This is a genomic window from Streptomyces sp. S07_1.15, assembly GCF_020739505.1.
In the GTDB taxonomy this organism is placed as follows: domain Bacteria; phylum Actinomycetota; class Actinomycetes; order Streptomycetales; family Streptomycetaceae; genus Streptomyces; species Streptomyces xinghaiensis.
Genome location: NZ_JAJBZK010000001.1, coordinates 6,659,015 through 6,716,685 on the forward strand (window position 1 = coordinate 6,659,015; position 57,671 = coordinate 6,716,685).

A 57,671-nucleotide genomic window follows, 5' to 3' on the forward strand; every position below is an offset into this window, starting at 1 on the left:
GCACCCTGGAGGGCATCCAGCTGTGGGTGGCCCTGCCGGAGGCCACCCGGCACGGGCGCGCCGCTTTCGAGCACCACGCCGGGCTGCCGCGGGCCGACCTCGACGGAGGCGCGGGCGCGGCCACCGTGCTGATCGGGGACTTCGGCGGCGCCGTCAGCCCCGCCCGGCGCGACACCCCCCTGGTCGGCGTCGACCTCGACCTGCGCGCCTCCGCCACCGTGCCGCTGCGCACCGGTTTCGAGTACGCCCTGGTGGTCCTCGAAGGAGCCGTCGCCGTGCACGGGAAGCCGCTGAACCCCGGCCGGCTGGGCTACCTCGGCGAGGGCCGCGACGAACTCCGGCTGGAGGTGCGCGAGCCGGCCCGGGCGATGCTCCTGGGGGGCACGCCGTTCGAGGAGCCGATTCTGATGTGGTGGAACTTCGTGGGCCGCACCCGGGCGGAGATCGATTCCGCCCACGCGTCCTGGGAGCGGCAGGACGACCGGTTCGGCCGCGTGGAGTCCGCGCTGCCGCGGATCCCTGTCGCCGCCCCGCACTGGCAGCGGGCCGGAGGGGAGCGGTGAGCGCCTCCCGGGTGCGGACCGACCGGCGGCATCGGAGGAACACCTCGTGAGCACCGCTGTCCGCGACAACCCCGCCGAGAACCGCTACGAGATCCACGAGGCTGAACGGCTGGCCGGTTTCTCCGCCTACCGGCTCACCGGCCGGAGGATCGCGTTCACCCACACGGAGACGCTGCCGGAGTTCCGGGGACGCGGCCTGGCCGGACGGCTGGTCGCCGGAGGGCTCGACGACGCCCGCCGCCGCGGGCTCGCCGTCCTGCCGTTCTGTCCCTACGTCCGGGAGTACATCGCCGAGCACGCCGACGCCCACCTCGATCTCGTCCCCGCACGGGACCGCGCCCGGTTCGGACTGCCCCACCCGGAGACGGCATGACGCCGAAGGCCGCGCCGGCACGCTCCCGGCGGGGACGGTGCGGAGGACCAGCGTCAGCCGGCCGGCCCGGTGTGGTTCACCTCCGCCGCGATGTGCTCGCCCCAGGCCCGTATCTGCTCGCGGTCGCGGAAGTCGCCGCCTCTGCCCTCCGCGACGAGCCGGCGGGTGAGGAAGCCGTCGGAGTCCTCCGCGAGCCGGCCGCCGAAGGTCATGTGGCCGCGGGCGTGGACCCGTTCGGCGATACGGGCCACCGCTTTCGGCGGCGGGATCTCGCCCTCGGAGGCGGAGGGGTCGAGCGGGCCGCTGCTGAAGAGCCAGACGGGGCGCCGGTCGAGTTCCCGCCGGTTCCGGCGGGCGAAACGGGCCGCGTCCTTCTGCCAGCGGCCGGAGTAGAGGCCGCCGCCGATCACCACGGCGTCGTACGGTTCGAGGTCCTGGATGCCGGAGGCCGGGAGGACGACGACGTCGATCTCCCGGGCGCGCAGCACGTCCCCGATCCACTGGGCGATGTCGGCGGTGGAACCGTGCCTGCTTCCGTAGGTGACGAGTACGCGCTGTGCTGTGAGCATGTCTGTCCACCGTCCTTCTGTTCCCGTTGCTGTCCGGTCCTGCTGGAGGGGCGGGCTGCCGGGCGGGGCCGGCCGTCAGAACCTGCGGAGCCAGCCGTCGGCGAGGCCGTGCAGGACCGGTTCCACCGGGCGGATCTTCGAGTCGTCGTAGCGGTGGGTGAGATGGCTGACGACGCTCACCACACCGTCCACCTGCCCGGCCATGTGCTCGGCGATCGGCACCTCGCTGCGCCGTTCCAGACAGCCCTCCAGGACGACCACGCCGCCCACGACCGTGACGCCGATGGCGTGCGGGGGCAGCCACAGCGCGTCGACCAGCACCTCGTCGATGATCTCCCGGCGGATGTCGGCGTCCGGCCGCAGGAAGATCTGGAGCAGGTCCCGCCGGGTGACGATGCCGACCAGCCGGTCCTCCTCGTCCACCACCGGCAGCCGCTCCACCTGGTGCCGGGCCATGGTGCGGGCCGCGTGCGCGATGGAGTCCAGGGCGCGGACGGTGACGGCCGGCGAGGTCATCAGTTCCCCCGCCGTGGGCGCGCTGCCGTTCTCCCCGGCGGCCCGCCGGGCCGTGTGGCCGAGCCGGGGCAGGCGCAGTCCGCCGGTTCCGGCCCCGGGCTCCGCCCCGGTCCCGGCCCCGGGCCCCGTCTCCCGGCCGCCGGCCCCGTCCCGTCCGTCCCGGCTGCTCATCAGGTCGGAGACGGAGATCACCCCGATGACCTTCTCGTCGTCGTCCACCACCGGCATTCCGCTGATCCCGTGCTCGTCCAGCCGCGTCACGATGTCCTTGAAGGGGGTGGCGGCGACTGCGCGGATCACGTCGATCGTCATCACGGTGCCGACCTTGCGGTGCTTCATGGTTCTCTCCTCCTCGGGGGCGGCGGGGCTCAGCGCAGCCGGCGCAGATAGGGGTCGCGCGCCTGCCGGGGCAGCAGGCGGATACGGACGTCGAGTGCGGTGACGCCGTCGGGCCGGGCGACGACCGGGTTGAGGTCGGCCTCGGCGAGCTGGGGCAGGTCGCAGGCCATCCGCGAGACCCGCAGCAGGAGTTGTTCGAGCCCTTCGAGGTCGACCGGGCCGCCGCCGCGGTAGCCGAAGAGCAGCGGCGCGGAGCGCGGCGCGGTGATCAGGTCGTGCACGTCGCGGTCGGTCAGCGGCGCCAGCCGTGCCGCGTGGTCGGCCAGCAGTTCGGTGGCGGTGCCGCCGAGGCCGAAGAGCACCAGCGGCCCGAAGACCTGGTCCTGGACGACTCCGGCGACCAGCTCGGTACCGCGCTCCGCCATCGGCTGGACCAGCACCCCGGTCATCACCTCACCGAAGCGCCCGGCCAGCGAGCGGTACGCCTGCCGCACCTTCTCCTCGCCGGCCAGGTCGAGCAGCACCGCGCCCTCGTCGGTCTTGTGCACCAGGCCGGGCCAGTACGCCTTGAGCACCACGCGGCCCTCCGGCCCGGGGGCGAGGCGGGCGGCGGCGTCGACCGCGCTCTGCTCGTCCTCGGCCCAGGCCCAGGGGAGCTGCGGGATGCGGTAGTGGTCCAGCAGTTCGGCGCTGCGGCGCGGGTCGAGCCAGCCGCCGTCCGGGTGCTCGGCGAGGAAGGCGTCCACCAGCGCGCGGGCGCCGCCGGCGTCGGTGCCGTGCAGCTCGGGGAAGGTGCCCGTCGGCCGGGCCAGGAAGCGGGCCCGCTCCGCGGCGTGGGCCAGGGCGCGGGCGGCTGCCTGCGGGTCCGCGTACGCGGGGACGGCGGTGCCGCCCCGGGTGTGCAGCAGCCGCACGGACTCGGCCTGGTCGAGCAGGACCGCCGCGACCGTGCGGGGCCGGCGGCGCTCGGGGGCCGCGTGGGTGAGGGCCCGCAGCGGGTCGTCGCCGGTGGCCGCGGCCAGCGCGGTGGGGACGAGGGCGAGCAGCACCGCGTCCACGGCGTCGTGCGCGGACAGCCGGTCCAGGACGGCGCTCAGCGACTGGTCGCCGACGGCCGCGGTGGCGTCCACGGGGTTCGTCGCGCTCGCGCCCGGCGGCAGCCACTCCAGCAGTTCCCCGACCAGGTCGGCGGGAAGCTCCGGCACGCTCAGGCCCGCCTCGACGCAGGCGTCGGCGGCGAGGACGCCCGCGCCGCCCGCGTTCGACACCACGGCCACCCGCGACCCGGCGGGCAGCGGCTGGGCGTGCAGCAGGGCGGCGGTGTCGAGGAGTTCGCCGACGGTGCGGGTGGCGATGATCCCGGCCTGGGTGAAGAGGGCCTGCCGGGTCATGGTCGGCGTCGCGGCCGCGGCGGTGTGCGAGGCGGCGGCGCGGCGGCCGGCGTCGGAGCGGCCCGCGTCGACGGTCAGCAGCGGCATCTTCCGGGTGACCCGGCGGGCGGTGCGGGAGAAGGCGCGCGGGTTGCCGAAGGACTCCAGGTGCAGCAGGGCCATGTCGGTGCGGCCGTCCTCCTCCCACCACTGCAGCAGGTCGTTGCCGCTGACGTCGTACTTGTCGCCGAGCGAGACGAAGCTGGAGACGCCGACGCCGAGCCGGGACAGCCCGCCCAGCAGCGCGATGCCGACCCCGCCGGACTGCACGGCGACCCCGGCGGTGCCCGGCAGCGGCCGGTGCGCGGCGAAGGTGGCGTCCAGCCGCACGGGCTCCTCGGTGTTGGCGATGCCCAGGCAGTTCGGGCCGACGAGCCGCATCCCGTACCGGCGGACGGTCACCAGCAGCGCCTCCGCCTCGGCGTCGTCCAGCCCGGAGGTCAGCACCACCAGGGCGCGGACCCCCGACTTGCCACATTCCTCCGCCACCTGGGGCACGGCGCGCGCCGGGACGGCGAGCACCGCCAGCTCGGGCGGCTCGGGAATCGTCGTCACGGACGAATAGCAGGGGGTGTGTTCGACGGTGTGGATGTGCGGGTTGACGGCGTGCAGCGCGCCGGTGAAGCCGGCCCGGCGGATGTTGCGCAGCACGGCGCGGCCCACGGAGCCGGGCTTGGTGCCCGCCCCGACGACGGCGATGGAACGGGGCCGCAGCAGCGGCCGCAGGCTGGCGGCGTCGGCGGTCCGGCCGCGCTCGTCGCAGGCGGCCAGGTAGCGCTCGTCCGGTTCCAGGCCGACGGTGCAGTGTACCTCGGAGTTCTCGAACCGGCGGGCGGTGCTCAGGCCGAGGTCGGCGAAGACCTTGAGCATCGCGTGGTTGTCGGCGAGGGCGTCGGCGGTGAAGGTGGTGACACCGTTCGCGCGGGCCGCGTGCACCAGGTGCTCCAGCATCAGGGTGCCGACGCCGCGGTGGTGGAAGTCGTCGGCGACGGCCAGGGCGACCTCCGCCGTGGCCGGGTCGGCGGGGCCGGCCTCGTACTCGGCGACGCCCACGAGCTGGTCCTCGCAGAAGGCGATCAGCGGCAGGAAGCCGGGGCGTGGTGGACCGCAGAACCGTTCGGCGGCCATCCGCCCGGACAGCCGGCTCGCGCCGAAGAAGCGCAACCGCAGGTTCTCCGGCGACATCTCCTCGTACAGCCACAGCACCTGGTGGATGTCCTCCGGGCGTGCCTGACGGATCTCCACCGTCCTGCCGTCGGCCAGCAGTGCGTGCGTCATCTCGGCGCGGTGCGCGATGTCCGTCGTCATGGTGTCCACTCCCCTGGGGCCGGCTCGGCTTCCCTCCAGCATCGGGCGGTGCCGGGACGCCCGCAGGGGCTGGTGGGGGCACGGCGGCAGGGCCGTTCGGCCCCGGTGCGCCGCCGCCGGCCGGGCCCCCCGGAACCCGCCCCGGGGCCCGCCCCGGGAGCAGGGCCGAACGGCCTCACCGGGCCCGGGCCGCTCGGTCCCCGAACCGCCCCCGGGCAGGGGCCGTACGGCGTGCCCGGGGACTCCCGTCGGCCCTGTCCGGGGGGAGGGCGCGGGCCGGAGGATGGACACCGATGAGAGGCGCCCGCAGGGACACCCCCCGAGCGGCGCCGCGAAGACATGCGGAGGCAGTGATGACGGTGGTGACACCGACCGGCACAGAGGCGCCCGGAGCGGCGTGGCGCGGGTTCACGGGCGAGCACTGGCGCCGCCGGGTGGACGTCCGGGGCTTCATCCAGGCCAACTACACCCCCTACGAGGGGGACGGAGCCTTCCTGACCGGCCCGACCGAGCGCACCCGCACCGTCTGGGGAAAGGTCAGCGGCCTCTTCCCGGAGGAGCGCCGCAAGGGGATCCTCGACGTCGACACGGCGGTCCCGTCCACGATCACCTCGCACGCGCCCGGCTACATCGACCGCGACCGCGAGCTGGTCGTCGGCCTGCAGACCGACGCCCCGCTCAAGCGGGCGATCATGCCCAACGGCGGGCTGCGGATGGTCGAGAACGGGCTGCGCGCCTACGGCTACGAACCCGACCCGTTCGTCACCAAGGTCTTCGGCACCTACCGCAAGACCCACAACGCGGGCGTGTTCGACGCCTACACCCCCGAGATGCGCCGGGCCCGCAAGGCCGGCATCATCACCGGCCTGCCCGACTCCTACGGCCGCGGCCGGATCATCGGCGACTACCGGCGCGTTCCGCTCTACGGCACCGCGATCCTGATCAAGGAGAAGAAGGCCGAGCGCTCCCTGCTCGACCACCGGCCCTCCACCCCGGACGTCATCCGGGACCGCGAGGAACTCGCCGAGCAGATCCGGGCCCTGGGCGAACTGGAGGAGATGGCCGTCGGCTACGGCTGCGACGTCACCCGCCCCGCCGCCACCGCCCACGAGGCCGTGCAGTGGCTCTACCTGGGCTACCTGGCCGCGGTGAAGGAGCAGAACGGCGCGGCGATGTCCCTCGGCCGCACCTCCACCTTCCTCGACGTCTACCTCGAACGCGACCTCGCCGAAGGCCGCATCGACGAGGCCCGCGCCCAGGAACTCATCGACGACTTCGTCATCAAGCTGCGGATCGTGCGCTTCCTGCGCACCCCCGAGTACGACGCGCTGTTCTCCGGCGATCCCACCTGGGTCACCGAGGCCATCGGCGGCATCGGCCGGGACGGGCGCCCGCTCGTCACCCGCACCTCCTTCCGCTACCTGCAGACCCTCTACAACCTCGGCCCGGCCCCCGAGCCCAACCTCACCGTGCTCTGGTCGCCGCGCCTGCCCGAGGGCTTCAAGACGTTCTGCGCCCAGGTCTCCATCGACACCAGCTCCCTGCAGTACGAGTCGGACGAGCTGCTGCGCCCCTGCACCGGCGACGACACCGCCATCGCCTGCTGCGTCTCCGCGATGACGGTCGGCGAGCAGATGCAGTTCTTCGGCGCCCGCGTCAACCTCGCCAAGGCCATGCTCTACGCGATCAACGGCGGCCGCGACGAGATGACGGGCGAGCAGATCGCCCCCGAGTCCGAGCCGCTGACCGGCGACTACCTGGACTACGACGAGCTGTACAAGGCGTACGACCGGACGCTGGACTGGCTGGCCGCCACCTATGTGGACGCGCTCAACGTCATCCACTTCATGCACGACAAGTACGCCTACGAGCGCCTGGAGATGGCGCTCCACGACCACCCCGTGCACCGCACCATGGCCTGCGGCATCGCCGGCCTGTCCGTCGCCACCGACAGCCTGTCCGCGGTACGGAACGCCCGGGTGAAGGTCGTCCGGGACGCCGACGGGCTGGCCGTCGACTACGAGGTCGAGGGCGAGTACCCGGCCTACGGCAACAACGACGACCGCGCCGACGCCATCGCCGCGGACCTCGTCCGCTCCTTCATGGAGAAGGTGCGCCTCCACCCCACCTACCGGGACGCCGAGCACACCCAGTCGGTGCTCACCATCACCTCCAACGTGGTGTACGGCAAGCACACCGGCAACACCCCGGACGGCCGCCGCGCCGGACAGCCCTTCGCCCCCGGCGCCAACCCGATGAACGGCCGCGACAAGCACGGCATGGCCGCCTCGGCCCTCTCCGTCGCCAAGATCCCCTACGAGGCGGCGCGGGACGGCATCTCCCTGACCTCCACGGTCACCCCGGAGGGCCTGGGCCACGACCCGGCCGAACGGGCGGGGAACCTGGCGGGAATCCTCGACGCCTACACCGCGTCCGGCGGCTTCCACATGAACGTCAACGTCCTCGACCGGGCCACCCTCGAAGACGCGATGGAACACCCGGAGAACTACCCCGAGCTGACCATCCGCGTCTCCGGATACGCCGTCAACTTCGTGCGGCTCACCCGCGAGCAGCAGCTCGACGTCATCAGCCGCACCTTCCACGGGGCGATGTGAGCACCGTGAGCAGCATGGGCCGGATTCACTCCTGGGACCTGTCCACCGGCGTGGACGGGCCCGGGACCCGGTTCGTCCTCTTTGTGAACGGCTGCCCGCTGCGCTGCCTCTACTGCGCCAACCCGGACACCTGGCGCATGCGCGACGGGCGGCTGGTCACCGCCGACGAGGTCGTGGAGCAGATCGACAAGCACCGGACGTTCATCACCGCCGCCCGCGGCGGGGTGACCGTCACCGGGGGCGAGCCGCTGCTCCAGCCGGCCTTCACCGGCGAGATCCTGCGCCGCAGCAAGGAACGCGGACTCCACACCGCCCTGGACACCTCGGGGCTGCTCGGATCCCGCGCCTCCGACGAGATGCTCGCGGACACGGATCTGGTGCTGCTCGACATCAAGGCCTTCGACGTCGGCACCTACCGCAGCCTGACCGGCGGCCGGCTGGCCCCCACCCTCAGCTTCGCCACCCGGCTGGACCGGCTCGGCGTCCCGGTGTGGGTCCGCTACGTCCTCGTCCCCGGCTGGACCGACGACAAGAACTCCGTCGACGGGCTCGGGGAGTTCCTCTCCGGGCTCGGCAACGTCGACCGGGTCGACGTCCTGCCGTTCCACAAGATGGGCGCCGGCAAGTACGAGGCCCTCGGCATCCCGTTCCCGCTCCGGGACAACCCGGTACCGGACCCGGAGCTCACCGACCGGGTGCGGGAGCAGTTCCGCGAGCACGGGCTGCGGGCGCTCTGACGCAGAGGGGAGGGAACGGACCGGGGAGGCGGGCAGCGGCGGACCGAGCGCCGAGCAGTCAGCAGTGAGCAGTGAGCAGTACCAGCGGAACACAGCAAGTCCACAGCAGGACAAGGAAGTCAGGGAAGGACTCGTCATGACAACCCGTCGCGTGGTCGTCGGTGTGGACGGCTCGCTCCTCGCCGTACGGGCGCTGGACCGGGCCGCGGAAGAGGCGGCGCTGCGCGGCGCCGCCCTGGAGATCGGCTACGCGGTGCCCGATCCCGACGAGGCCGGGCCGGTCCTGCAGACCGCCGTCTCGCGGGCCCGGGTCCGCCACCCCGGGCTCGAGGTCACCGCCGTACCGCTCACCGGTGAGCCGGCCCGCGCCCTCGCCGACCTGGGCCGGGACGCGGCCCTCACCGTCGTCGGCAGCCGCGGCTTCGGCGGCTTCGCCGGGCTGCTGCTCGGCTCCGTCAGCCTGCGGCTCGCCGCGTACACCGAGAGCCCGCTGCTCGTCGTCCGGCGGGACGCCCACCCGGCCGAATACGGCGAGGTGCTGCTCGGCATCGAGAGCGACGAGGACGCCGACGCCTCGGCGTACGCCTTCGAAGAGGCCGAGCGCCGCCACGCCCGGCTGCGCATCGTGCACGCCTGGACCTACCGCTACTCGGCGCCCGACGCCCTGGTCCCCGTGCCCGCCACCTCCGTGCAGGAGGACATCAACCGGCAGGCCGCCGCGGAAGAGGCCGTGCCCGGCTTCGCCGTGGCGGGGCTGCGGGAGAAGCACCCGCGGGTCGGCATCGAGACCCGCACGGTCCGCTCCGGCCCGGTGCACGCCCTGCTGAACGCGACCCGCACGGCCGATGTCGTCGTCATAGCCTCCCACCGCCGCCCCGGCGAGAGCCGGTACGGCTTCCAACTCGGCCATGTGACACGGGCGTTGCTGCACCACGCGCACTGCTCGGTGGTCGTGGTCCCGAGCCCCGCCGAGGAGAGCTGACCGGACGCGAACGAGGGGGCCGGGTACTCCCGGCCCCGGGAACCCGGGAGGGGGCGGGCCGTTCCGCGACTCCTCCGCACCACCCACATCACCCGGCCGGCGGAACCGGGCGGCGGCCGGGGACTGCGCCCTCACGGGGCGGGTACCCGCCGCGGCCCGGGAAGCGGCCGGAGTACCAGGAGGAACGCGACATGCCCCCGAACACCAGGGAGAACGGCGCCGCCGTCCTCGTGGCGTACGCCAGCGAGCACGGTTCCACCCGCGAGATCGCGGAGCGGATCGCCGGCCGCCTGACCCGGGCCGGACACCGCGCCGAGGCCCGCCCGGTGGACGGGGCGGTGGACCCGGACCCCGGCCGCTACGACGCGGTGGTCGTCGGCAGCGCGGTGCACAACCAGCAGTGGATGCCCGAGGCGTCCGGCTACGTCCGGCGCCACCGCGCGGAGCTGGGGAACCGCCCGGTGTGGCTGTTCAGCGTGGGGATGAGCGCGGCCCTCGGCCGGCCGCTGCGGAGTATGGCGTCGCATCACGAGCCCAAGAACATGCCCGCACTGCGCGACGAGATCCACCCGGTGGGGACCTGCCTGTTCTCGGGTGCCGTGCGGCGCGGGGACCTCCCGCCCGCGGGCCACGCCGCCTTCAAGGCGATGGGCGGCCACTACGGCGACTACCGCGACTGGGACCGGATCGAGGCCTGGGCCGACGAGATCGCCCACCGCCTCCCGGAGGCGCAGGCCGCGTAGGGCCCGGGGCCCGTTGAGCCCTGGGCGGGGCGGGCGCCCGCCCGCGGGGTGTGCCTCGACCGCACATGCGTCCTTCATGGGCGTATGACACGCTTTGATCCCGGCTGGTCCGCGTCCGGAGAGGAGAGGTGGTCAGCCCATGGTGCTCCCCGTCGTGGCCGGTGTGGACGGCTCGGCCTCCAGCCTGCGGGCCGTGGACTGGGCCGCCGACGCGGCCGTGCGCCACGAGGCCCCGCTGCGGGTGCTGTGCGCGACCGGGCCCGCCCTCGGCACGCCCGTACCGGAGCTGAGGGAGAACGCCGAGCGCATCCGGGACCTGGCCCTCGAACACGCGCGGAAACGCGTCCCGTCGGTGGAGGTGACCGGCGAGATCGTGCCGGAGAACGCCGCCGACGCCCTGCTCTCCGCGGGCCGCAACGCCTTCGCCCTGGTCGTCGGCAGCCGCGGGCGCGGCGGGGTGACGGGCATGCTGCTGGGCTCCGTCGGCCTGGCCGTCGCGGGGCGCGCCGACTGCCCCGTCGTCGTCGTCCGCGGCGAGCCGGACAGCGGCACGGAACCCGTCGTCCTCGGCGTCCAGGACGAGGACGCCGAGGAGGCCACCGGCCGGGCGCCGGGCATCGAGGACACCGCGGAGGGGCGGAGCGCGGCCGAGTTCGCCTTCCGCGAAGCCCAGCGCCGGGGCTGCGAACTGATCGCCCTGCACGCCTGGCGGACTTCCGGCGGGGGCGAGCCGGACTCCGGGGGCCCGGAGGAGGCGGACGCGGCCGAGCAGGGCCGGGCGCGGGCCGAGAAGGTGATCGACGAGGCGGTCGGACCGGCCCGGGAGCGGTACCCGGACGTCGTCGTCCGGCGGCGGGCCACCGGGGGACCGGCCCGGCAGGCCCTGCTCAACGCGGCCCGCGAGGCGAGCCTGCTGGTGGTCGGCGCCCACGCCCGCCACGGCCACTTCGGCCTGCAGCTCGGCCTGGTGAACCATGCCGTGCTGCATCACTCTCCCTGCCCGGTGGCCGTGGTCCCGCAGGCCTGAGCGGGTGCCCCGGCGGGTCGGGCCACGCGGACGGGCCGGCGGCGGCCCGGTGGGCGCCGCGGACCCCGGTGGCCGACGGCACGACGGCCCGGCCGGGGCGACGGGCGGACGGAACCGGCGGAACGGCGGAACCGGCCCGGCGGAACCGGCCCGGCGGAACCGGGGCCCGGCGGAACCGGGGGACGGTCGGCCCGGGAGCGAGCCCGGCAGGCCCTGTCCGTGGCCCGGGCCCGGTGATGTGCTGGAGGGAGCACCGGGGCACCCGGCACACCCCGCCGGTCCGGCCGGGCACGGCCCCACCGGGCCGCGACCGGACCGCACCGGGGACCGGCGGTCCGGCGCCCCGCACCGGCCCGGGAACCGGAGCCGGGAAGGGAAAGCGGCCCAGGAGGAGGGCGTGATGCCGAGTCACATGGTCGTCGTGGGAATCGACGGCTCCCCGCAGAGCATGGCCGCGGCGGACTGGGCCGCCCTGGAGGCCCGGCGGACCGGCCGCCCGCTGCGCCTCGTCCACGCCTGGCACCCCCCGGCCGCCGACGCCGACCACCCCCTCCACGCCGAATCCCGCCACCGCTGGGTGGAGAACCGGCTGAGCGCGGTCCACCAGACGCTCGCCGAGCGCTTCCCCGGTCTGCGGATCGAGGTCGAGCGGGCCGCCGAGGCGCCCGTGAAGGTGCTCCTCGCGGAGGAGGCGGAGCTGCTGGTCCTCGGCTCCCGCGGGCTGTCCGGGATGTCGGGGCATCTGCTGGGCTCGGTGAGCCTGTCCGTCATCGCCCGCACGGCGCGCCCGGTGGTGCTGGTGCGGGACGGCTTCGACGGGCGGGCGGAGGAGGCCGGCACCGCCGTCGTCCTCGGGCTCGACCTGCGGCACTACGGCAACGCACCCATCGGCTTCGCCTTCCGCGCGGCGGCGGCCCGGGGCGCGCCGCTCCTCGTCGTCCACGCCTGGAACCCGAAGCTTGTCTACGGCTACGCCTCGGCCCCGCTGGACGAGGAGCTGACCGCGGAGCTCCAGGAGCGGGAGGAACGCTCCCTGGCCGGGGCTCTCGCGCCGTGGCGGGCCAGGTACCCGGAAGTCGCGGTCACCGGGCGGGTGGCGGCCGGGTCCGCGGGCCGGGTGCTGATCGAGGCCGCCGGCGGCGCGGGTCTGCTGGTCACCGGACATCAGCTCGATCACTCCGGGCACAGTTCGCGCGTCGGCCATGTCACCCACGGAGTCCTGCACCACGCCGCCTGCCCGGTGGCCGTCGTCCCCCACGACGGCGAGCCGGACGGCGACCGGGACGGCGGCCCGGCGGCCTGACGGGCGGCCCGGGAGACGACGGAACGGTCAGCGGCCCGGAACCGCCGCCGTCCCGCCCTCCCTTCCGCACGGCCGCCCGCCGGCCGCCCGCCCACCGGCGCGCGGTGCCCCGTGCCCGGCCCTCAGGCGAGGTCGAGAACCTCCTCCACCGGTCGGCGCGGTGTCCGCGGACCCGCCGGTCCGTAGCCGAGGCGGATCACCATCTGCACCACGCCCATGGACGTCTGCGGGTCCCGCACGAGCCAGCGCAGATCGGGCCACTCCAGGGCCTGCGAGGTCAGGGACGAGGCCAGCCCCTCCCGGGTGGCCAGCAGCAGGACGCGCTCCATGGCCTGGCCCGCCCGCAGCCAGTCGGCGGGACGGTCCTCCGCCGTGCCCAGCAGGGCCAGCTGCGGAGAGGTCTCGAACACGGCCTTCTCCCGGTCGGGCGGGGCGTCACGGCCCGCGAAATCGCGGACAGCGGCCCGCCCGCCGTACGGGCGCGGCCCGAAGGCGTAGTCCGGAACGCCGTCGCCGGCCCGCGCGGAGACGTCCGCACCGGTGCGGATCCAGCGTTCGAGTTCGGCGCGGAGGCCGGGGTCCGTCCCGGAGCGGCCCTCGGCGTCCTGGACGAGGGAGAGCACCGACCGCAGATGCCAGATGCCGGGAAAGGCGAGGTCGGCCCCTTCGGCACGGGCGGCCTCCGCCAGCCGGTTCCTGAGGTCCTCCGGGATGCGCCGGTCGGTGAACGGGGAACGGCTGGTGTGCCGGAGCGGAATGGCGGGCCGCAGCTCCGCCAGCCCGCCGGGGCCCGCGCCGGGCCCCTCCGCGCCCGGCGGCTCCGCGGAGGGCTCCTCCCCGCCGTCCACCGGCGGGCTGTCGCGTTCGTCCGGGCCGGTGCCGTCCGTCCCGGTCAGGTGCACGGAAGCCAGCAGGCCGGGGTCGGACGGGTCCGGCAGCAGCCGGACCCCGGGCCGCAGCCCCTCACCGGCCGCCGCCACCCGGAGGTTGAACAGCGCCGCGCCGCAGCCGATGTGCAGCGCCCGGTGCTCCGGGTCGGCGAGCGGCATGGCCCGTTCCGGGTCCCGGCGCAGCTCGACGGTGCGGCTTCCGGGGCGGTGGCGGAACCGCCAGGGCTGCGCGTTGTGCATGGACGGCGCGGCCGTGGCCTCGCGGACCAGGTCCGTGACGAGTGTGGTGTCGAGCGGTCGCACTGGCATACCGCACCTCCTCGGGTGGCGTGCGGGCCCGGCCCTCTCCGGCGGTCCCCCGGCCGGCGGAGGGGACGGTCCCTCCCTTCCACGGTAGATCGCCCCGCCTCCCCCCGGACGGGGCCGGACGCCGAGCGGGTGCGGCGCGGCGAGCGGCCCGGCCGGTACCGGGCGTTCCGTGTGCTCCGTTCGTTCCCGGTGCACCGGGCCCGGACACCGGCCGGCCGCCCTCGGCGGGACGGCGGAGACGGCGGGACCGGCGGGGACGCCGGGACCGCGGCACGGCCCTCCGGGGGCGGGCGCGCCGGAGTCCGGACCGGCGTCAGTCCGTCTCGATGCGGCGGCCGGACAGCCGCTCGGGATCGATGAGCACCCAGAAGTCGCGCACGCCGCCCGCCCAGGGTTCCGCATGGGTGAGTTCCGCCAGACGGCCGACCATGTCCGGCTCCGTGACGTGCCGGGCCCGCCCGACGACGAGCACGCTCCAGCCGCGGCTCATGGCGTCGTCGACCGCGTCGACCTCGAAGGCGACGCGGTGGCCCGCCGCCCGGGCGGTCGCGGTCCCGGGCGCCGTCCGGTACGCGAGCCGACCGGCCTCGACCACGTAGTTCACCGGGATGATCACGGGGTCGTCGGCGAGCGACAGGCCGATGCGCCCCACGCCGTGCGAGGAGAGCAGGGACCAGCACTCGTCGGCGTCGAGAGGCACCAGCCGGGGGTGGGCCGCGGCCCTGCTCCGGCCGGCCGGCCTGGCCGTACCGGCGCCGCGCAGCGCGTCGACGGAGGTCCCCAGCGCGCCGGCCAGCCGGGCGATGCCCGGCGCGCTGGGATCGGCGGAGTGCTCCTCCAGATACGCCAGATAGCCCGGCGCCATACCGGCCCGGGCCGCAGCCTCCTCGCGGGTGAGCCCGAGCCGCTCGCGCTGGAGGGTGATCCGGCGCCCGATGTCACCGGGGTCCGGAGTCCTGTGGGCCTTTCCGTTCTCCGTTTCCGACACGGCCACGTTCCTTCCGTCACAGCTCGGGGCTCCGTCACCAGGTTCGCCCGGTACGCCGCCGTCCGCCCGTCCGGAACGTCCGCCCGGCCGGGGCCCGGGCCGGGCGACGGCCCGGGAAGCCGGCGGCGGTCCGGACCGCCGCGGGGCCCCGTCCGCCGGCCGTGCCACGGGCCGACGGGTGCGGCCGGGGGAGCCGGGCCCGCCCGGTGCCCGGGGCGTGGGCGGCGGTGGTGCCGCCGGGCACCGGGCGGACCGGCCGGTTCAGGCGGGCAGGTCCCCGGCGGGTTCCGCCGCCGCGCGCGGACCGTCCTCCGCCGTCCCGCCGCGCCACGGCGGCGGAGCGGCCGAACGGCGGGCCGTCTGCCGGCTGTCGAGGGCCCGCTCCACCTGGCGGCGCAGCCGGTCCTGCAGGCGGTCGGTGGCCTCCTGGCTGGTGGCCTCCCGGGCGTGGGCGACCACCAGGTCCGGGCCCACCCGGAGTTCGGCCGCGGCGGTCCAGGGGTGCTCGGCGTGGTGGGCGTTGGCCTTGGCGATCCGCACGCCGCCGGTCACCGGGGGCAGCCCCTGCCGGTCCAGCACCGCGCCGATCTTCGCCCGGAGGTACTCCAGCACCCCCTCCTCGACGTTGCCCTCGGCGCGCACGCGCACGGCCTCGGTGCCGCGGACTCCGGTTTCCCTGGCAGTCATTCCGACCACTCCCTCGTTGCTCTTCCCGACAGCCCCAGTCTTCTGCCGGGGGCTCCGCCGGACCCAGGGCCCATCGGTCCCGGTACGGAGGGCCGGGAGACCTGCCGTTGATCACTTTCGTCCCGGTGCCCGCGGGGCCGTGCGGGCCGTTCACCGGCCCGCCGCCCGGTACGGCGGCTCCCACCGTCGGGGGCGGCACCGGCGTCCGGCCGGTGCCGCCCCCGGGGCCCTCAGGCGTGGGGGACGACCACGACGGGGCAGTGGGCGTGCTGGGTGGCGGCCTGGCTCACCGAGCCGATCAGCAGCCCGGCGAAGCCGCCGCGGCCCCGCTTGCCGACGACCAGCAGCCGGGCCTCCTCACTCGCCTCGACCAGGGCCTCCCGGGCACGCCCCCGGACCAGCCGGTGCTCGACCGGCACATCCGGGTAGCGGTCGCGCCAGCCGGCCAGCGACTCGGCCAGCAGCCGCTCCTCATCGGCCTTGAGCATCCCCGGCTCGTAGGCGTAGGGGGCCGACTCGTCCTCGGGCGGCGGCACCGGCACACTCCACTCGGACCAGGCGTGCAGGGCGACCACACCCGTCTCCCGGGCCGCGGCCGCCTCGAACGCGAAGCCGAGCGCCGTCTCGCCCGCCGGGGAGCCGTCGACACCGACCAGCACCGGCCCGGTGCCGTCCGTCCTGCCGCGGACCACCAGCACCGGGCAGTGGCTGTGCGCCGCGAGCTGCCCCGCCACCGAACCGATCAGCAGCCGGGCGAAACCGCCCAGACCCCGGCTGCCGACCACCATCAGGGCGGCCGAGCGGGACTCCTCCTCCAGCACGGTCAGCGCCTCGCCGGTGACGACCTCCCCGGCGGCCTCCACCTCCGGCGCGGTCGCCCGCGCCCGCTCCTCGGCCTCCGCCACGATGCGCTTCGCCTCGTACCGCAGGTCGCCCTCGACCGCCCCCAGCGGCATGTGCGTCGAAGGCCACACGAAGGCGTGCACCACCCGCAACGGGCGGTTGCCGTACGCCGCTTCGCGGGCCGCGACCTCGACGGCCTCCAGACCGGACGGTGATCCGTCCACCCCCACCACCACAGGACCGTTCCTCGCCATCACCGGTCACCTCTCCACTCGCTCTGTGTGTCCCCGGGCCGGATGCGCAACCGCGAGGGCGTCCGCAGGACCGGCCGGGCCGCTCCGGCGGACCGGGGCGGCGCGGCCGGGCGCCGCGGCCTGTACCGGGTGGTGTCCCGGTCTGCTCCCAGCACACCACCGCGGGACCCCGGACGGCAGGGTCCGGCGGGCCACTTGGCGGGGCCCACCGGCCCCGAGGGGTGGCGCGGCGGCCTTCGCCGCGCCCGGAGGGGACGGCGTCCGCGCGCCGAGGCCCGGCAGGCGGCCCGGGCCACCCCGCCGCTCCTGCCCGCGGCCGGTCCGCACGGGCCCCCGCGGACCGGCCGCTCACTGGTCCGCGGGGGGATCGGTGCGGGTCCTGTGCGGACCCGGGCCGGGGCGGGGCCCGCCCGCCGGCCCTGCCGGCCCCGGCCTCCCTCCCTGCCTCCCACGATGTGGCCCCGCACCCCGGGCGGCAACCGCGCGGACGATCCGGACAGCGGCCCGCCGGCCCGTGCCGCACAAGGGCCCACGGGCCCCGCCCGTACCCCGTAGGCCCTGTTGCAGCGCCTGTCCGTTGCGGGAAGGCTGCGAGCATGGTGAGGGACGAGCAGGCCCCGGTGGCGGCACCGCCCGCTGCCGGTCTGTCCGCGGCGGAGGCCGCCGCGCGGCTGGAACGGTACGGTCCGAACATCGTCAGCACGGCCCGCCCCACGCCGTTGTGGCAACGGATCGGCACACAGCTGCGCGATCCGCTGATCCTCGTGCTGCTGGTGGCCATCGCGCTGACCATCGCGACCGGCGACTACCTCGACACCGCGATCATCTCCTTCGTCGTCGTCGTCAACACGGCGGTGGGCGTGACCCAGGAGGTCCGCGCGGAGCGGGCCGTCATGGCGCTGCGCGAGCTCAGCGCGCCCGGCGCCCGGGTGGTGCGGGACGGCGAGGAGCGCCATGTGCCGTCCTCGGAGGTGGTGCCGGGGGACCTGGTGCTGCTCGGCGAGGGCGACATCGTGCCTGCGGACGGGGAGCTGCTGGAGGAGGCCGCGCTGCTCGTCGACGAGTCCTCGCTGACGGGCGAGGCGGAACCGGTGGGCAAGCCGCTGCCCGCGGACGGGGAGCAGCGGCCCGTCGTGTCGGCCGGCACCGTGGTCGTACGGGGCCGGGCCCGCTTCGTCGTCACCGCCACCGGCGCGGACAGCGCCACCGGCCGGATCGCGGCGCTGATGACGACGAAGCCCGCCGCCACACCGCTCCAGCGCCGCCTCGCCGCGTTCGGCCGGGTGCTGGCGGCCGTCGCCGTGGTGCTCTGCCTCGTGGTCCTGGTCATCGGGCTGCTGCGCGGGCAGGACCCGGAGCTGATGGCGGTGACGGCCATCAGCCTGGTGGTCGCCGCCGTCCCCGAGTCGCTGCCGGCCGTGGTCACGCTCGGGCTGGCGCTGGGCGCCCGGCGGATGGCGGAGCGCAACGCGATCGTGCGGCGCCTGCCGGCCGTGGAGACCCTCGGTTCCGTCACGGTCATCGCCACCGACAAGACCGGCACCCTCACCGAGGGCCGGATGTCCGCCCAGCGGCTGTGGACCCGGCACGGCACGGCGGCCGTCTCGGGCACCGGCTACGCCCCCGAGGGACGGGTCGAGCGCGAGGACACCGAACTGCGGCCGGACACGGCACCGGACGTCACGGAACTCCTCACCGCCGCCGTCCTCTGCAACGACGCCGCCCTGCAGGCCCCCGACGCCACGGACGGCGAGGACGGCCGGAGCGGCGAGGCCCGTTCGAGCGCCCAGGGCGACGAGGCCGACTGGCACGCCCTGGGCGACCCGACGGAGGCCGCCCTGCTCACCGCCGGGGCCCGCCTCGGCCTCGACCGGGAGGCGCTGGCCCGGGAGTGGCCGCGGACGGAGGAGATCCCGTTCACCAGCGACCGGGCCCGGATGACCACCGTCCACCGCCGGCCCGGCGGCGGGCTGCGCGTCGTCTGCAAGGGCGCGCCGGAGGTGGTGCTCGTACCGGAGGTGCTCGCCGACGGTGCCGGGACGCTCGCGGAGGCCGCGGAGGCCGCCGGCCGGCTGGCCGGAGAAGGCTACCGGGTGCTGGCCGTGGCCGTCGCCGACCGCGCGGAACCGCCGGAGGGCGGCGGGGACTGGGAGTCGGGGCTGAACCTGCTGGGGCTGATCGGCATCCTCGACCCGCCGCGGGAGGCGGCCGCCGAGACGGTGGCGGCCTGCCGCCGGGCCGGGATCATCCCCGTCCTCATCACCGGCGACCACCCGCTGACCGCCGGGGTGGTGGCGCGGCGCCTCGGCGTGGTGGAGGCGGCGGACCAGGCGGAGGAGGCGGAGGAGGTCACCACCGGCGACCGCATCCGCGACGGCTCCGCCGGAGATCTGACCAGGCCGCGGGTCTTCGCCCGCACCAGCCCCGAGCAGAAGCTCGACATCGTCCAGGCCTGGCGGGGCGCGGGGCACGTCGTGGCCATGACGGGCGACGGTGTCAACGACGGCCCGGCGCTGCACCGGGCGGACATCGGCGTGGCCATGGGCCGCCGTGGCACCGAGGTGGCCCGGCAGGCCGCCGACCTGGTGCTGGCCGATGACGACCTGGGCACGGTGGTCGCCGCCGTCGAGGAGGGCCGCCGCGTCTACGCCAACGTGCGGCGGTTCCTGCTGTACGGGCTGGCGGGCGGCGCGGCGGAGATCCTGGTGATGCTGTTCGGCCCGTTCCTCGGCATGCCGCTGCCGCTGCTGCCCGCCCAGATCCTCTGGATCAACCTGCTGACCCACGGCCTGCCCGGGGTGGCGCTCGGCGCGGAGCCGGTGGCGCCCGACACGATGCGGCACCCGCCGAGGCCGCCGGAGGAGAGCGTGCTCGGCGCGGGACTGTGGCCGCGCATCCTCGCCATGGGCCTGGTGATCGCCGGGGCCTCGCTGGGGGTGGGGATCTGGGCCCACGAGACCGGGCGGCCGTGGCAGACCATGGTCTTCCTGGTGCTGGGCGCCACCCAGCTCGGGGTGGGCCTGGCCTCCCGGGCGCGGCCGGGCACCTTCACCAACCCGTTCCTGCTGGTCGGGATCGCGGCCGCGCTGGCGCTGCAGATCGCGGGCGTCTACCTGCCGCCGCTGCAGAAGCTGCTCGGCACGGAGGCCCTGAGCGCGGGCGACCTGCTCATCGGCTGCGCCCTCTCGGCGGTCGGCTACGCCGCGATGCGGCTTCAGGTGCGGCTGTCCGCGCGTGCGGGGCGGTCCGCCGGAGCGGAGGAACCGGAGGCCACCGGAGATCCGGGGGTGCCGGGGGTGCCGGAGGACCGGGAGCGGGCGGCCGGCCGCTGAGACGGCCCGGCGGGTGCCCGGGGCGCCCGGGGGGCCAGCCCGGACGGCGGGGCGCGGCCGGGCGGGCGGCCGGGGCGCGGCCCGGGGCCGCACCGGCGGCCGTCCCCCCGCAGGACGGTGTGTACGGGCGAGCGCCCGTGCCGGCCTCGGCCCGTCAGACGAGAGGGCCCTCCCGGACCGGCCCCGTGCCGTTGTGGTCGACGTGCTCGCGCACGCCCACCACACCGTCCACCCCCCGGCACAGCCGGACGAGCACCGGCACCAGCCGCCGCGACGGCACCGTGCCGCCCAGCAGGACCTGGCCGTCCGTCACCTCGGCCGTCACCCCCCGGGCGGCGTCCCCGACGGTCTCCGCCAGGACGTCGTGGAGGATCTCCGCGCGGATCGCCTCGTCCGTGCGGAGGAAGACCCGCAGCAGGTCGCGGCGGCTGATGATGCCCAGGAGCCGGTCGGAGGCGTCCACGACGGGGAGCCGTTTGATGCCGTGGATCTCCATCAGCCGGGCCGCCTCCACGACCGTCCAGTCCGGGCGGACGCACACGGCGGGCGCCGACATGATCTCCTCGGCCCGGGCGCCCTCCGCCTTGGCGCGCTCCCACGCCTCCAGATGGGGCATGGGGGAGACGCGGTCCCCGGTCTCCAGCCGGTCGGTGGCCTTCCGCAGCAGGTCGTTCTCGGAGACGACACCGACCGGGCGGCCCGCGGCGTCGACGACCGGCACGGCGGTGACCCGGTGCTCGGCGAGGAGCCCGGCGAGTTCCTTGAACGGGGTGTCCGGCCGGACGGACACGACGTCCCGGGTCATCAGTTCTCCGACCGTGCGGTGGCGCATCGTCCCGCTCCTCTCTCCGTCCGCCCGTCCGCTCAGCCGTCCGCCGTGTGGCCGGGGCCCCCGGCGGCGTCCGGCCGGCTGCCCGCCGGGACCCGGTACCAGAACAGCACCGCCCCGCACCGTCCGCCAGCGGGACTCCGCCGACGGGACGGAGGCCGGAACTCCGGGCGGACCTCGCCGGCCCCCCGGGCTGTCACTGGACGGCCGAGCGGATCTCCTGCTCGGTGGCGGCGTGGGAGACGAGGAAGAGGATGTCCCCCGGCCGCAGCGGCAGATCGCGGGTGGGGAACACCGGTTCGCCGTCGCGGATGACGGCGGCGACGAGCGTGCCGGCGGGGAGCCGCAGGTCGTCGATCCGGCGGCCGTCCGCGCGGGAACCGGCGGAGACCAGCGTCTCGACGACGCCGACCCCGGTCTGCCCCAGCCGGAGCAGGGACACGGTGTCCACCGCCCCGGCGACCTCCTCGACCAGGGCGACCAGCGGCATGTCGGCGGGCACCACGATGTCCACGCCCCAGTGCTCGTCGAACAGCCAGGCGTTCTCGGGGTCGTTGACCCGGGCGGCGACCCGGGGGACGGCGAACCGTGTCTTGGCGAGATGGCTGATGACGAGATTGTCCTCGTCCCGGTCGGTCGCGGCGACGAGGACGTCGGCGGTGATGACCCCGGCGTGTTCGAGCACGGCGGGCTCGCAGGCGTCCCCCGGGACGAAGTCCGGGCCCGCCCCGCCCACCGGGCCGGCGGGCCGCCGCTCGTCCAGGTCGACGAGGGTGACGTCGTGCTGCTCCGCGGTGAGGACCCGCGCGATCCGGCTGCCCAGCCGCCCGGCGCCCGCGATGATCGCTCTCATGTTCCCAGCTCCTTGCCGAGGAAGCCGCGCAGCGTGCCGAGGGCGGAGGCGGCGACGGCGAAGGTGACGACATCGGACGGTTCGGCCGCGGTGTTGTGGGCGGGGACGAGGGAGTGGCCGCCCCGGGTCACCTCCACCACCCGGATCTCCCCGTCCACGTCGAACTCCGCCAGCCGCCGCCCGGTGAGGTAGCCGGGCAGCTCGGAGCGGACGAGCAGGGTCTCGCCGTTGCCGAAGGCCAGTTCGGGGTCGAGGTGGCGGTGGAGCAGCGTGCGGTGGATCTGCTGGACGGTCCAGCGGATGGCGGCCACGGTGGGGATGCCGAAGCCGCGGTACAGCTCCTTGCGGTGCGGGTCGTGGAGGCGGGCGACGACGACGGGGACCCGGTAGGTCTCCTTGGCCGTGCGCGCGCTGACCAGGTTCCGGTTGTCGCCGGAGGTCAGGGCGACGAACGCGTCGGCGTGCTCGATCCCGGCCGCCTCCAGCGCCGTGCGGCTGAAGCCGCTGCCGGAGTGGAACGCGCCGGAGAAGCCGGCGGGCAGCAGCCGCCGGGCCCCCGGGAGCGGGTCGATGATCCGTACGTCGTGGCCCTCGGCGGCGAGCTGCGCGGCGAGCGCGGAGCCCGTCCGGCCGCAGCCCGCGATGATCACTCTCATCGGTCCTCATCTCCTCCCGGGACCCGGGCGGGGCCCGGCCCGTCGTCCGCCGGCTCGTGTCCGGCCGGCCCGCCGCCGTCCGCCCGCCCGCCGCCCGGGGCGGCCCGTTCGCCGGTCTCCGGACGGCGGCGGCGCAGCCACGCCTTGCGGAGCTCGTCGGCGGCCAGCGGAAGCGCCCCGAGACCGGTCAGCACCGCCCAGTCGGCCGCGGCGAGCGGGGCGGTGTTGAACAGCTCCTGGAGCACCGGCACATAGCTGATACAGGCCATCAGGGCGATGCCGATGCCACCGGCGCCCAGCAGCCACGGGTTGGAGAACAGGCCCGCCCGCAGCAGGCTCTGCCGGTCGGTGCGGACGGCCAGGCCCACGAAGAACTGGCTGAGCACGATGCCCGCCTGGACCAGCGTCACCGCCTCCCGGTACACCGGGTGGTCCTCGGTGAAGTCGGCGAACGGGATGCCGGAGGCGTGGATGTGCCAGAAGAAGACGGCCGTCACGCCGAGCGCCTGGATGCCGCCGAGGAAGAGGATCCGGCGCATCACCGCCATCGAGAACAGGCGTTCCCTGCGGGCCCGCGGCGGCCGGTCCATGACGTCGGCCTCCGGCGGCTCCGCGCCGAGCGCCAGGGCGGGCAGCACGTCCGAGCCGAGGTCGATGGCGAGGATCTGCACCGCGCTGATCGGGACGAGCGGGAAGCCGGTGAACGTCGCCGCGACGATGGGGCCCAGCTCGCCGATGTTGCTGCTGAAGACGTAGACCAGGAACCTGCGGATGTTCTGGTAGACGGAGCGGCCCAGCCGCACGGCGGTGGCGATGGAGGCGAAGGAGTCGTCCAGCAGCACCATGACCGCGGCCTCCCGGGCCACGTCGGTTCCGGAGGCGCCCATCGCCACCCCGATGTCGGCGTGCTTGAGCGCCGGGGCGTCGTTGGCGCCGTCTCCGGTGACGGCCACCACCTCGCCGCGCCGCCGCAGGGCGGTCACGGCCCGCGTCTTGTGCTCGGGGCTCACCCGGCACAGCAGCAGCTCCGGGCCGCCGGCCATCACCTCGTCCAGCGCCGCGTCGTCGAGCGTGTCCAGACGCTTGCCGGTGACGACGAGCGGCTCGCGCCCGCGGACGATCCCCACCCTGCGCGCCACGGCCTCGGCGGTGAGCGGATGGTCGCCGGTCGCCATGACGATGCGGATGCCCGCCCGCCGGCAGGCGTCCACGGCCTCGCTGACCTCGGCCCGCGGCGGGTCGAGCATGCCGGTGAGGCCGAGCAGGGTCAGCCCCGACTCGGCGGCGTCGCGGTCCCCGCCGGGCCCCTCCGCCCGCCGGGCGGCGACCGCGAGGACCCGCAGCCCCTGGGCCGCCAGTTCGTCGTTGACGGCGACGACGGCGGCCCGGGACTCCTCGGTGAGCGGCCGGGCCCCGTCCGCTCGGTCGATGTGCGTGCAGCGGGCCAGCAGTTCCTGCGGGGCGCCCTTGGCGTGGACGAGGAAGCCGCCGCCCGGCGCGCGGTGCACGGTGCTCATGAGCTTGCGGCCCGGGTCGAAGGGGTGCTCCGCCACCCGGGGGGAAGCGGCCTCCTCCGCGTGCGGGTCGATCCCGGCCTTGGCCGCCGCGACGAGCAGGGCCCCCTCGGTGGTGTCACCGAGCACCCGCCAGTTCCCGTGGTGCCCGCCCGGCCCGCCGCCGTTTCCCGGGGCGTCCCGTCCGCCGTCCCCGCCGGGCGGCACCAGCTTGGCGTCGCAGCAGAGCGCGGCGACCCGCAGCAGCTCCCGCACCCGCGGCGCCGGGTCCGCCACCTCGCCCTCCGGGGCGTAGCCCACGCCGGACACCGGGTGGAGGGCCCCGTCGGCCCACACCCGGGTGACGGTCATCTCCGCCTGCGTCAGCGTCCCGGTCTTGTCGGTGAGGATCACGGTGGTCGAGCCCAGCGCCTCCACCGCCAGCAGCCGCTTCACCAGGGCGTTGCGGCGGGCCATCCGCCGCACGCCGATGGCCAGCGACACGGAGAGCGTCGCGGGCAGCCCTTCGGGGACGAGGGCCACCATCACCCCGAGGGCGAAGACGAACGCCTCGACCGTGTCGTCCCCGCCGGGAAGCCGGACGGCGAACAGCAGGGCACCGATGGCCAGCGCGGTCCCCGCCACCCGCCGCGCCATGGCCGCCACCTGGAGCTGCAACGGCGTCCTCTGCCGGGAGGCCGAGGCCGTCAGCCGGTAGATGCGGCCGAACTCGGTGGCCGCCCCGATGGCGAACACCACCGCCTTCCCCGCACCGGCCACCACGTCGGTGCCCATGAAGAGGCAGTTGCGCGCGTCCGTCAGCGGCCCGGGGACGGCCGTCGCCGCGCTGTCGCGGCGCACCGGATCGCTCTCCCCGGTCAGTGCCGCGTTGTTCACCGACAGCTCGTGCGCCTCCACGAGGCGGCAGTCCGCCGGCACCGCGTCACCGGCCTCCAGCGTCACCACGTCGCCCGGGACCAGGTCCCGCGCCGGCACCTCCTGCCGCCGTCCGTCCCGGAGGACGCGGCAGGTGTGCGGGACCATGGCCTGCAGCGACTCCGCCGTGCGCTCCGCCGAGTACTCCTGGGTGAAGCCGATGACGGCGTTGAGCGCCACCACGCACAGGATCGCCACGGCCAGCTGGAGCCGGCCGGCGTCCCGGGGCTCGCTCAGCCAGTAGGCGAGGAAGGTGATCGCCGAGGCGAGGAGCAGGACTACGGCGAAGAGGTCGGTGAGTTGCGCCAGGGCCTGCCGCCCCGGGCCGGCCCGCGCGGCGCGGGGCAGCTCGTTGGCGCCGTACCGCTCCCGGCGCTCCCCGGCGGCGTCCGGGGAGAGGCCGCGCGGGGAGGAGCCCAGGGCGCCGTGGACCTCGCCGGGCGGCAGCGCCTCCAGACCGGGGCCGGCGGCCTCCGGGGCGCCCGGGGCTCCGTCACCGCCCCTGGCGGAGACGCGGGCCGGGGTCACGGGCACCGGCCGGCACCGGGGGACGCGGGCCGCGGCTGCCCGGGCCGGGTGTCCCGCCGCTCCGCCCGCACGGGGCGGGGGCCACGCCGGGTGCCGGGATGGGGAGCCATGGCCATCCTCCAGGGAGAGTGACGGGAGGCGCTGCTGTGCTGCTCTCCCTTCGTACCCCTTTTGCCCGGCGGCGGGGAGCGGCCGGACCGGTTCTGCCTCGGTTGGCGGAGCGGCGTCACCGCCGGCTGCCGGCGCTCGCGCCCACCCCGGGCGTCCGGGCACCCGGACCGGCAGTTCGCTTGGGCCAGGGTTCCGGACCGCTGGTCCGCCCGCTCGGGCGGGGGAGCGGCATGGCCCCAGCCCGGCCCCGGTTCGGCCGGATGCGCGGGCACGGAGGCGGGAGCAGGCGGCGGGTGGAAGCGGCGGGAGGAAGCGGCGGGAGAATCTGCTGGGAGGGCAGGACCGGTGAGAGAAGTGTGCTGATCGGCGCGGTTCCCGGCCGGTGCCCGGGGCGGCGGGTAGCGTGCCTCTTCCGTCGCACGCGGCCGGGCCCGGTTCCGCGTTCAACTGCCCTTCCCGGGAACGGGGATGAGCCGTCCGGCGTCGGGTAGGCCCCTCCAGAAGCGGAACCGGAAGGTGACAACCATGACTCCTGCTCCACGGGGGCCGGTCGCGCTCCTGGCCGCCGCGGCCCTCCTGTTCACGGCCGCGTGCGGCTCCGGCGACGACGGGGGTGACGAGAAGACCACGAAGCCGTCGGCCACCACCGGTTCGGCGGACACCGGCACGCCGGACCGGTCGCCCACGTCCTCCTCGCCGCGCCCCACGGCGACCGCCCCGGACGACCCGGACCGCGCCGAGGACGAGATCCGGAAGGCGTGGCGGGGCTTCTTCGACCCGGACGTGCCGGTGGAGAAGAAGACCGCTCTCGTCGAGGACGGCGTCCAGTACGAGCTGATGATCCAGGGTTTCGCCGAGGACAAGCGGGCCCGTGAGCTGCGGGTGCGCGTGGACTCCGTCGACTTCACCTCCTCACGGGACGCCGACGTCGGCTACACCCTCCTGCGCGGCGACGAGACGATCCGGCCGGAGAAGCCGGGGGAGTCCGTGCGGCAGGACGACGACTGGAAAATCTCGTTCCGCACGCTCTGCTCCCTCGCGGACCGGGGCGAGGACGTCCCCAAGCCCGTGGCCTGCTGACCGCCTGGGGCCGGACCCGGCCCGGGCCCGATCGGAGGCTCCCGGGCCCTCACCCGACTGCCCTCGCCCCACCCGGTATGCGAGGTTTCATCCCTCTTGCCCGGGAACCCGGCAGGCGGGGCAACGGCCGCCTCCCGGCCGGCCGCCGGCCCCGGTGCGCCGCGCCGCAGCGGCAGCCCGGCGCACGGACCCCAGCAGCGGCAAGGAGAGAGCCATGGCGCACACGAGCGTCCCCCAGGTTCTGCACGCGATCAAGGACGTCGACTTCCCGGCCGGCAAGGACGAGCTCATCCGGGCCGCGAAGGTGGGCGGCGCCTCCGAGGCGGCCGTGGCCGCGCTGCGCGGTATCCCGGCCGAGCGGTACGAGAACCGCGACCAGGTGGCCCACTCCGTGCGGGTCGATCCGGACTCCGACCTCGGCCACAGCCGCGGCCAGCAGGGCGAGCAGGCGCGCAAGGGCGCCAAGCGGCATCTGTCCCAGCACCTGCGCGACGCCGACAAGCCCCCCGTCGAGGAGGAGCTCGAACACCCGCGCAGGATGCCCGGCACCGGCCCCCGCCAGGGCCCCCGGCACCACTGAGGGCGGAGCGGCCCGCCGGACCCCGGTGCCCCGGGCGCCCGGCGGGCCGCCGCCGCGGTTCAGCGCGGCAGCGCCTGGCCCAGGCGGGCGCCGGCCTCCGGGGCCCCGAAGGCCGAGGGGCCGAACGAGACGATGCCGGTCGTGGTCAGCGAGGTGGCCGCGCCGCGCAGGACCCACACCGCGCCCGAGTCCCGGAACGAGCCGTCCTCCAGGGGGGCGCCGGCGGCCAGGTCGTCCAGTCCGTCGCCGTCGGTGTCCTGCAGGGCGAGGGCCGCGCCGAAGCGGTCACCGGCCTCGGCGATCCCCGGGACGCCCGCCGTGTCCTGGTGGAAGGCGCGGGCACCGGTGCCGGACAGCCCGCCCGCGGCGCCCTTGAGCAGGACGACGGCACCGGCGTCCGCGCCCGCGGGAAGATCCTCGTGCGGCACCCCGACGGCGATGTCGGCGCGGCCGTCGCCGGTGACATCCCCGGCGGCGAGGGCGGCGCCGAACTGGTCACCCGCCTCGCTCGCACCCGGAACACCCGCCGTGCCCTGGTCGATGACCGCGGTGCGGGTGCCGGGGCCGTCCGCCGTGCCGTAGACGACCTTGACCGACCCCGGGTCGGTCGGCAGGTCCTCGTTGACGCCGCCGGGCACCGTCCGCATCACCAGGTCGCCGTGACCGTCGCCGTCCACGTCACCGATCACCGCGGAGGCGCCGCGCCCGGGGGAGGCGCTGCCGCGGGCGAGGCCGGTGGCGGTGCCCCGCCAGAAGATGGCCGGTTCGGTCATCTCCTCGAAGTCGTGCAGACTGACGAGGTCGTCCCGGCCGTCACCGGTGATGTCGCCCGCGACCAGGTCCCGGGGCTCGAACACCCGGCCGGTGGGCACGTCCGCCGTGCCGGCCGGGGCGGCGCCGCGCGTGAACGGGCCGTAGAGGATCCGCAGGTCGCCCCACTCCTCGGAGACCGAGCTGACGCCCACCAGGTCGGCGTGCCCGTCGCCGTTGAAGTCCCCGCCCGTCAGGCTGTCGCCGCTCGTCCCGGCGGAGACGGGCAGCACGGTGCCGCCGTCCAGGCCGAACCGGGAACCCCAGAGGACGGTGACGGAGGAGGTCCCCGGAGTCTCCACGGCGAGGTCGGTGTAGCCGTCGCCGTCGAGGTCGCGGGCGACCGTGCGGTGGCCGAACCGCCCGCCGGCGGCCGGCGAGCCGGGGACCCCGGCCGTGGCCTGGCTGATGACGTGCCGCCGCTCGGTCTCCACGCCGCCGGACGAGCTGTACACCACGACGACGTACCCGGCTTCCGCCAGGCCGCCGATGGTGGCGCCGGGGGCCGAGGAGGCGACGTCGGCGTGCCCGTCCCCGTCGAAGTCGGGCTGCGGCGCGAGCCCGGCCGGACGGGCGGCCGGCGCGCTCTCCCCGGCGCTCGCGGGGAGCGCCAGGAGGGACGGCACGGTCGCGAGGGCGGCCACGACCGCGCAGCGCGCGACGAGGGACGGGCGGATACGGCGACGCACAGAGGGCCTCCAGGGAAGTCGTCACACGAGTGGGGAGCGCCGCGTGTTCACCGGGCCGCAAGCGCGTGTTGGCCCGGTGAACACCTTCGGCACATCTGTGACGACGGCTCGGCGCGCTGAACGGTTGCGCTGCCGTGTCACCGTTCAGCACGTCCCTGTAACACCCCAACCGCCCTTCCCCGGCGGCGGGTTGACGGACTCAGCCCTGGGCGCCGGCCGTGGCGCCCGGGCCCGTGGCGCCCGGGGCGGCGGCCGGGTCGTGGCGCAGGGCGCTGGGCCACCACACCGCCGGCCCGATGTCCCGGGTGAGCGCGGGCACCAGCAGCGACCGCACCACCAGGGTGTCCAGCAGGACGCCGAAGGCCACGATGAAGGCGATCTGGACGAGGAACGCCAGCGGGATGACGACCAGCGCGGCGAACGTCGCGGCCAGCACGACCCCGGCCGAGGTGATCACCCCGCCGGTCGCCGTCAGCCCCTTGAGGACGCCCAGGCGGGTGCCCCGGAGCTGCGCCTCCTCCCGGACCCGCGTCATCAGGAAGATGTTGTAGTCCACGCCGAGGGCCACCAGGAAGACGAACCCGTACAGCGGTACGGACGGATCGACGCCGCCGAAGCCGAAGAGGTGCTCGAAGACGAGGGTGGCGACCCCGATCGTCGCCCCGTAGTTGAGGGCGACGGTGAGGACCAGCAGCACCGGCAGCAGCAGCGAGCGGAGCAGTGCCACCAGGATCACCAGGATGATGGCCAGCACGACCGGGACGATCACCTTCAGATCCCGCTGGGCGGTGGTCTGGGTGTCGTACTGCTGTGCGGTGTAGCCGCCGACGAGGGCGTCCGCGCCGGACACCTCGTGCACCGCGTCACGGAGCCGCTGCACGGTCGCGCGGGCGGCGTTGCTGTCGGCGTCGTCCTCCAGCACGGCGTCGATCCGCACCCGCCCGTCCACGACCAGGGGCTCGCCCCCGCCGGGCCGCCCGGACTCGGTGACGGGCGCCGCGGAGGAGACGCCGTCGGTGCCGTTCGCGGCCCGCGTCACCTCGCGGACCCGGTCGGCGTCGGCGATGATCACCGCGGGATTGCCCGTGCCGCCGGGGAAGTGCTCGCTCAGCGTGCGCTGCGCGGCGACCGACGGCGCGTCGTTGACGAAGATCTCGCTCAGCGGCACCCCCTCCGACTTCAGCTGGGGCGCGAAGACGGCGAACAGGGCGAGCACCGCGAGCGTCACGGCCCAGATCCGCCGGGGCGCCCGGTCCACCCACGCGGCGACCCGGGCCCAGATGCTGCTCTGCCCGGCCTCCGGGTGCTCGGGATCCACCACGGGCCTGGGACGGGCCGGCCAGTACGCGGCCCGGCCGAGCAGCAGCAGGGCGGGCGGCAGGAAGGTCAGCGCGGCGAGGACGGAACAGACGATGCCGATGGCGCCGACCGGGCCGAGCGCCTTGTTGTTCGCCAGATCGCTGAGCAGCAGGGCGAGCAGGCCCAGCGCCACGGTGGCGGCGCTGGCCGTGATCGCCCCGGCGGACCGGCGCACCGCGGCCCGCATGGCGTCGAACCGCTGTTCGTGCTGGGGCAGTTCCTCGCGGAAGCGGGCGGAGAGCAGCAGGGCGTAGTCGGTGGCCGCGCCGATGACGAGGATGAAGAGAATGCCCTGCACCTGCCCGTCGACCCGGACGACGTCGCGCTCGGCCAGCGCGTAGACGATGCCGGTGGCCAGCGAGAGCGCGAACACCGCGCTGAGGATGATGACGAGCGGCAGCAGCACACTCCGGTAGACCAGCAGCAGGATCAGCAGCACGACGCTGAGCGCCACCCCGAGCAGCAGCCCGTCGACGCCCGCGAAGGCCTCGGAGAGGTCGTTCTGGGTGGCGGCGGGGCCGGCGATCCGCACTGATGTTCCGTCAACCCGTTCGGCCGCCTCGGTGATGCGGTCCAGGACGTCGCCGGTCTCGTCGCCCAGATCGTCGCGGAGCTGGACCACGCCCTGCAGCGCGAGACCGTCCTCGGAGGGCAGGGCGGGGGAGACCCGGCCGGTGACGCCGGGGCTGTCGGAGAGCGAGGCCAGCGCGCCGGTGGCCGCCTCCCGCTGACTGCCGGTGATCTTCCCTTCGTCGGCCGTCCAGACGACGATGGCGGGCAGCGTCTCGCTCTGCCGGAACGCCTTCTGAGCGTCGATCACCTTCGTCGACTCGGCGCTCTCGGGGAGGAAGGCCGACTGGTCGTTGGTGGCGATCTCGCTGAGCTTCCCGGCGTACGGACCGAGGGCCCCGCCGATCCCCAGCCAGACGACGAGCAGCAGGGCGGGTACGAGCCAGCGGGCGGCTCGCGGTGTGGACGGCATCGGTCTCCCTCGGAGAGATCAGCGGAACGGAACGCAATTCTCGTGCCCCGGATCCACCCCGGAGTGCACGACGCCCCCGATTCGTCACCTGCGGGCCGTACGGATGCGGGGCCGGGGGCCGGGCCGCGGCGGGCCCGGGCGCAGGTGCCCCGGGGACGGCGGTGCCGCCGCCCCGTACCGGCCGCGACGCCGGGCCACGAAGAAGGTAACGGGCGAGCCGCCGCCCCCTCGCGCCGGGCCCGGCCTGCTGCTCCACGGCGTCTCGGGCACGCGCCGGCCGCGGTCGGCCGTGGTAGGCCGCCGGACACCGGAGGCACCGGTGACGCACCCGGCGCCCGGCCGGGGTGCGGGAGCCGTGCGCCAGGCGCCCCCGCCGGCTCAGCCCAGATGCATGCGGCGTCCGGAGACGTGTTCGGGGGCGATGAGCACCCACCGGTCCTGCTCGTCGCCCGCCCAGGGCTCGGTGGGCGCATGCTCGTCCAGCAGGGCCGCCTCGTGGCCGGTGGCGGCCCGGGCGCGGCCCGTGACCAGGACGCTCCAGCCCTGGCTCAGCATCTCGTCCACATCGTCGACCTCGAAGGCGACCTCCTGCCCCGGAGCCGTTGCGGGCGGGGTGCCGGGCCGGGCCCGGAACGCGATCATGTCGTCCCGGACCAGGTAGTTCACCGGGACGATGACCGGGCCCTCCTCGGCGGAGACGGCGATCCGGCCCACCCCGTGCGAGACGAGCCGGTCCCGGCACTCCTCGGGACCGAGGTCGTGCAGCTGCGGATAGTCACCGGGCCGGCCCCGCTCCGGCGGGGGGCAGGGGAAGCCGCCGCGCAGCGCCGCGACCGTCGTCTCCAGCGCCCCGGCCAGCTTGAGCAGCCCCGGGCCGCTGGGGTCGGCCGGGTGCTCCTCCAGATACTCCAGGTAACCGGGGGCCATCCCGGCGCGGGTCGCCAGCTGTTCGCGGCTCAGGCCGAGGCGCTCGCGCTGGCGGGCGACGCGGCGTCCGATGTCGCCGCCGTCGTGTGCCGGTCGGTGGGCTGCCTTGTGGGACACCGCGATCGCATCCTCTCGCCGGTTCGGGGCCCGGCCCGGGTACCCACCGGCGCGGAGGACTATCCCGCCCGGGGCGGACCGGAGGGCCGGAAGGACCCGGAAGGACCCGGAACGGCCCGGAAGGACCCGGGACGGCCCGCCGTCTCAGGCCCCGGTTTCCGGGCCGCTGCCCGCGCCCGCCCCGGCCGCCGCCGCGGTGCCCGTACCCGTCCCGGAGGCGCCCCCGGCCGCCCCGGCCCCGGCTTCCGTGCCCGGCCTGAGCACCGTGCGGATGTAGTCCTCCACGGTGGCCTCCAGGCCCACGTCGTGCCCCGCGCGCTCCGACATCAGCCAGCGGTGCTCCAGCAGCTCGTGGTAGATCTGCGCGATGTCGGCCGAGCCGCGCAGCTCGCGCGGGACCAGGCGGACGGCGGGCCGGAACACGTCCCGCACCCAGCGGTGGGCCAGCACCTCGGGACGCGCGCCCAGCGGGTCGCCCGGCGCGTAGTCGTCCTGCGAGACCATCCAGGTCTCCAGATCGCGGAGCAGGCTGCGCGCCTGGTTCTCCTCGGCGTCCATGCCCGTCAGCCGGAGCAGCTGCCGCTGGTGGTGGCCGGCGTCGACGACCTTGGGGAGGAACGTCACCGCGTCGCCCTCGGGGGTCGCCTGGATCTGCATCTCCGCCACGTCGAATCCGAGGTCGTTGAGGCGGCGGATGCGGCGGTCGATGTAGTGCCGCTTGGCGAGCGGGTACACCGACTGGCGGGTCAGCTCGTGCCACAGCTCGCCGTACCGCTCGGCGATGGCCGTGCCGAACTCCACCGGGTCCACCGAGGGGTGCAGGGAGCCGCCCGCCTCCAGGTCCATCAGCTCGCCGGATATGTTGACCCGGGCGATCTCCAGGTCGTACTCCCGCTGCCCGTGGCTGAGCTGGGGCCGGAGCTGCCCCGTCTCGGCGTCGACGAGGTAGGCGGCGTACTCGCCCGCGTCGCGCCGGAAGAGGGTGTTGGAGAGCGAGCAGTCGCCCCAAGCGAAGCCGCTGAGGTGGAGGCGGACGAGGAGGACGGCGAGCGCGTCCAGCAGCCGGTTGATGGTGCCGGGCCGCATCGTCGTCTCGAACATCGAGCGGTACGGCAGCGAGCCGTCCAGATGCCGGGTGATGAGGACGGGCTCCAGCGGCTCGCCGTGCGCGTCCCTCCGCCCGGTGACCACCGCGAGCGCGTCGACGGCGGGGACGGCGAGCCGGTCCAGGTCCCGCAGCAGCTCGTACTCCCGTACGGCCGCCCACTCGCCGACCTCCTTGACGGCGACCACCTCGTCGCCCGCGCGGGCGAACCGCACCACATGGCGGGAGATACCGCGCGGCAGCGCGACCAGGTGCTTGTCCGGCCACTCCTCCAGCGGCACGCTCCACGGCAGATCGAGGAGGTCGGCGGGGTGCTCGGGGGAGGTCGCGGTGATCTGGAGTTCCATGGGCCCAGTCTGCGGCAGGCCCGCGGGGCGCGGGGAGGGCCGGCGTCCCGGCTGTCCCAGAGGGGGACCGGCGGCTCGCTACGAGCCCCGGTACAGCCGGTTGAGATCCACCAGGACGACCTCCCCGCGCCCGGCCGCGGCCCGCAGCTCGTGCGTGAAGCCCGCCCCGCTGTAACAGGCCGGCCGGGCATGGCTGGTGTCCACCCCCCTGGCCGCGAGCAGAGCGAGGATGTGCCGCAGGCGTTCCAGATGCCGGAGGTCCATGACCTTGTGCCACTTGACCTCGCCCACCGAGAGCAGGATGCCGTGATCCTGGCCGACCGCGCCGTGTACGACCACATCGACTTCGTGGCTCGTGCGGGCCGCCGGGTCGGCGACCGTTCCGGCGGAGACCTGGATCGGCATTCCGCCGAAGGTCTCCGGGTCCGCGTGCCATTCCACCCACTCCCGGCACAGCCCCTCGAAATGCGGCCCCACCACCTTGCTCAGAAAGACGGCCCTGCTGCGGCTCCAGACCTGCGCCGCCCCGCGCCGTCTGCTGAGCACCGCGGACTCCGGCCGCACCACCGCGTGATGGAAGGCGATCAGAGGCTCGGCGACGTGATAGGTGGTGCGGTTTCGCCGGAAGGCGTCCGGCTGGGCGGTGAGCAGCCCGCAGTTCCTGAGGACGGTGAGCGGCAGGGAGATGTCCGTCGCCTTCCGCCCCACGGCGCTCGCGATGCCGCCGCTCGTGTGATTCCCCCCGGCGACCGCGGCCAGGACGGAGTGGTACAGCGCCCGGTCCCGCATGTCGGGCTCGGCCGCGAGCAGGAAGGAGGCCTCGCCGTGGATGGGCCGCGCCGGATTGAGCACCGTGCGGCACACCCAGTCGTCGAAGTCGTCCCTGCCCGCCGGTACGTCGTCGTCGACGAACTCCCGCCGGTACGCGGGGGTGCCGCCGACGACGGCATGGGTGAGGACCGCCAGTTCGGGGTCGTCGATACCCCAGAACTCCGCCGCTTCGCGGTAGCCGAGCGAATGCACCACCAGATCGAGCCCGGCCCGCCCGTAGAGCGGCGAGGTGCCGGACAGCAGCCCGCCCATGAACGACATGGCACTCCCGCACAGCAGAATCCGCGGATGCCGCTCCAGGTGACGCCCGGACCGCACCCCGATCGCCGCCTGGAGCTGCGAGGGCAGGGCGGGCGCGTTCCGTACCAGGTACGGGAACTCGTCGATGATCACGGGAAGCGGTTGCGCGGCCGCCAGGGAGAAGAGCAGGTCCAGCGCCTCCTCCCAGTGCGCGGGCCGGGGCGGGAGCGAGGCGCCGGTGTACCGCGCCACCGCCTCGCCGAGCAGTTGGAGCGATTCGGTCACGGACGCCTCGACGGCGGCGTAGTAGAAACCGCCGGTGGCCTCGGCCAGTGCCTGGAGAAGGAAACTCTTGCCCTGCCGCCGGCGCCCGGAGACCACGCCGAGTCTGGGTCCGGCGCCACGGCCGGTGGCGAAGGCCGTCAGCTCGCTCCACTCCCAGTCCCGGTCGAACATGTCGGCCGGCTTGGGAAGATGCCGGGCAGTCGGGGGAGACGGCATGCGGGCGTCCTTGCTCGAGACGTGATTCTTAGAAGTACATCTCTAAGAACGACCCGGCATCTTCCGGGACACGCCCGGAGGATGCGGGGCACCTCCCGGTACGGTGGGGAACCGGGTCGCTACCGGACCCGGGCGGCCGGTCCACCGATCCGGCCGGAGACCTCGCGGAGCCCAGGGGAGGCCCTGCCATGACCGAACGGAAACCGCCCGGCGTCGACTTCGAGTCCTGGGTCGACCGGCAGATCCGCGAAGCCGCCGAGCGCGGCGCGTTCGAGGACCTGCCGGGTGCCGGCCAGCCGCTCACCGGCCTGGACGCCCCGTACGACGAGAACTGGTGGATCAAGAAGAAGATGCACCGCGAGGGCGTCTCCGCCCTGCCCCCGGCGCTCGCCCTGCGCAAGGAGGCGGAGGACGCCTACGAGGCCGCGCTCGGCGCCCGGTCCGAGCGTGAGGCCCGGCGCATCCTGGCGGAGGTCAACGAGAAGATCCGCGAGGCGATCCGCAGGCCCCCGGCGGGCCCGCCCCTCAATCTCAGGCCCTACGACTCGGAGGCCGTGCTCCGCGACCGGCGCGAGCGCCACCCCGGCTGAGCCGGCCCGCCCGGACACTGGGCGGGGGACGTATGCCGGGCGCCCCGCCTCGCGCCCGCCGCCGTCACTCACGGCGGCAGAGATCAACCGCCGGGCGCGGGACTTCATGGGCTCCGCCGACTGAACCACTGCCGGCGCGACCGGCGCGACCGGCGCGACCGGCGCGACCGGGCCGCGCCGGCGGCTGCCCGGCACCGGTTCACGGCCGGTCCCCGTCGCCCGCCGGGTGCAGCCCCGGCGCCCCAACACCCTTCCGAGTGCGGCGATGTGACGGGGAACCGGTGTCGCTTCCGTGCCGGGGGGTACCCGGGGTAACGGTGCGTGCCAGCATGATCGGCAGCCCACCGCCGGCAGGTCGTCCCGCCCACCCGCCGACCTCGTCCGGTGTCCCTTTCCCGGTTCTCATGGTTCTCGCAGGCAGGAGCCGCCCCGTGTCCTCCACACCCTCCGCGCCCCTCACCCCCTCCCGCTCCGGCAGCCGGATGACGCGCCGTCACTTCATCGGCGCCACCGCGCTCCAGGCCGCCGCGGCGGCCGGCCTGACCAGCATCTCCGCCCCCGCGTCCGCCGCCGACCGCTCGGCGGCCTCCGGGGACTCCTTCCCCGCCGTCGTCGTCGGTTCGGGCTACGGGGCCTCCGTCGCGGCCCTCCGGCTCGGCGAGGCAGGGGTGAACACCCTCGTGCTGGAGATGGGCCGGCTCTGGGACGAGGCCGCCGCGGACGGCAGGATCTTCTGCGACATGATCAACCCGGACCGCCGCTCCATGTGGTTCAAGGACCGCACCGAGGCACCGCTCGACAGCCTCCTCTGGCTCGACATCGTCAACCGGGACATCGAGCGCTACCCGGGCGTCCTGGACCGCGTCCACTTCGGCGAGATGTCCGTCTACGTCGGCCGCGGCGTCGGCGGCGGCTCCCTCGTCAACGGCGGCATGGCCGTCACCCCGGCCCGCGGCCACTTCGAGAAGGTGCTCCCCGGCGTCGACTCCGGCGAGATGTACTCCACGTACTTCCCCCGGGCCCGCGCCATGCTCGGCGTCAACAGCATCGACACCGACTACTTCGGCGACAGCGACTACTACCGCTTCGCCCGGCTGGCCCGCGACCAGGCGCACAACGCCGGTCTCTCCACCGTCTACGTGCCCAACGTCTACGACTTCGGCCACATGGAGCGGGAGGAGCGCGGCGACGCCGCCAAGTCCGCCCTCGCCGGCGAGGTCATCTACGGCAACAACCACGGCAAGCGCAGCCTGGACAAGTCCTATCTCGCCGCGGCCCTCGGCACCGGCAAGGTCACCCTCCGCACGATGCGCCAGGTCGAGCGGATCGAGCAGGGGGCGGACGGCGGCTACACGCTGACGGTCAAGGAGATCGACGAGAAGGGCTCCGTGGTGGCCCGCACCGAGGTCTCCTGTACGCACCTCTTCCTCGGCGCCGGCAGTCTCGGCACCACCGAACTCCTGCTCCGCGCCCGCGACACCGGCGCTCTGCCCGGCCTCAGCCCCGGCCTCGGCACCGGGTGGGGCCCCAACGGCAACATCATGGCCGGCCGCGCCAACCACCCCTGGAACCCCACCGGCAGCAAGCAGTCGTCCATCCCCGTCCTCGCCATCGACGACTGGAACCACCCGACCCACCCCGTCTTCGCCGAGATCGCCCCCCTCCCGGCCGGGATCGAGACCGGCATCAGCCTCTACCTGGCGATCACCGACAACCCGGAGCGCGGCACGTTCTCCCTCGACCCGGCCACCGGCGAGCTCCGGCTGGACTGGCGGCGGGAGCAGAACGCGCCGGCCGTCACCGCCGCCAAGTCCCTCCTCGACCGCGTCAACCGCGCCAACCGCACCGAGTACCGCTACGACCTCTTCGGCGACGACCGGGCGTTCGCCGACGACTTCTGCTACCACCCCCTGGGCGGCTGCCCGCTGGGTGTGGCGACGGACGGGTACGGGCGGCTGCGCGGGCACCGCAATCTGTATGCGGTCGACAGCTCGCTCATCCCGGGGTCGATCGGGGTGAACCCCTTCGTCACCATCACCGCCCTCGCCGAGCGCAATGTCGCCCGGGTGCTGGCCGAGGACGTGGTCCCGGGACTCCGGGGCGCCTGAACGGGCCCCGGCCGCCGTACGGTACCGGCGGAAACCGGCCCTCCCGGGGCCGGTTCCTCCGTCAAATCCCGGTGTCCGCAAGACAATTGTGTGTGAACGGTTTACGAATGATCCCCGGGGTGCTATCTGTGTGGGAGCGCTCCCACTACCCGTCGCGGCCGTCCCTCCACCCCGGCCGCACTCGCGGGCGGGGGGAGTGGCTCCACGTCAGTCGGACCCGATCCGGCGACGGGCCGCCGCCGGCCCGGCCGCACACCAGCGGCCCGGGACCGTATGGCGCCCGTGCCGCCGGGTGACCCCCTAGGAGACCCCCACATGGCCATTCGGCACCCGGACCGGAAGAAGTCCCCGGTCCGCACCCCTCGTTCGCTGAGCCTCCTCGGAGCGGGCCTGTTCGCTCTCGTCGCGGCGTCGATGCCCTCGCCCGCGGCCGCCCACGGCGCGACCATGATGCCGGGTTCGCGTACGTACCTCTGCTACGAGGACCTGATCAAGAACAACCACCAGATGCCGTCCAACCCGGCCTGCGCCGCGGCGGTCCAGCAGTCCAGCACCACGCCGCTGTACAACTGGTTCGCCGTGCTGGACTCCAACGGCGGCGGCCGGACGACCGGTTACATCCCGGACGGCAAGCTGTGCAGCGGCGGCGACCGCGGCCCGTACAACTTCTCCTCGTACAACGCCGCCCGCAGCGACTGGCCGAAGACGCACCTCACCTCCGGTGCGAACATCCAGGTCAAGCACAGCAACTGGGCCCACCACCCGGGCAAGTTCGACGTCTACATCACCAAGAACGGCTACAGCCCGACCAAGAGCCTGGCCTGGAGCGACCTGGAGCACCTGCAGACCGTCACCAACCCGCCGCAGTCCGGCGGCGCGGGCTCCAACGGCGGTCACTACTACTGGAACCTCAACCTGCCGCAGCGGTCCGGCCAGCACATCCTCTACATCCACTGGACCCGTTCGGACAGCCAGGAGAACTTCTACTCCTGCTCCGACGTCGTCTTCGACGGCGGCAACGGCCAGGTCACGTACTGATCCGGTGCAGCGGCCGGGCCCGCCCCGCCCCGGCCCGGCCCGGTCCGGTCCGGTGAACGGCTGAACCGGGACGCGTGACGCACACAGGACCCGCCGGGCTCAACGGCCCGGCGGGTCCCGTGCGTCGCGGCGCGCCCGGCCCGGAGGCGCGGTCGGCCCGCCGTCCTAGAGGGGCAGGGCGAAGACGGGAACGGGAGCCGGGGCCGTGGCCACGGGGGAGAGGTTTCCGGTGCCCGGGGCGACCGAGAAGACCGTCACCGTCCCGGAGCGCTGGTTGCACGCGAACATCAGGGCGCCGTCCGGGGAGAGGGCGAGGTGCCGCGGCCAGTCGCCGCCCACCGGAACCGTGCCGAGCAGCCGCAGCGAGGCGCCCTCGTCCTCGACGGCGTAGTGGCTGACGCTGTTGTGCCCGCGGTTGGAGAGATAGGCGTGGGCGCCGTCGTGGGAGACCAGCGGCTGGGCGGGGTAGCTGGTGACCCCGCCGGTGCCGGTCGGCTGCGGGGCGCCGGGGGTGAAGCGGCCGGTGTCCGGGTCGTAGGCGCAGACCGAGACGGTGTCGCTCAGCTCGTTGGCGAGATACGCGTACCGCCCCGAGGGGTGGAAGGCCAGCGCCCGGGGGCCCGCGCCCGGCGGCAGAGCCGCGACGGAGACCTGGGCGAGCGTCCCGGCGGACTCGTCGAGGCGGTAGGTGTAGACGCTGTCGTTGCCGAGGTCGACGGCGAGCACGTGCCCGCCGTCGGAGGTGGTCAGGATCTGGTGCGCGTGCGGCCCCTGCTGCCCCGGGCCGGGCGGCGGACTGGTGTGCTCGACCAGATCGGTGCGCTCGCCGAGCGATCCGTCCTCCCCGACGGGGTGGACCGCGACGGACCCGGAGGTGTAGTTGGCGCTCAGCAGGAAGCGCCCTCCGGGGTGGACGGAGAGATGGCAGGGCGCGTCGCCGCCGGTGCCGCGGCTGTTGAGGACCTCGTGCCCGCCGTCCTCGCCGAGGGCGATCGCGGTGACGCCGCCGGGCCGGCGCTCATTGACGGCGTAGAGGGTGCGCCCGCAGGGGGAGAGGGCGAGGAACGAGGGATCGGCGACGGGGAGCGTCCCGCCCGGGAAGATCTCCCCGCTCACGGGGTCGTACGAGGCGAGGCCGATGCCCGTGCCGCCGCCGGGCTGCGAGGTGTACGTCCCCAGGAACAGCGGGCGGACGGCGGACGGCCGCGGCCCGCCACCGCCGGCGGGGGCCGGGGCGCCGGACGGCGGGGCGGCCAGGGCGCGGCCGGCGCCCGGCCCGCTCACGGCGGCGCCCGCGGCGACCGCCGCGGCGGCGGCCAGCAGACTGCGGCGGGCGGGTAAGGGCCTGTTGCTGCTCATGGTGCGTGCACCTCGTATCGGTGTGGGGGAGGGGGACAAGAGGCTGTCCGGGCGCGGGACAGCCTGACTCATCCGCCCCGGCGGCCACAAGACAGCCCCGGGCCGGCCGGGTCGGGCGAGCGGCCCCCCCCGGCGCGGTGTGGTTCGTCCGCCGCCGCCCGGCGGTCAGCCCGGGGCCACGAAGCCGGACTCGTACGCCGCGATGACCGCCTGCGTGCGGTCCCGCACCCCGAGTTTCGCCAGGACCGAACTCACATGGGATTTGACGGTCTCGCTTCCCACCACCAGGCGCGCGGCGATCTCCGCGTTCGACAGGCCACGCGCCATGAGGCGCAGCACCTCCCCCTCCCGCTCGGTCAGCGCGGCACGCTCCATGACCGCCCGGGCCCCGGGGTTGCCGTGCTCTCCGCCGTGCGAGGCGGCCAACTGCCGTACCGCCGCCGGGAACAGGAGGGAATCGCCCTCGACCACCAGCCGCATGGCCTGCACGATCTCCGCCGGCCGCGCCCGCTTGAGCAGGAATCCGTCGGCGCCGGCGCGGAGCGCCCCGTAGACGTACTCGTCGTTCTCGAAGGTCGTCACCACCACGATCTTGGGCGGGTCCGGCACCGTGCGCAGTACCGCCCGGGTGGCCTCGATGCCGTCCATGAGGGGCATGCGCACGTCCATGGCCACCACGTCGGGGCGCAGCCGCCGGACCAGCGGGATCACGGCCGCCCCGTCACCCGCCTCGCCCACCACCTCGATGTCCGGCTGGGCCTCCAGCACGGCGCGCAGGCCCGCCCGTACGAGCGGTTCGTCATCGACCAGCAGAACGGTGAGCGGCATCCGGTCAGCCTAGTGCCACAGCCGTGGCTCACGCCCGTGACCTGCGATAACGCACGTAGGCGCAGGCCGGCCGACCGGCGCGGACGCGGCTTGCGCATTACCGTGGGCGGAGTGCCGGTGCGGCGCCCCGGACCGGTGGAATGCGCTGGGCACCGCGCCGCGCCGTTCACCACCGGCCGGCATGTGCTGTCCGGGACACCGGGTCCGCGACACCGGACGGGCCGGGACCGAGGAGCTCGGCACACCTGCCGGGCCGCTCGGCAGGGCCCTGCCGCCGGGCGAGTACGAAGTCCGTGCCGCCGTGGCGATGAGTCCGCCGGCGCCCGCGAGTCTGCCCACCGACTGGAACAAACGACCCATCGGGAGCGGGACATGGGCCTCATCCACATCGAACTGTTCGCCACCCTCGACCTCGTGGGGCAGGCGCCCGGCGGCCCCGACGAGGACCCGGCCGGGTTCCCGTTCGGCGGCTGGCAGGCCCCCCTGCTGGACGAGGTCGCCGGGGCACAGGTCGGCGCCGCGTACGAGGGCACGGACGCCCTCCTGCTCGGCCGGCGGACGTACGACATCTTCGCCGCCTACTGGCCGCACCAGGAGGGCGGTGAGGACAGCGAGATCGCCACGCTCTTCAACGGCGTCCCGAAGTACGTGGCCTCCCGTGGCAGGCCCGACCTCTCGTGGGCCGGCTCCACGCTGCTCGGCCCGGACCTGGCCGGCGCGGTGCGCGGGATCCGGGACCGGCACGAGCACGTGAAGGTCGTCGGGAGCCTGGACCTGGTGCAGACCCTGCTGCGCGAGAAGCTCTTCGACCGTCTCGACCTCTGGGTGCACCCGATCGTGCTCGGCGTCGGGAAGAAGGTGTTCGACGGCGGCGCGGTGCCCACGAACCTCACCCTCCTCGAACCGCCCGTGGCCGGCCCGAAGGGCACCGTGTACCTGCGCTACGGGCTTGCCGAGGGCACGCCCCGGACGGGGGACATGAGCGCACCCGATCGCGGTGCCGCGCGCGACGACTGAAGCCGGCCTCCCGTGCGGGCGGGTCCGGGGCGCCGGCCCGCACGGGAACCCGCCGGATGCTTCCGGTGCCTGCCGCGCGCCGGCCCCGTGCCGCTCCCCGGCGTCGTGCGGCGGAGCACCGCAGCCGGTCATCCGGCAGCCCGTCGGGAGCGGAGCGGAGACGCCCGGCGGCTCGACGGGGGCGCGGGCGGAAGACACGCTGGCGCCGCCCCGAGGACCGGGCCTCGCGCGCGGACCACCGTCACCGCAGCGGCAGGTCGACGCGGAGCAGCCACAGGCCGCCGTCCCGGCCCGCCCGGGCCTCGCCCCCGAGCAGCGCGGCCCGCTCGCGGATCCCGCGCAGCCCGCTGCCGCCGCCTGCGCCCGTGCCGCCGTGGGCGCCGCCGCCCGTACCGGCGCCCGGGACCGGTGGTGCGGCCAGCGGATTGCGCACCTCGAGCCGCAGGCGTCCCTCCGCCACGGCGATGCGCACCCGGACCGGGACGGGACCAGCGTGCCGCAGCACATTGGTGAGGGCCTCCTGGAGCATCCGGTATCCCTCGCGGGACACCGGACCGGGCACGTCCTCCAGCGGACCGGTCACCTCGGCGTCCACCCGGGAGCCCGAGGACCGTGCGGAGTCCATCAGGTGACCCGCCTCGTCGAGGGCCGGCCGGGCGCCGGCCGGCCGTCGTGTCTCGCGCAGCACGAGCAGGACCCGTTCGAGGTCCTCCAGCGCCGCCCGCCCCGTCTCCTCGATGGTCTCCAGCGCCCGGTCGGTGAAGTCCGGGTCGGTGGTCGTCCGGGCGGCACCCGCCTGGACCACGGCCAGCGTCAGGGCGTGGCCGATGGAATCGTGCAGCTCCCCGGCGATGCGGTTGCGCTCCAGCAGCCGCTCGGTGCGCTCCTCCAGCTCGGCCAGGCGCTCCTTGGCCGACGGCCCGAGCAGCAGGCGGGCGGCCTCGGCCACGAGGGCTCCCGCTCCGGCGACCACCGCGATCAGCACCAGGAGGGGCACCGGCACCAGCAGCACGTACTCCCAGCCGGTACCGGAGACCGGCAGCAGCAGCGGGCCGGCGACACCGGGATTCCCGGCCGCCGCCCCGGCGAGCTCCATCGAGAGCGCCATCAGCTGCCCCGTCACCAGCGCGACGGCCAGCCCCGCTTCCAGCCGCAGCACCATCCAGGCACCGGTCCGGGCCCGGTCGCTCCACGAAGCGGACGGAACGGTTGAGACCCCCGCGTCCCCGTCTCCCCTCACCCGCGCGTGCGGTCCGGGGAACAGCATCAGCTGGGCTTGCAGCCCCTCCGCCCGGCGCACCTCGGGCACCACGGCGGCGGCCAGAACGAGCGGAACGGGCAGAAGCGCGATCAGCGCCCAGTCGGCCGGCGACGGACTGTCCAGCCCCGGATAGACCATGGCGCAGACGAACGGCAGGATCGACCCCACCAGCAGGTGGAGCCAGCGCGTGTACGTGACCGCACGGGTCAGCGGCAGGAGGCCCGGCACGCCGTCATCGTGCCAGAGCGGCCGGAACGGCGGCTCCCCCGCGCGGGGGAAGCGGTCTCCACCGGCGGGGGATGCCCGGCCCCCGCCCGTACGGCCACGCTGAAGCCATGACCAGCATCGACCTCACCGACCTCACGAAGGAGTACGGCGGCACCCGGGCCGTCGACCGCCTGACGTGCAGCATCGCGCCGGGCCGGGTCACCGGGTTCCTCGGGCCCAACGGCGCCGGCAAGTCCACCACCATGCGTCTCGTCCTCGGCCTCGACCACCCCACCGCCGGCACCGCCACCGTCGGCGGCCGCCCGTACCGGACGCTTCACGAGCCGCTGCGCACGGTCGGCGCCCTGCTGGACGCCCAGGCGGCCCACGGCTCCCGCACGGCCCGCGACCATCTGCGCTTTCTCGCCGCCGGCAACCGCATTCCGGCCCGCCGTATCGACGAGGTCCTCCGGGAGACCGGCCTCAGCACGGCGGCACGCCGCCGCATCAGGACCTTCTCGCTCGGCATGCGCCAGCGTCTGGGCATCGCCGCCGCGCTCCTCGGGGACCCGCCCGTCCTCCTGCTGGACGAGCCGGCCAACGGCCTCGACCCCGAAGGGATCGTCTGGATCCGCGAGTTGCTGCGCCGGCTCGCCCGCGAGGGCCGCACGGTCCTGGTCTCCAGCCACCTGATGAACGAGACCGCGACCTTCGCCGACCACCTCGTCGTCCTCGGACGGGGCCGGCTCCTCGCCGACCTCCCCCTGCGGGACTTCATCGACCGGCACAGCCGCGCCCGCGTCCGCGTCCGCACCGGCGATCCCATCCGGCTGCGCGCCGCGCTGCTGGCCGGGGGACACCTCGTCACGGGAGACGGTGACGGCGGATGGATGGTGGAGGACACCACGGCCGAGGAGGTCGGAGCCGTCGCCGCCCGTGCGGGCGTTCCGGTGTCCGGGCTCACCGACGAACGTGCCTCCCTGGAACAGGCCTATCTCGCCCTCACGACGGACGAGACCGAATTCGCCGCCGCGGCTTCCCCGTCCCCGGCCGCGGTGCGGGAGGCCTGACCATGTCCGTCACAGCAGTGCTCCACTCCGAGTGGATCAAGATCAGGTCGGTCCGTGCGAGCTTCGGATCGCTTCTGGCGGTCCTCGCCGCCTCGCTGGCCGTCACCGTGCTCGTATACGCGACCGTCGGCCGGGCGGAGGCGGACAACGGCGGGGACCCCGTCTTCGAAGCCTTCTACGCGATCAACTTCGCGCAGATCGCCGCCATTGCCTTCGGCGCCACCGCCGTGTCGTCCGAGTACACGGGCGGCGCCCTGCGCATCTCCCTGGCGGCCGTGCCGCACCGGGGCCTCTTCTACGGGGCCAAGACGGCAGTCGTGGCCGCTGCCGCCCTCGTCACCGGGCTCGCTGCCGCGTTCGCCGCCTTCTTCGCCGGTCAGGCGTTCCTGGGGGAGCGGGCCATCGGTCTCGGGGAGCCGGGAGCCCTGCGGGCCTGTGCCGGCGCGGGGCTCTACCTCGCCCTGATGGCCCTGTTCGCCGCTGGGCTCACGTTCCTGCTGCGCAGTGCCGTCGCCGTGCTGAGCCTGCTGATCCCGTTCATCCTGATCGTCTCCTTCGTGGTCGGCGACATCGCCGAGGGCGCCGCCGCCTGGCTTCCGGACCGGGCCGGACAGCAAGTCCTGTACCAGGACCCCGTGGGAGACCTCGGCCCGTGGGCCGGTCTCGCGGTGACGGCATTGTGGGCAACCGCCGCACTCCTGACCGGCCTGCGAGCGGTGCACCGGCGCGACGCCTGACAGGTGGGACCGGGCCGGTTGGGGCCCCGGGGGGCCGTGCCGGCTCGCGCCTCGGTTCGGCGACGTCGGGACCCGGGGGCCGAGTTGGCCGGTCCGCGCGCCGCCCGACACCCGGCGCGCGGACCGGCCGGTCCGCGAGGCGAGTCGGTCGTACCCCCGTCGCACGGCGACGCCCGGAACCGGTGCAGTGGGGAGGTTTTGCCCGAAAGGGCACGGAAACCCGGCCGGGGACGCTGCAACCGCAGACACGTACGCACAAGCGCGGCAGGCGGGCACAGCCGTGCGGTCGGCGGACACCGCCGGGCACCCCGCGCTGTGCGGCACCGCGCATGAGCACGAGGAGCACCCCATGCAGCACGACACGTTCATCGGCCAGGTTCAGGCCCGCGCCCATCTGGGCAGCCGCGGGGCCGCCGAGACGGCGACCCGGGCCAGCCTGGAGACGCTCGCGGAGCGCGTACCGGCGACGCTGGCGGAACATCTGGCGGCCCAGCTGCCCCGGGAGATCGGCGAGCACCTGCGCCGGGTGGCGTTCGCGGCCGACGAGCCGGAGACCGGGGTCCGGATGAGCAGCCAGGAGTTCTTCGAGCGCGTCGCCCAGCGGGCCGGAACCGGCTACCCCAAGGCGGTCCACGAGTCCCGGTGCGTGGTGGAGGTCGTCGGCGAGGCGACCGACAGCATCCTGACGGACAAGGTCCGCCAGTCGCTGGACGCCGAACTGGCCGAAGTGCTCTTCTCCGGCAGCCGGGGCGCGGCCCACCACGCCGGCTGAGTCCGGGGCTGTCCCGGACCGCTGGCCGGGTTCCCGAAGACCGGCCCGGGACGGCCCCGGTCCCCGGCCCCCGGACCCTGCTCACCGGTGCCGCGGGGGCGGGGCGCGGCGGGGACAGGACGGGGAGGCGCGAGGCACGAGGGCGTCACGGCATCAGCAGAACCTTGCCGACGACCGTGCCCGACTCCGCCAGCCGCAGGGCCTCGGCGGCGCGGGTCAGCGGCAGCCGCGCCGCGATCCGCGGAGTCACCTCGCCACGCTGCAGAGCCGCGAAGACCTGTGTGAGGTCCGCCCGCAGCCGGGCCCGGAACCGGTCCCTGCCGAAGGCCCGGCCCGCCCAGACGTTGTAGAAGTGCGCGCGGCGGCCGTTGGGCAGCAGGTTCCACAGCTGCACCCGTCCCAGGATCTTGAGAACGGGCCACTGCTTGGAACCCTGGTCGTCGCGCGTGGCGGCGCTGCCGTAGGAGACGAGGGTGCCGCCGGGCGCGAGCAGCCGCCACGAGTCGGTCACGCTGCGCCCGCCGACGTGGTCGAACACCGCGTCCACCCCGTCCGGAGTCGACTCCCGCACCCGGGCCGGCACATCCCCCGCGCGGTAATCGACGGGGAGGACGCCGAGCTCGCGCAGCGCGTCGTGGTGCCGGGCGGAGGCCGTGCCGATCACCCGCGCCCCGGCGGCCCGCGCCAGCTGGACCAGTACGGAGCCCACACCGCCGTTCGCCCCGTGCACCAGGACGGTCTGCCCGGTGCGCACCCGTGCCGTGCGGTGCAGCATCTGCCAGGCGGTGAGGCCGTTGACGACCAGGGCCTCCGCCTCCGCCGCCTCGACGCCCGGGGGCACCTCCACCACATCCGCAGCGTCGGCGACGACGTGGCTGGCCCACCCCCCGGTTTTGACCAGCGCCGCCACCCGCTTGCCGGTCAGCGCGGGGTCCACCCCCTCACCGGTCTCCAGCACCGTGCCGACCAGGTCGTAGCCGGGGACGAAAGGGAACGGCGGCTGGTCGAAGTACCGGCCCCGGCGCATCTGTTGCTCGGCGAACGACACCCCCGTCGCCTCCATGGCGATGACGACCCGGCCCGGCCCAGCCGACGGGACGGCCCCGTAGCGGAGTTCGAGCCCTTCGGGTTCCACCCGGCCCGGCAGGACCACCTCGACGAGTTGCGCGGCACGCTGCATGACGACCTCCGGTTAGAGCTGCTTGATTGAGTTAGAAGCTATAACCAAAGTGATGGTGACTTGCGTTCCTGTCAAGCAGGGTGAAGGATTCCCCCAGTAAGGCATCGCCGGGGGTGACCGGTTCTCCCGCGCACCTGAGGACGCGGTGAGCGGAGAGCGGCGAGCGAGGAGCGGGGAGCGGGGAGCGGGGAGCGGGGAGCGGGGAGCGGGGAGCGGGGAGCGGGGAGAGGAGCGTGACCGGTCATGGCCCCGGCCGAGAGAACGCCGCGTGAGCGGTACCGGAAGCAGGTCAAGGTTGAGATCAAGGAGCGGGCCCGGGAGCAGATCGCCACAGCGGGCGTGTCCGCGCTCTCCCTCAACGCGATCGCCAAGCGCATGGGCCTCAGCGGCCCCGCCCTCTACCGGTACTTCGCGAACCGGGACGAGCTGATCACCGAACTCGTCCGGGACGCCTACCGCAGCCTCGCCGACACGTTCCGCCGCGCCGCCGGGGAGGGCGCCGGCCTGACGGGCCTGGCCCGCGCGCTGCGCCGGTGGGCCCTGGACGACCCCCAGCGCTACTTCCTCGTCTACGGCACGCCCGTGCCGGGCTACCGGGCCCCGGAGGACACCAGAGAGATCGCCGCCGAGGTCATGGCGGTGCTGATCGACGCCTGCGCGGACGCGCCGGGGGAGCCCCGGACCTCCGCCGCGGCTGCGGGCTCCTTCGAGGAACACCTCGCGGACCACCGCGCGTGGGACGGCGGACACCCCGCCCCCGCTCCGGCGCTGCGCCGGGCCCTGGCCTTCTGGACCCGGCTGCACGGTGTGCTCTCCCTCGAACTCGCCGGTCAGTTCGGCGGGATGGGCTTCGATCCGGAGCGGCTCTTCGCGGCCGAGCTGGAGAGCCTGACGGCCGGGACGACCGGGACGACCGGGACGGCCGAGACGGCGGAGACGGCCGATGGCGCCTGACGGCGCCTGGCGGCGCTTGGCGGAGCCTCCGCCCGGACAGCGGTGCGCCCGGCACCGGGTGGGGGCCGGTGCCGGGCGCTGCGCTGGGCGGCGGTGCCGGGGCCGGTTCCGCGGTCCGTCGGCGCGGTGGTGGAGGAATCCGCGCGCCGGGTCGTGCGGTACCGGCCGGGGGCCGCCGTGGAATCAGCGGACGGGATCAGTAGACCGAGGCTTCCCTGGAGGTCTGCCGGATGCCGTTGGTGCCGTTGAAGATCCGTTCGCCCCAGCTGGTCAGCGCGTTCTTGTTGAAGCTGCTGGCCATGTCGAGATAGCCGACGTCGCTGCTGTTGCCGCTCCAGGACCAGCCGAGGTAGCCGAGGCCCCGGGACTGGGTCTCGGCGAAGATGGCGTCCTCGTCCGGGTTGCCGTCGGAGTGGTTGTGCCCGAACTCGCCCACGATGATGGGCAGTCGCCTGGAGGTGAAGGCGTTCAGGTAGTCCCGGATCTCGGCGGCGGTGTCGTAGACGCCGTACATGTGGATCGAGAAGATGGTGTTGCGGTCCGGGTCGGCGTCGAAGACCGACTGGGCGTTCTCGCGCATGGTGCCCGACCAGTCCTGGCCCCAGTTGGGTGCGTCCACCATCAGCGCGTGGTCGAAGCCGGCGTTGCGGAGCTTGGAGATGGCGCCCTTGGTGTCGTCCGTCCACTGGGCATAGCCGTTGTTGCCGTGCGGCTCGTTGCCGATGTTGACGATGACGTAGTCCTCCTGGCCCTCCAGCGCGCTCTTGACGCTGATCCAGTAGTCCGCGGCGCGGCTGAGGGTGGCGGCCCCGCTCTGCTCGCCGTAACCGGTGGTGTCATGAACCTCCAGGACGCAGATCAGCTTGTTCTGCTTGCACTGGCCGACGACGTTCTGCACGTCCGAAGCGTCGTTCCGCGTCCACCGGTCACCCGAACTGAGCACCACCCGGACGGTGTTGGCGCCGAGCGACTTGATGTCGGCCAGCGACTGCGTGGTCTGCGAGGTGTACCAGGTGTGCGCGTGGTTGACGCCGCGCATCACGAAGTCGGAACCGTCGCGCTCCAGGATCCTGCCGTCGCCGACATGGATGCCGGTGGCGGCGGCCCGGGTGGGGGCGTCCGGTCCCGAGGTGGCGGCTTCGGAGGTGGCGGCCTGGGCGGTGACCGCCAGGGGGGCCATCAGCCCCAGTACGGCTGCCGCGATGGCGGCTGTCCGCATGCTCATAGTGCGACTCCTTGACGTGGGGGACCCCCGGGAGGGCGTGGTGCCGCTGGGCGGTGCTCCACCGGTGGTGGGGCTCCGGTGTCCGGTACTGCTCCTGCTGCGCTGCTGTTGTTGTTGTTCTGACATCGTTGTCATCGTCCACTGGGCCAACGATGCCGCCCCTGTGATCCCGGGGGTGGAGAGGGGGTGGGACAGTGTGTACGGGGTGCCTGGCACAGTGTCAAGAGCCCCTGGAAATCCTGTGGTTGGGGCACACGGATTGCATAAACCCTCCGCCCGTGAGCCGGTGGGGGCCTCGCCCCGGCAGCCCCGCCCCGCCCCGCACATACGCCGGACCGCCGCCCCCTCCGAGGGGGCGGCGGTCCGGCGCCGGCGTGTCCCGGCCCGCTCAGGCGCCCACGCGCTCGAAGACCGCCGCCAGGCCCTGGCCGCCACCGATGCACATCGTCTCCAGGCCGTAGCGGGCCTCGCGGCGGCGCATCTCGTGGGCCAGGGTGGCCAGGATGCGGGCGCCCGTGGCGCCCACCGGGTGGCCGAGGGAGATGCCCGAGCCGTTGACGTTGATGCGCTGCTCGTGGTCCGCCTCCGTCAGGCCCATCTCGCGGGTGACCGCGAGCGCCTGCGCGGCGAAGGCCTCGTTCAGCTCGATCAGGTCGATGTCCTTGAGCTCCAGGCCCGCGCGGCCGAGCGCCGCCCGCGTCGCCGGGACCGGCCCGATGCCCATCGTCCCGGCCGGAACGCCCGCCCGGGCGAAGGAGACCAGCCGGACCACCGGGGTCAGGCCCAGCCGCTCCGCCGTCTCCGCGCTCGTCACCAGACAGGCCGCCGCCGCGTCGTTCTGGCCGCTGGCGTTGCCCGCCGTGACGGTCGCCTCCGGGTCCGACTTGAGCATGATCGGCTTCAGCTCGGCGAGCTGCTCGGCGGTGGTCTCGGGGCGCGGGTGCTCGTCGGTGGAGATCACCGTCTCGCCCTTGCGGGTCCGCACCGGCACCGGCACGATCTCGTCCTCGAAGAGACCCGTCTCCATCGCCCGGGCGGCCCGCCGCTGGGAGCGGAGCGCCAGGGCGTCCTGGTCCTCGCGGCTGATGGCGTACTCGCGGCGCAGGTTCTCCGCCGTCTCGATCATGCCGCCCGGCACCGGGTGGTTGACGCCGCCCGCGGTGACCCGGCCGCGTGCCAGGGAGTCGTGCAGTTCCAGTCCCGGTCCCTTGATGCCCCAGCGGGCGTCGTGGGTGTAGAAGGGCGCGGCGCTCATCACGTCGACACCGCCGGCGACGACGACGTCGCTGAAGCCGGCCCGGATCTGCATGGCCGCGTCCAGGACGGCCTGGAGGCCCGAGCCGCAGCGGCGGTCGATCTGGGTGCCGGTCACCGACACCGGCAGCCCGGCGTCGAGGGCGGCGACCCGGCCGATCGCCGGGGCGTCGGAGGTCGGATAGGCGTGCCCGAGGATCACCTCGTCGACCCGCTCCGGGTCGACGCCGGTCCGCCGGACGACCTCGGCGACGACATGTGCGGCCAGCCCGGCGGCCCGCAGGCCCGCCAGGCCGCCGCCGAACCGCCCGATGGGGGTGCGCAGGGGTTCGCAGATGACGACGTCGGAGGACTGTCCGGGCATGTCGGGGGCCTTTCCGGGGAGGAGGGCAAACGTATGCCCGACTTTTTCACTCCGGACTGTTGCGGTCCAATATCCGATCCCGGAGGGATTCGGAGGCGGGCCGTATCAATCCGCTCGGCGCTCCCGGACGGCCGGGCCGTCCGTCCTCCGGCGTGGGCCGGCGCGCTCAGCCCGGTGCCGCACCGCCGCCGTCCGGGCCCGGTGAGATCGGCGGGGCCGGCGGGGTCGGCAGGGCCTCCTCCGCCACCGCCAGCACCCTGCGCAGGGCCGCCGACGGGTTGTCCCTGCGCCAGGCCAGGGCCGACCGCAGCCGCACCGGCGGCCCGTGCAGCGGGCGGTGCACCAGCCCCGTCTGCTGGATGTGCAGGCAGGACGAGAGGGTGAGCGTCACCCCGACCCCGGCCGCCACCAGCGCCAGGATCGTGTACGAATCCGGCGCCTCCTGCACGGTGCGCGGCCGGAAACCGGCCTCCTCGCAGACCCGCAGGGTCGCGTCCCGCAGCGTGGACCCGGCGTTCGCCGGGAAGGTGACGAAGGGCTCGGCGGCCAGGTCGGCCACCGCGATCCGCTCGCGCTCCGCCAGCGGATGGTCCGAGGGGAGCGCGCACAGCAGCTCCTCCTCGCCGATGAAGCGCGAGGCGATGCCGGGGCGGTTCACCGGCAGCCGGACGAAGCCCAGGTCCAGCGAGCCGTCGGCGACCCGGTCGAGGGCCACAGTGGCGTAGGTCTGGCCCTTCATGACGAGTTCGATACCCGGGTGCGCGGCCCGCACCGCCCGGGTCAGCAGCGGCAGCGTGGCATGGGACGAGGCGCCCGCGAAGCCGACCGTCACCCGCCCGTACTCGCCCTCCCCGGCCGCCTTGGCGACGCGTACCGCGATGTCGAGATCGTCCAGGACCGTCCGCACCGGCTTGAGGAAGGACCGCCCCGCGCTGGTGAGCCGCACCGAGCGGGTGCTGCGTTCGAAGAGCTGCACCCCCAGCTCCTTCTCCAGCTGCCGGATCTGCTGGCTGAGCGGCGGCTGCGCCATCCGCAGCCGCTTGGCGGCACGGCCGAAGTGCAGCTCCTCGGCCACGGCCACGAAAGAGATCAGATGCCGCAGTTCCACGAATTCGCCCCGCTCCGCTCCGGGGCGCGCCTCCCCGGGGGTGCGCCACCCGTTGTCCCCCGCTCCGGGGCTCCTGACGCCGCCATTCGGATGGACGTCTCAATGGGAGCCTATTTGGGCCGGGATCGGTAATCAATGCCGGTCCGGTGAGGCGCGGGCAACGGACCGTTCCGCGCACGGATCCCCGTCGGTCCCGCGCCGGGCCCGCCCGTGCCCGGCGCCGCTCGTCCGCCACCGGTACCGTGCGACATCGCACGTCACACCCGCTCCGGTGGTCTTCCGCACCCGGAACGGGGCACAAGCATCCGGTGACCCTGATCGACTGGATTTTCGCCCTCTTCGGGCTGGGCGCCCTCCTCGCCGCCGTCCTCCCGCGCGCCGTGGCCCGCCTGCCGCTGTCCCTGCCCATGGTGTTCCTCGGCGGAGGGCTGCTGCTCTACCTGCTCCCGTACGTCCTGCCGCTGTCACTCCCCGCCCTCGACCCGGTCGCGCACCGCGGCTGGGTCGAGCACACCGCCGAGATCTGCGTGATCATCTCGCTGATGGGTGCCGGGCTCGCGATCAACCGGCCCTTCGGCCTCCGCACCTGGGCCGTCACCTGGCGCCTGCTCGGCATCACCATGCCGCTCACCATCGGAGCCGTCGCCCTCGCGGGATGGCTGCTGCTCGGCTGGCCGCCGGCCGTGGCCCTGCTCGTCGGCGCCGTTCTCGCGCCCACCGACCCCGTCCTCGCCGCCGAGGTGCGGGTGGGCGAGCCCACCGACGCCGAACACGACGAGGACGAGGTGCGCTTCGGCCTCACCAGCGAGGCCGGACTCAACGACGGACTGGCCTTCCCCTTCGTCGGCGCGGCCATCGCGCTGGCCGCCGCCGCGGGCACCGGCTGGTCCGCGGACTGGATCGGCCACTGGGTGCTCGTCGACGTCCTCTACAAGTGCGCCGTCGGTGTGGTCTGCGGTCTGGCCGTCGGCCGGCTGCTCGGCTGGATGTTCTTCCGCGCCGCCTTCAAGGCCCTCCGGCTCTCCGAGCACAAGGAGGGCTTCGTCGCCCTCGGCGCCACGTTCCTCTCCTACGGCGTCACCGAGATCCTCCACGGCTACGGCTTCCTCGCGGTCTTCGTCACCGCCTGCGCCATCCGCGCCGCCGAACGGGCCCACGGGTACCACAAGGTCCTGCACGACTTCATCGAGCAGGTCGAGCGGCTCTTCACCGTCATCCTGCTGTTCCTGCTGGGCGGCTTCGTCGCCCTCGGCGGCCTGGCCCCGCTCACCTGGCAGGGCGCCGCCACCGGCCTGCTCCTGCTGCTGGTGATCCGCCCGGCCGCCGGCTGGCTCGGACAACTGCGGGACGGGAGCTGCGCCCGGGAGCGCGGCCTGACGGCCTTCTTCGGCATCCGCGGCATCGGCTCGCTGTTCTACCTCGCCTACGCGCTGGGGGAAGGCGAGTTCGGCGGCGCCACGGCCCGTGAACTGTGGGCGGTGGTGACCTTCACCATCGTCACCTCCGTCGTCGTCCACGGCATCTCGGTCACCCCGCTGATCACCCGCTTCGACCGCCTGCTGCGCCACCGCGCGCGCTCCGCCGCAGGAGCAGCGCACTCCGTTCGGTCCTCGTCCCGGGACCACTGAATCCGCCCTGCCCCGTGGCGGTATGAGGAACCCGGGGCCGTGTGACGGCGGAAAGGGCCGTGCCTGCGCGAAGGCCGGCCGCCGGGCCCGTGCGGAACGGTGCCCGGCGGCCGGCCGCGGTGCGCTTGCGGGGCCGCTACACCCGAGCCCCCAGCGCGTTCACGATCTCGTCCACGCGCGTCCGGGCGTCGCCGAAGAGCATCCGGCTGTTCTCGCGGAAGAACAGCGGGTTCTGCACACCGGCGTAACCCGTCGCCATGGACCGCTTGAAGACGATGACGTTCTCCGCCTCCCACACCCGCAGCACGGGCATGCCCGCGATCGGGCTGTTCGCGTCCTCGAGCGCCGCCGGGTTGACGGTGTCGTTCGCGCCGATGACGAGCACGACCGAGGTCGCGGCGAAGTCGTCGTTGATCTCGTCCATCTCCAGGACGACGTCGTAGGGCACGTTCGCCTCGGCCAGCAGCACGTTCATGTGGCCCGGCAGGCGCCCGGCGACCGGATGGATGCCGAACCGGACGTCCACGCCCTGGTCGCGCAGGCTGCGGGTGAGGTCGGCCACCCGCTGCTGCGCCTGGGCGACGGCCATGCCGTATCCCGGGGTGATGATGACCGACGAGGCCTCGCGCAGCAGTTCGGCGGTCTCCTCGGCGCTGATCTCACGGTGCTCGCCCTGCTCGGCGTCCGAGGCGACGGGCGCCTCGATGCCGAAGCCTCCGGCGATCACCGAGAGGAAGGAGCGGTTCATCGCCTGGCACATGATGTACGAGAGGTAGGCGCCGGACGAGCCGACCAGCGCGCCGGTGACGATGAGCAGATCGTTGTTGAGCAGGAAGCCCGAGGCGGCGGCGGCCCAGCCCGAGTAGCTGTTGAGCATCGACACGACCACCGGCATGTCACCGCCGCCGATGGAGGCCACCAGGTGCCAGCCCAGGGCGAGGGCGAGCGCCGTGACGGCGATCAGCAGACCGATGTTCGGCCCGATGACGAAGACGACGGTGAGGACGGCGAAGGCCACCAGCGCACCGAGGTTGAGCGCGTTCCGGCCCGGCAGCATCAGCGGGCTGGACTTGATCCGCGCGGACAGCTTCAGGAAGGCGACCACCGAACCGGTGAAGGTCACGCCCCCGATGAAGACGCCGATGAACACCTCGGCGTGGTGGACGCCGAGGAGCGATCCGGTCAGCCCGCCGTCCTCCGCGGAATGGCCCGCGACCTCGAGATAGCCGTTCCAGCCGACCAGCACGGCGGCCAGGCCGACGAAGCTGTGCAGGATGGCGATGAGTTCCGGCATGGCGGTCATCTCGACGATGCGGGCCCGCCAGAGCCCGATCAGCGCGCCGATCACCATCGCGGCGGCCAGCAGGGCGGCGCCGGTGCCGGAGATGCTCTGCGAGGCGAGCGCGATGGTGGCGGCCAGGGCGACCGCCATGCCCGAGATGCCCAGGACGACGCCGGAGCGTGCGGTCTCGTGCTTGGAGAGTCCGGCCAGGCTGAGGATGAACAGCACGGCGGAGATGATGTAAGCGGCCTGCGCGGCCGTGGTGACGGTCATGGAGGCCTCAGTCCTTGGAGAACATGCCGAGCATGCGGCGGGTGACCGCGAAGCCACCGAAGATGTTGATGCTCGCCAGCAGGACCGCGGCGAACGACAGCACGGTCACGACGGTGTTCCCGTGCCCGATCTGCAGCAGGGCGCCGACGACGATGATCCCGGAGATCGCGTTGGTCACCGACATCAGCGGCGTGTGCAGCGCGTGGTGCACGCTGCCGATGACGTAGTAGCCGATCACGATGGCCAGCACGAACACCGTGAAGTTGCCGGCGAGCTGGCTCGGCGAGAACGCCGTCAGCAGGAACAGGCCGAACGCGCTCAGCCCCCCGATCGCCAGCTTGCGGTTCCGCGGCATCGGCTGCTTGCCCCGGGCCCCGGCCGCGGACCCCTCGCCCGCGGGCCGCGCGGCGGCGTCCGGCTGCCGCGGCGCGGGCACGGCGGACACCTGGACCGGCGGTGGCGGCCAGGTCTTCTCGCCCGCGCGGACCACCGTCATGGACCGCTGCACCACGTCGTCGAAGTCCAGGACGATCTGCCCGTCCTTGCCCGGCGTCAGCAGCTTGAGCAGGTTCACCAGGTTCGTGCCGTAGAGCTGCGAGGCCTGCGCGGGCAGCCGGCCCGGCAGGTCCGTGTAGCCGATGATCGTCACGCCGTTGTCCGTGACGACCACCTCGCCGGCGACGGAGCCCGCGACGTTGCCGCCCTGCGCGGCGGCCATGTCGACGATCACGCTGCCGGGGCGCATGCTCGCGACATGCTCGGCCGTGATCAGCCGGGGCGCCGGGCGGCCGGGGATGAGCGCGGTGGTGATGACGATGTCCACCTCGGCGGCCTGCTCGGTGTAGATCTCCGCGGCGCGCCGGTCGTAGTCCTCGGACGTCGCCTTGGCGTAGCCGTCGGCGCTCGCCTCCTGCTCGACCTCCACGGCGAGGAACTCCCCGCCCATCGAGCGCACCTGGTCGGCGACCTCCGGACGCGGGTCGGTCGCCCGGACGATCGCGCCCAGGCCCTTCGCCGCGCCGATCGCCGCCAGGCCGGCCACGCCCGCGCCGGCGACCAGCACCTTGGCCGGCGGCACCTTGCCCGCCGCCGTCACCTGGCCGGTGAAGAACCGGCCGAACCGGTGGGCCGCCTCGATCACCGCCCGGTAGCCGGCGATGTTGGCCATCGAGCTCAGCACGTCCAGCGACTGGGCCCGGGAGATCCGGGGCACCGCGTCCATCGCCAGGACGGTGATCGAGCGCTGCGTGAGCGTCTCGACGAGTTCGGGGCGGAGCGCGGGGCCGATCATGCCGATCAGCGTCGCGTCGTCCCGCAGCCGGCCGATCTCCTCCGCGGTCGGCGGGTCGACCTTGAGGACGACATCGGACCGCCAGGCGTCCTCGCGGCTGCCGATCTTGGCGCCGGCCTCGGCGTACACGTCGTCCGCGAAATCCGACCGCTGACCGGCGCCGGATTCGACCAGGACGTCGAAGCCGAGGCTCATCAGCCGGCGCACGGTGTCCGGGGTCGCGGCGACGCGCGTCTCCCCTGTGGCCGACTCCGCGACCACACCGAGCCGTTGGACCATCGATCCGACCTCTTTCTGTGACGTTCCTCCGGGTCCTCCCCGGTGCGGGTGCACTCGGGTGGCCGAAGGGTGCGTGGTGAGATCCGCGTCGTCCGTTGGCGGAGGCCGTACGTCGTCGTTGACGGGGCCCGGAATGCTTCGTGCCGGGCAGGCTCCAACTGGGCGGATCCGGGCAGCGGAACCTGCTGATCGGTCTCGAGCGTGGGCAGGCTAGCCCGCTGTTCTCCCACGGGGCAAGGGAGCACGGGGTCCCGGATCAGGCGCACACCAGGGCTTTCGGATCTCTGTGAGCGGTCACAGAGCGGGTCGCGCGCGGAAGGGCCAACCGGCCCGTGTGGCACGACTCACGGCCGGAGCGACCGCAGGCTGAGACGCCCGGAAGGACGGACCCTCTCGAACCGGACGGGCCTCGTCCGGCGTCGTTTCCGTGCCCAAGCGCCGGGTACCCGGACAAGCCCGGCGGGCGTTCCGTTCGGCCGATCGGCTGACTGACCGCCCGTCTGTTCGGCTGATTCCGGCGGAGGCGCGGGACCGCCGGCCATCGGTCTGCCGGTCTGCCGGTCTGCCGGTCCGGCGATCCGCTGTCCGCCGGACCGCCGGATGGCCGGCCGCCGCCCGTCCGCCCACGACCGAGCCGGAGTCCCCATGCCGCCGTCCCCCGCTCACGAGCCCGCCGTCTCCGCCGGACCGCGGAAGGCCGGTACGGCGGAGCAGGCGCGCTTCACCATCGAGGTCCTGCTGCCGCTCCTCTCGGCGGGAGTGATCAAGCGGCGGCCCCGTGTCATGGCACTCGCCGAACGCCTCCAGCTCGACCGGCGGGGCATCGCGGCGGTCCGCCTGCTGCGTGAACGGCACGGGGCCGGCCCGCTGCTGATGCGTCTCGCCGGCCGCTCCGTGCTGCTCCTCCTCGACCCGGGCGACGTGCGGCGGGTCCTCGACGGGACACCGCGGCCGTTCAGCACGGCCTCCTGGGAAAAACGGGGCGCGCTCACTCAGTTCCAGCCGCACGGCTCGCTGATCACCCGGGGAACGGAACGCGCACCCCGCCGCCGCCTCAACGAGGA

General features: G+C 74.6%; 45 protein-coding genes and 1 pseudogene (2 of these 46 running past the window's edge). 21 read left to right on the forward strand and 25 right to left on the reverse strand.

The window, feature by feature from the left end:
• A protein-coding gene (locus LIX60_RS28665; protein ID WP_227962000.1) for a pirin family protein crosses the window boundary here: on the forward strand, positions 1–563 show its 3' portion. Its footprint begins 391 nt before the window's first position; the window shows 563 of its 954 coding nt (coding positions 392–954); its start codon lies off the left edge, out of view; the stop codon is at positions 561–563.
• A gap of 46 nt (positions 564–609) precedes the next feature.
• Positions 610–936 carry a GNAT family N-acetyltransferase gene (locus LIX60_RS28670; RefSeq protein WP_227962002.1) on the forward strand — a complete coding sequence of 109 codons (327 nt, stop codon included), beginning with the start codon at positions 610–612 and terminating at the stop codon, positions 934–936.
• A 53-nt stretch (positions 937–989) separates the two neighbouring features.
• Here the strand turns inward: LIX60_RS28670 and LIX60_RS28675 are convergent, their stop codons facing one another.
• The 3 genes from LIX60_RS28675 to LIX60_RS28685 all read right to left on the reverse strand — a co-directional run bounded on the left by LIX60_RS28675 (position 990) and on the right by LIX60_RS28685 (position 5,098).
• A complete protein-coding gene (locus tag LIX60_RS28675) occupies positions 990–1,505 on the reverse strand; it encodes a flavodoxin domain-containing protein (RefSeq protein ID WP_227962004.1) in 516 nt (171 codons plus the stop codon).
• 75 nt (positions 1,506–1,580) lie between these two features.
• A complete protein-coding gene (locus tag LIX60_RS28680) occupies positions 1,581–2,360 on the reverse strand; it encodes a CBS domain-containing protein (protein WP_227962006.1) in 780 nt (259 codons plus the stop codon).
• Positions 2,361–2,389: 29 nt separating this feature from the next.
• Positions 2,390–5,098, reverse strand: a complete 2,709-nt coding sequence (locus tag LIX60_RS28685) for a bifunctional GNAT family N-acetyltransferase/acetate--CoA ligase family protein (RefSeq protein WP_227962008.1) — start codon at positions 5,096–5,098, stop codon at positions 2,390–2,392.
• Between the two features lie 353 nt (positions 5,099–5,451).
• Here LIX60_RS28685 and pflB point away from each other — a divergent pair, with 353 nt between their 5' ends.
• The 6 genes from pflB (at position 5,452) to LIX60_RS28715 (ending at position 12,505) form a co-directional block, all read left to right on the forward strand.
• Positions 5,452–7,713: a formate C-acetyltransferase gene (pflB, locus tag LIX60_RS28690; RefSeq protein WP_227962010.1), complete on the forward strand. Its 2,262-nt coding sequence runs from the start codon at positions 5,452–5,454 to the stop codon at positions 7,711–7,713.
• 14 nt (positions 7,714–7,727) lie between these two features.
• The gene (pflA, locus tag LIX60_RS28695; RefSeq protein WP_227962013.1) at positions 7,728–8,450 is read left to right on the forward strand and encodes a pyruvate formate-lyase-activating protein; all 723 of its coding nucleotides are present in this window, start codon (positions 7,728–7,730) and stop codon (positions 8,448–8,450) included.
• A 136-nt stretch (positions 8,451–8,586) separates the two neighbouring features.
• Entirely contained in the window at positions 8,587–9,432 is an 846-nt protein-coding gene (locus tag LIX60_RS28700) for a universal stress protein (RefSeq protein WP_227962015.1), read from the forward strand.
• Positions 9,433–9,623: 191 nt separating this feature from the next.
• Complete coding sequence (locus LIX60_RS28705; protein ID WP_227962016.1) at positions 9,624–10,175, forward strand: flavodoxin domain-containing protein; 552 nt, start codon at positions 9,624–9,626, stop codon at positions 10,173–10,175.
• Between the two features lie 139 nt (positions 10,176–10,314).
• On the forward strand, positions 10,315–11,202 hold the full coding sequence (locus LIX60_RS28710; protein ID WP_227962017.1) for a universal stress protein: 888 nt from the start codon (positions 10,315–10,317) through the stop codon (positions 11,200–11,202).
• 400 nt (positions 11,203–11,602) lie between these two features.
• Positions 11,603–12,505: a universal stress protein gene (locus LIX60_RS28715; RefSeq protein WP_227962959.1), complete on the forward strand. Its 903-nt coding sequence runs from the start codon at positions 11,603–11,605 to the stop codon at positions 12,503–12,505.
• 122 nt (positions 12,506–12,627) lie between these two features.
• Here the strand turns inward: LIX60_RS28715 and LIX60_RS28720 are convergent, their stop codons facing one another.
• The 4 genes from LIX60_RS28720 to LIX60_RS28735 form a co-directional block, all read right to left on the reverse strand.
• Complete coding sequence (locus LIX60_RS28720; RefSeq protein ID WP_227962018.1) at positions 12,628–13,704, reverse strand: nitroreductase family protein; 1,077 nt, start codon at positions 13,702–13,704, stop codon at positions 12,628–12,630.
• Positions 13,705–14,017: 313 nt separating this feature from the next.
• Positions 14,018–14,692 (reverse strand): pyridoxamine 5'-phosphate oxidase family protein, encoded by a 675-nt coding sequence (locus LIX60_RS28725; RefSeq protein ID WP_227962019.1) that lies wholly within the window; start codon positions 14,690–14,692, stop codon positions 14,018–14,020.
• A gap of 261 nt (positions 14,693–14,953) precedes the next feature.
• Entirely contained in the window at positions 14,954–15,379 is a 426-nt protein-coding gene (locus LIX60_RS28730; protein ID WP_227962022.1) for a hypothetical protein, read from the reverse strand.
• A gap of 230 nt (positions 15,380–15,609) precedes the next feature.
• Positions 15,610–16,476, reverse strand: coding sequence for a universal stress protein (locus LIX60_RS28735; protein WP_227962024.1), 867 nt, complete (start codon positions 16,474–16,476; stop codon positions 15,610–15,612).
• Between the two features lie 596 nt (positions 16,477–17,072).
• Between LIX60_RS28735 and LIX60_RS28740 the strand changes: the two genes are divergently transcribed.
• Positions 17,073–19,808: a cation-transporting P-type ATPase gene (locus LIX60_RS28740; RefSeq protein ID WP_227962026.1), complete on the forward strand. Its 2,736-nt coding sequence runs from the start codon at positions 17,073–17,075 to the stop codon at positions 19,806–19,808.
• A 154-nt stretch (positions 19,809–19,962) separates the two neighbouring features.
• Here LIX60_RS28740 and LIX60_RS28750 read toward each other — a convergent pair whose 3' ends face one another.
• From LIX60_RS28750 to LIX60_RS28765, 4 genes are all read right to left on the reverse strand, one after another.
• The gene (locus LIX60_RS28750; RefSeq protein ID WP_227962028.1) at positions 19,963–20,640 is read right to left on the reverse strand and encodes a CBS domain-containing protein; all 678 of its coding nucleotides are present in this window, start codon (positions 20,638–20,640) and stop codon (positions 19,963–19,965) included.
• A gap of 193 nt (positions 20,641–20,833) precedes the next feature.
• The gene (locus tag LIX60_RS28755; RefSeq protein WP_227962030.1) at positions 20,834–21,490 is read right to left on the reverse strand and encodes a TrkA family potassium uptake protein; all 657 of its coding nucleotides are present in this window, start codon (positions 21,488–21,490) and stop codon (positions 20,834–20,836) included.
• Complete coding sequence (locus tag LIX60_RS28760) at positions 21,487–22,146, reverse strand: TrkA family potassium uptake protein (RefSeq protein WP_227962032.1); 660 nt, start codon at positions 22,144–22,146, stop codon at positions 21,487–21,489. Before LIX60_RS28760 ends, LIX60_RS28755 begins: the two co-directional genes overlap by 4 nt.
• Positions 22,143–25,109, reverse strand: coding sequence for a cation-transporting P-type ATPase (locus LIX60_RS28765; RefSeq protein WP_227962035.1), 2,967 nt, complete (start codon positions 25,107–25,109; stop codon positions 22,143–22,145). The genes LIX60_RS28760 and LIX60_RS28765 overlap by 4 nt, the downstream gene beginning before the upstream one ends.
• A 630-nt stretch (positions 25,110–25,739) precedes the next feature.
• Here LIX60_RS28765 and LIX60_RS28770 point away from each other — a divergent pair.
• Together LIX60_RS28770 and LIX60_RS28775 are read left to right on the forward strand one after the other, a co-directional pair.
• Positions 25,740–26,294, forward strand: coding sequence for a hypothetical protein (locus LIX60_RS28770; protein ID WP_227962037.1), 555 nt, complete (start codon positions 25,740–25,742; stop codon positions 26,292–26,294).
• Between the two features lie 214 nt (positions 26,295–26,508).
• The gene (locus LIX60_RS28775) at positions 26,509–26,874 is read left to right on the forward strand and encodes a DUF2795 domain-containing protein (RefSeq protein ID WP_019708604.1); all 366 of its coding nucleotides are present in this window, start codon (positions 26,509–26,511) and stop codon (positions 26,872–26,874) included.
• Positions 26,875–26,933: 59 nt separating this feature from the next.
• On the opposite strand, the gene LIX60_RS28780 is transcribed toward LIX60_RS28775, so the two are convergent.
• From LIX60_RS28780 to LIX60_RS28800, 5 genes are all read right to left on the reverse strand, one after another.
• Entirely contained in the window at positions 26,934–28,373 is a 1,440-nt protein-coding gene (locus LIX60_RS28780; RefSeq protein ID WP_227962039.1) for an FG-GAP and VCBS repeat-containing protein, read from the reverse strand.
• 199 nt (positions 28,374–28,572) lie between these two features.
• Positions 28,573–30,714, reverse strand: a complete 2,142-nt coding sequence (locus LIX60_RS28785) for an MMPL family transporter (RefSeq protein ID WP_227962041.1) — start codon at positions 30,712–30,714, stop codon at positions 28,573–28,575.
• A 378-nt stretch (positions 30,715–31,092) separates the two neighbouring features.
• A complete protein-coding gene (locus LIX60_RS28790) occupies positions 31,093–31,758 on the reverse strand; it encodes a pyridoxamine 5'-phosphate oxidase family protein (protein WP_227962043.1) in 666 nt (221 codons plus the stop codon).
• Between the two features lie 144 nt (positions 31,759–31,902).
• Positions 31,903–33,210 carry a DUF4032 domain-containing protein gene (locus LIX60_RS28795; protein ID WP_227962045.1) on the reverse strand — a complete coding sequence of 436 codons (1,308 nt, stop codon included), beginning with the start codon at positions 33,208–33,210 and terminating at the stop codon, positions 31,903–31,905.
• 78 nt (positions 33,211–33,288) lie between these two features.
• Positions 33,289–34,782: an ATP-binding protein gene (locus LIX60_RS28800; RefSeq protein ID WP_227962046.1), complete on the reverse strand. Its 1,494-nt coding sequence runs from the start codon at positions 34,780–34,782 to the stop codon at positions 33,289–33,291.
• 188 nt (positions 34,783–34,970) lie between these two features.
• Between LIX60_RS28800 and LIX60_RS28805 the strand changes: the two genes are divergently transcribed.
• The 3 genes and pseudogenes from LIX60_RS28805 to LIX60_RS28815 all read left to right on the forward strand — a co-directional run.
• Entirely contained in the window at positions 34,971–35,372 is a 402-nt protein-coding gene (locus tag LIX60_RS28805) for a DUF1992 domain-containing protein (RefSeq protein WP_227962047.1), read from the forward strand.
• A 482-nt stretch (positions 35,373–35,854) separates the two neighbouring features.
• A complete protein-coding gene (locus LIX60_RS28810) occupies positions 35,855–37,480 on the forward strand; it encodes a GMC oxidoreductase (protein ID WP_227962960.1) in 1,626 nt (541 codons plus the stop codon).
• Between the two features lie 414 nt (positions 37,481–37,894).
• A pseudogene (locus tag LIX60_RS28815) lies at positions 37,895–38,512 on the forward strand (lytic polysaccharide monooxygenase); the annotation flags it as partial.
• 171 nt (positions 38,513–38,683) lie between these two features.
• On the opposite strand, the gene LIX60_RS28820 reads toward LIX60_RS28815, so the two are convergent.
• Both LIX60_RS28820 and LIX60_RS28825 read right to left on the reverse strand, forming a co-directional pair.
• Positions 38,684–39,877, reverse strand: a complete 1,194-nt coding sequence (locus tag LIX60_RS28820) for a lactonase family protein (RefSeq protein ID WP_227962048.1) — start codon at positions 39,875–39,877, stop codon at positions 38,684–38,686.
• A gap of 165 nt (positions 39,878–40,042) precedes the next feature.
• Positions 40,043–40,705, reverse strand: a complete 663-nt coding sequence (locus LIX60_RS28825; protein WP_227962049.1) for a response regulator transcription factor — start codon at positions 40,703–40,705, stop codon at positions 40,043–40,045.
• Positions 40,706–41,077: 372 nt separating this feature from the next.
• Here LIX60_RS28825 and LIX60_RS28830 point away from each other — a divergent pair, with 372 nt between their 5' ends.
• On the forward strand, positions 41,078–41,722 hold the full coding sequence (locus LIX60_RS28830) for a dihydrofolate reductase family protein (RefSeq protein ID WP_227962050.1): 645 nt from the start codon (positions 41,078–41,080) through the stop codon (positions 41,720–41,722).
• A 241-nt stretch (positions 41,723–41,963) separates the two neighbouring features.
• Here the strand turns inward: LIX60_RS28830 and LIX60_RS28835 are convergent, their stop codons facing one another.
• The gene (locus LIX60_RS28835; RefSeq protein WP_227962052.1) at positions 41,964–43,211 is read right to left on the reverse strand and encodes a histidine kinase; all 1,248 of its coding nucleotides are present in this window, start codon (positions 43,209–43,211) and stop codon (positions 41,964–41,966) included.
• A gap of 107 nt (positions 43,212–43,318) precedes the next feature.
• On the opposite strand from LIX60_RS28835, the gene LIX60_RS28840 reads away from it, so the two are divergent.
• The 3 genes from LIX60_RS28840 to LIX60_RS28850 all read left to right on the forward strand — a co-directional run bounded on the left by LIX60_RS28840 (position 43,319) and on the right by LIX60_RS28850 (position 45,769).
• The gene (locus LIX60_RS28840) at positions 43,319–44,260 is read left to right on the forward strand and encodes an ABC transporter ATP-binding protein (protein WP_227962054.1); all 942 of its coding nucleotides are present in this window, start codon (positions 43,319–43,321) and stop codon (positions 44,258–44,260) included.
• 2 nt (positions 44,261–44,262) lie between these two features.
• Entirely contained in the window at positions 44,263–44,997 is a 735-nt protein-coding gene (locus tag LIX60_RS28845) for an ABC transporter permease (protein WP_227962056.1), read from the forward strand.
• 349 nt (positions 44,998–45,346) lie between these two features.
• Positions 45,347–45,769 carry a DUF2267 domain-containing protein gene (locus LIX60_RS28850; protein WP_227962058.1) on the forward strand — a complete coding sequence of 141 codons (423 nt, stop codon included), beginning with the start codon at positions 45,347–45,349 and terminating at the stop codon, positions 45,767–45,769.
• Positions 45,770–45,914: 145 nt separating this feature from the next.
• Here LIX60_RS28850 and LIX60_RS28855 read toward each other — a convergent pair whose 3' ends face one another.
• Positions 45,915–46,949 (reverse strand): medium chain dehydrogenase/reductase family protein, encoded by a 1,035-nt coding sequence (locus tag LIX60_RS28855; RefSeq protein WP_227962060.1) that lies wholly within the window; start codon positions 46,947–46,949, stop codon positions 45,915–45,917.
• A gap of 243 nt (positions 46,950–47,192) precedes the next feature.
• Between LIX60_RS28855 and LIX60_RS28860 the strand changes: the two genes are divergently transcribed.
• On the forward strand, positions 47,193–47,903 hold the full coding sequence (locus LIX60_RS28860; RefSeq protein ID WP_227962067.1) for a TetR/AcrR family transcriptional regulator: 711 nt from the start codon (positions 47,193–47,195) through the stop codon (positions 47,901–47,903).
• A gap of 196 nt (positions 47,904–48,099) precedes the next feature.
• Here the strand turns inward: LIX60_RS28860 and LIX60_RS28865 are convergent, their stop codons facing one another.
• The 3 genes from LIX60_RS28865 to LIX60_RS28875 form a co-directional block, all read right to left on the reverse strand.
• A complete protein-coding gene (locus LIX60_RS28865; protein WP_308101910.1) occupies positions 48,100–49,128 on the reverse strand; it encodes a glycoside hydrolase family 5 protein in 1,029 nt (342 codons plus the stop codon).
• 388 nt (positions 49,129–49,516) lie between these two features.
• Positions 49,517–50,746, reverse strand: coding sequence for an acetyl-CoA C-acetyltransferase (locus LIX60_RS28870; protein ID WP_227962070.1), 1,230 nt, complete (start codon positions 50,744–50,746; stop codon positions 49,517–49,519).
• A gap of 166 nt (positions 50,747–50,912) precedes the next feature.
• The gene (locus LIX60_RS28875) at positions 50,913–51,854 is read right to left on the reverse strand and encodes a LysR family transcriptional regulator (protein WP_227962072.1); all 942 of its coding nucleotides are present in this window, start codon (positions 51,852–51,854) and stop codon (positions 50,913–50,915) included.
• A gap of 308 nt (positions 51,855–52,162) precedes the next feature.
• Here LIX60_RS28875 and LIX60_RS28880 point away from each other — a divergent pair, with 308 nt between their 5' ends.
• Entirely contained in the window at positions 52,163–53,482 is a 1,320-nt protein-coding gene (locus tag LIX60_RS28880; RefSeq protein WP_227962075.1) for a sodium:proton antiporter, read from the forward strand.
• A 136-nt stretch (positions 53,483–53,618) separates the two neighbouring features.
• Here LIX60_RS28880 and pntB read toward each other — a convergent pair whose 3' ends face one another.
• Both pntB and LIX60_RS28890 read right to left on the reverse strand, forming a co-directional pair.
• Positions 53,619–55,037, reverse strand: a complete 1,419-nt coding sequence (pntB, locus tag LIX60_RS28885) for a Re/Si-specific NAD(P)(+) transhydrogenase subunit beta (protein WP_227962077.1) — start codon at positions 55,035–55,037, stop codon at positions 53,619–53,621.
• A 7-nt stretch (positions 55,038–55,044) separates the two neighbouring features.
• A complete protein-coding gene (locus tag LIX60_RS28890; protein ID WP_227962079.1) occupies positions 55,045–56,607 on the reverse strand; it encodes a Re/Si-specific NAD(P)(+) transhydrogenase subunit alpha in 1,563 nt (520 codons plus the stop codon).
• A gap of 645 nt (positions 56,608–57,252) precedes the next feature.
• Here LIX60_RS28890 and LIX60_RS28895 point away from each other — a divergent pair.
• Positions 57,253–57,671: the 5' end (the start) of a cytochrome P450 gene (locus LIX60_RS28895; RefSeq protein ID WP_227962080.1), read on the forward strand. Its footprint extends 943 nt past the window's final position; 419 of the gene's 1,362 nt are visible here — the first part of the coding sequence; the start codon lies at positions 57,253–57,255; the stop codon falls past the right edge of the window.

Coding starts and splice junctions, on each gene's coding strand:
- LIX60_RS28675 (WP_227962004.1), bottom strand. CDS start 1,505: ATGCTCACAGCACAGCGCGTACTCGTCACCTACGGAAGCAGGCACGGT.
- LIX60_RS28680 (WP_227962006.1), bottom strand. CDS start 2,360: ATGAAGCACCGCAAGGTCGGCACCGTGATGACGATCGACGTGATCCGC.
- LIX60_RS28685 (WP_227962008.1), bottom strand. CDS start 5,098: ATGACGACGGACATCGCGCACCGCGCCGAGATGACGCACGCACTGCTG.
- pflB (WP_227962010.1), top strand. CDS start 5,452: ATGACGGTGGTGACACCGACCGGCACAGAGGCGCCCGGAGCGGCGTGG.
- pflA (WP_227962013.1), top strand. CDS start 7,728: ATGGGCCGGATTCACTCCTGGGACCTGTCCACCGGCGTGGACGGGCCC.
- LIX60_RS28700 (WP_227962015.1), top strand. CDS start 8,587: ATGACAACCCGTCGCGTGGTCGTCGGTGTGGACGGCTCGCTCCTCGCC.
- LIX60_RS28705 (WP_227962016.1), top strand. CDS start 9,624: ATGCCCCCGAACACCAGGGAGAACGGCGCCGCCGTCCTCGTGGCGTAC.
- LIX60_RS28710 (WP_227962017.1), top strand. CDS start 10,315: ATGGTGCTCCCCGTCGTGGCCGGTGTGGACGGCTCGGCCTCCAGCCTG.
- LIX60_RS28715 (WP_227962959.1), top strand. CDS start 11,603: ATGCCGAGTCACATGGTCGTCGTGGGAATCGACGGCTCCCCGCAGAGC.
- LIX60_RS28720 (WP_227962018.1), bottom strand. CDS start 13,704: ATGCCAGTGCGACCGCTCGACACCACACTCGTCACGGACCTGGTCCGC.
- LIX60_RS28730 (WP_227962022.1), bottom strand. CDS start 15,379: ATGACTGCCAGGGAAACCGGAGTCCGCGGCACCGAGGCCGTGCGCGTG.
- LIX60_RS28735 (WP_227962024.1), bottom strand. CDS start 16,476: ATGGCGAGGAACGGTCCTGTGGTGGTGGGGGTGGACGGATCACCGTCC.
- LIX60_RS28740 (WP_227962026.1), top strand. CDS start 17,073: ATGGTGAGGGACGAGCAGGCCCCGGTGGCGGCACCGCCCGCTGCCGGT.
- LIX60_RS28750 (WP_227962028.1), bottom strand. CDS start 20,640: ATGCGCCACCGCACGGTCGGAGAACTGATGACCCGGGACGTCGTGTCC.
- LIX60_RS28755 (WP_227962030.1), bottom strand. CDS start 21,490: ATGAGAGCGATCATCGCGGGCGCCGGGCGGCTGGGCAGCCGGATCGCG.
- LIX60_RS28760 (WP_227962032.1), bottom strand. CDS start 22,146: ATGAGAGTGATCATCGCGGGCTGCGGCCGGACGGGCTCCGCGCTCGCC.
- LIX60_RS28770 (WP_227962037.1), top strand. CDS start 25,740: ATGACTCCTGCTCCACGGGGGCCGGTCGCGCTCCTGGCCGCCGCGGCC.
- LIX60_RS28775 (WP_019708604.1), top strand. CDS start 26,509: ATGGCGCACACGAGCGTCCCCCAGGTTCTGCACGCGATCAAGGACGTC.
- LIX60_RS28785 (WP_227962041.1), bottom strand. CDS start 30,714: ATGCCGTCCACACCGCGAGCCGCCCGCTGGCTCGTACCCGCCCTGCTG.
- LIX60_RS28795 (WP_227962045.1), bottom strand. CDS start 33,210: ATGGAACTCCAGATCACCGCGACCTCCCCCGAGCACCCCGCCGACCTC.
- LIX60_RS28800 (WP_227962046.1), bottom strand. CDS start 34,782: ATGCCGTCTCCCCCGACTGCCCGGCATCTTCCCAAGCCGGCCGACATG.
- LIX60_RS28805 (WP_227962047.1), top strand. CDS start 34,971: ATGACCGAACGGAAACCGCCCGGCGTCGACTTCGAGTCCTGGGTCGAC.
- LIX60_RS28810 (WP_227962960.1), top strand. CDS start 35,855: ATGACGCGCCGTCACTTCATCGGCGCCACCGCGCTCCAGGCCGCCGCG.
- LIX60_RS28820 (WP_227962048.1), bottom strand. CDS start 39,877: ATGAGCAGCAACAGGCCCTTACCCGCCCGCCGCAGTCTGCTGGCCGCC.
- LIX60_RS28825 (WP_227962049.1), bottom strand. CDS start 40,705: ATGCCGCTCACCGTTCTGCTGGTCGATGACGAACCGCTCGTACGGGCG.
- LIX60_RS28830 (WP_227962050.1), top strand. CDS start 41,078: ATGGGCCTCATCCACATCGAACTGTTCGCCACCCTCGACCTCGTGGGG.
- LIX60_RS28840 (WP_227962054.1), top strand. CDS start 43,319: ATGACCAGCATCGACCTCACCGACCTCACGAAGGAGTACGGCGGCACC.
- LIX60_RS28845 (WP_227962056.1), top strand. CDS start 44,263: ATGTCCGTCACAGCAGTGCTCCACTCCGAGTGGATCAAGATCAGGTCG.
- LIX60_RS28850 (WP_227962058.1), top strand. CDS start 45,347: ATGCAGCACGACACGTTCATCGGCCAGGTTCAGGCCCGCGCCCATCTG.
- LIX60_RS28855 (WP_227962060.1), bottom strand. CDS start 46,949: ATGCAGCGTGCCGCGCAACTCGTCGAGGTGGTCCTGCCGGGCCGGGTG.
- LIX60_RS28860 (WP_227962067.1), top strand. CDS start 47,193: ATGGCCCCGGCCGAGAGAACGCCGCGTGAGCGGTACCGGAAGCAGGTC.
- LIX60_RS28865 (WP_308101910.1), bottom strand. CDS start 49,128: ATGAGCATGCGGACAGCCGCCATCGCGGCAGCCGTACTGGGGCTGATG.
- LIX60_RS28870 (WP_227962070.1), bottom strand. CDS start 50,746: ATGCCCGGACAGTCCTCCGACGTCGTCATCTGCGAACCCCTGCGCACC.
- pntB (WP_227962077.1), bottom strand. CDS start 55,037: ATGACCGTCACCACGGCCGCGCAGGCCGCTTACATCATCTCCGCCGTG.
- LIX60_RS28890 (WP_227962079.1), bottom strand. CDS start 56,607: ATGGTCCAACGGCTCGGTGTGGTCGCGGAGTCGGCCACAGGGGAGACG.